Origin of the sequence: Streptomyces herbicida, from assembly GCF_032656585.1 — a bacterium.
GTDB lineage: Bacteria > Actinomycetota > Actinomycetes > Streptomycetales > Streptomycetaceae > Streptomyces > Streptomyces herbicida.
Map to the genome: position 1 here is coordinate 1 of NZ_JAUYWJ010000030.1, position 55,240 is coordinate 55,240.

Below are 55,240 nucleotides of genomic sequence, written 5' to 3' on the forward strand. Positions count from 1 at the left end.
GACACAAGCAGGCCCTGCTCGCGCTCGCCCGCCGCAGGCTGAACGTCCTGTGGGCGATGATCCGTGACGGAGAGTGCTATCAAGGTTCACCTCCCGTCACAAGAGCGGCTTGACATCACGATTGGGATGTCCTTTCATCGGCAGTCGTACGTGCAGCCGCCACATGCCCTCGGCCGGACCGGCCGTCACCGTGCCGCCCAGCAGCCGGACCCGGTCGGCGATGCCGCGCAGCCCGTGGCCGCCGCCGGGCCGGGAGGGGCAGGGGCCGCTCAGCGGGTTCTCCACGCTGATCTCCAGGTGCCCGTCGGCGGCGGCTATCCGCAAGGCGGCCTCGACCTGGGCGCCCGCGTGCTTGAGGACGTTGCTCAGTCCTTCCTGCACGATGCGGTAGGCCTCGCGGGAGAGCGGCGGCGGCAGCGTCGCCGGGTCGGCCGTGACGGTGGCCTCGACGCTCTGCCCGCCCGCCCGGGTGCGCCGCAGCAGCCCCTCGAGGTCGGCCGCGAGGGTGGGCGCGGGTGCCGTGCCGGGAGCGTCGCCGTCCCGCAGCACGCCGAGCACCGCGTCGAGTTCGCCCACCGTGCGCCGGGTGGTCTCCTCGATGGCGGCGAGGGCCTCACGGACGAATTCCGGGTCGGTGTCGAGGACGCGGCGGGCCGCGCTCGCCTGCAGGGTGACGGCGCTCAGGGCGTGGCCGACGGAGTCGTGCAGCTCGCGGGCGAGCCGGTTGCGTACGGCGAGGTCGGCGGCGCGCGCCTCGGCCGCCGCGAGCCGGTCCTCGGGGGTGGGCCCGAGCAGCGCGGGCGCCGAGCGGGCGAGGAGCGCGCCGGACCCGGCCGCGCAGCCGGCGAGCGCGAGCAGCATGGCGACACCGGCGACCGGCGCGAGCGCCAGCGCCCAGGCGTGGTCGAAGACTTCGGGCAGTGCGAGCCGTGTGCCGCGCAGCCACGAGAAGAGCGGCAGCACGATCAGCACCCCCGCGAACGGCGGCACGGCGAGGGACATCCCCGAGACGATCCCGCCGAACCCCAGATGCAGCGTGAACCAGGCCGCCGTCCGCCCCCTCGCGGCCCGGGTCCGGGCGGGACCCTGGGCCAGCGTATCCGGGGGCACGCCGCACAGGGCGCGGGCGGCTCCCGCCTCCAGCGGGCGGGTCAGCGGGAACAGGGAGGTGACCGCGGCGATCGGCAACCCCACGGCGAAGGAGCCCAGTTGGACGGGCAGGTCGCCCCAGAAGCGGTCCGAGCCGAGGATGGGCCCGACGATCACCTCGCCGACGAAGACGTACGGCATGGCGAGCGCGCCGCCCAGGATCAGATGGATCCAGCGGCGGCGCGCCGTGCGGCCGAACAGCGGCCGGGCGAACGTCCTCACCGCGCGGGCCGCTTCGGGGCCCGGGCGGACCGCTCGGCGAGGAACCGGGCGCCGAGGACCGCGACGAGGACGCCGGTGATCACCTGGCCGGCGTAGGTGAGGTCCAGCAACTGTGTCGGGCCGTGGGCGATGTCGTTCACCCCGGCCAGCGGAGCCAGTGCCTGCCACGCGCCCCAGCAGGCCACCGCCCCGGAGCCGGTCCAGCCCAGGGCGAGCGGCACACCGACCGGCAGCGGGCGGCCCCGGCGGAAGGCGAGCTGCCAGGCGCCGACGACGGCGGCGGCCAGGAAGCCGACGTAGACCACCTCCATCGGGCGGCTGCTGCTCGTGTCCCGCCCGGTGGTGACCCCGCAGGCCCACAGCAGCCGGAGCGTGCCCGGAACCAGTGCGAGCACGGCCGCCGTCACGGCGGTCGTCCGCTGCGCGGCCGGCGCGCTCTGCGCGGGCAGGTCCCACACCCGCCCCTGCCACAGGTGTCCCCACCGCTCGCGGGCATACCCGACGAAGAGCGCCCCCAGTGCGAGCCCCTGCACGATGAACCCCCCATACACGACCCCGAACACCCACCCGTCGAGGAACGGCCGGCCGTCACCGCTGTCCGAACCCCCGTGGACGACCATCTGCAGCGGAAATCCCACCATGATCGGCGCGAGAAGTCCCGTGGCGACCCACATCGGCACCGCGAGCAGCCAGGAGGGCACCCGCCGTCCCCACGGCCGGGTCAGCAACAGGGCCAGCACGATGACAGTCGCGTCCATCAGCACCGTGAGGCCGTTGGCGACAACCATGGTCACCCGGTGCTTCAGCAGCGGACTCCCGTCCGGGATGCCGAGGTGACTCCCCGCGATCCAGGCGAGCTTGAGGCACAGATACGGCAGACACGCGACGATGGCCACGAGCCGCAGCAGGCGGCGGCGGTGGCCGGTGACAACGCGGGCCGGGGCGGGAGCGGTCGAGGGGTTCATGCCTCAACGCTCCCGTGCCGAAGGGCGGGTCCACCTCCTGCACGACGATGATCCGCCTCCGCCGCACGGCGGAGACGCCGTCCTGCTCAGAGCCTCCGCGTGGCCAGCGTGAGCCGGTCCCGGGCGTCGAACAGAGCGTCCTTGATCATCTGCTCGTGGGCGGGGGTCAGCCGGGCCACGGGCACCGAGCAGCTGATGGCGTCGCGCGCGGGGGTGCGGTACGGGATCGCGACGCCGAAGCAGCGCAGCCCCAGTGTGTTCTCCTCGCGGTCGACGGCGAAGCCCTGCTCGCGGACCTGGTGCAGCTCCTCGATGAGCTTCTCCCGGTCGGTGATGGTGTGCTCGGTCAGTGCGGGGAGGGTCTCCGGCAGCAGCTTGCGGACCTGTTCGTCGGTGTGGGTCGCCAGCAGCGCCTTGCCGAGGGACGTGGAGTGGGCGGGCAGCCGGCGGCCGACGCGGGTGAACGGGCGCAGGTAGTGCTGGGACTGGCGGGTGGCCAGGTACACCACGTTGGTGCCGTCCAGACGGGCCAGGTGGATGGTCTCCGTGGTGTCGTCGGAGAGCCGGTCCAGGGTGGGCCGGGCCGCCGCGACCACCTCGTCGCCGTCGATGTAGGAGGTGCCGACGAGTAGCGCCCGCACCCCGATGCCGTACCGGGTGCCGGTCGCGTCCGTCTCCACCCAGCCCAGCTCCACCAGCGTGCGCAGCAGCATGTACAGGCTGGACTTGGGATAACCGACAGCCTCCTGGACCGCCGCGAGGGAGTGCATGCCGGGCCGGCCGGCGAAGTACTCGAGCAATTCAACGGTCCGCACCGCGGACTTGACCTGCGCCCCGCCGCCTGTCTCGCCTGCCGACATCGCCTTTGACCCCTTCGTTCGACGAGAACCAGAGATATAGTCTCCGACAGCACATTCATCATCAGAGACGGTGTTCAGTATATCGAACGCCCTGGTGAATGACCCAGATACTGCGGCATTGCAGCGGCAATGCATCCGCAATGAACGTGGAGGGATCCGCGGTGGCAGCAGCACCAGTCTGGAGTGTCGACCCGCGTACCGGGAAGCAGCGTGAACAGGTTGCGGTGGAGGCCACGGCCGAGGAGGTGGACGCCACCGTCCGGGCCGCCCACGCCGCGCGCGGCTCCCTCGCCGACCGCGCCGTGCGCTCGGCCTTCCTGCGCTCCGCCGCCGTGGGGCTGGACGCGGCGAGGGACCAGCTGGTGGAGGCCGCCGACGCCGAGACCGCGCTGGGCCCGGTCCGACTGACCGGCGAACTCTCGCGCACCACCTACCAGTTGCGGGCCTTCGCGGACATCGTCGACGAGGGCGCATTCCTCGACGTCATCATCAACCACCCCGACGACACCGCGACCCCGCCGATCCCGGACCTGCGCCGCTACAAGGTGCCGCTGGGCGTCGTCGCCGTCTACTCGGCCTCCAACTTCCCCTTCGCCTTCTCGGTCGCCGGCGGCGACACCGCGAGTGCCCTGGCCGCGGGCAACCCGGTCGTCGTCAAGGCCCACCCCGACCACCCGGCGCTGTCCGAGCTGGTCGCCAAGGTGCTGCGCCGGGCCGCCGCCGAGCACGGCGTCCCCGACGGTGCCCTCGGCCTGGTCCACGGCTTCGAGGCGGGCGTCGGGCTCATCGAGCACCCGCTGGTCGCGGCGGCCGGCTTCACCGGTTCCGTACGGGGCGGACGTGCCCTCTTCGACGCGGCCGCCGCCCGGCCGGTCCCGATCCCCTTCCACGGCGAGCTGGGCTCCCTCAACCCCGTCGTCGTCACCGAGGCCGCGGCCGCCGAGCGCGCCGAGGCGATCGGCGCCGGTCTCGCCGGGTCGATGACGCTGGGCGTGGGGCAGTTCTGTGTGAAGCCGGGCCTGGTGCTGGTGCCGTCCGGCGCGGCGGGCGACGGCCTGGTCAAGTCGCTCACGGACGCGGTCAGTGACACCGAGGCGGGGGTCCTGCTCGACCACCGCATGCGGGACAACTTCATCGCCGGTGTCGCAGAGCGGGCCGCGCTGTCCGGCGTGGAGTCTCCAGTGACCCCCGGCGCGGGCAGCGAGCACACGGTGAGCCCGGGCTTCCTGACGGTTCCGGCGAGCCGGCTGGCCGAGGAGGGGGCGTACGACCTGCTCCTGGAGGAGTGCTTCGGACCGGTGACCGTGGTGGTCCGCTACGAGGACCAGGACGAGGCGACCGCCGTTCTGTCCCGGCTGCCCGGCAACCTCACCGCGACCGTGCACCTCTCGGCGGAGGAGGCGGCGGGTGACGGCCGCGGCGCGGAGATCCTGGCGGAGCTGACGCCGCTGGCCGGCCGGGTGCTGGTGAACGGCTGGCCGACGGGGGTCGCGGTGGCGTCGGCCCAGCACCACGGTGGCCCGTACCCGGCGACGACCTCCACCTCGACGTCCGTCGGGGGTACGGCCGTCGAGCGCTGGCTGCGGCCGGTCGTCTATCAGAACGCTCCGGAGGCGCTGCTCCCGAAGGAGCTTCGCGACGACAATCCACTGGGCCTGCCCCGGCGCTTCAACGGCCGTCTGGAAAGCTGAACCTGCATCTCTGAACGGCTGGCCGACGGGGGTCGCGGTGGCGTCGGCCCAGCACCACGGTGGCCCGTACCCGGCGACGACCTCCACCTCGACGTCCGTCGGGGGTACGGCCGTCGAGCGCTGGCTGCGGCCGGCTCGTGCGCTTCAACGGGCATCTGGAACGCCGAACCCGTACGGACGCCGGTGGCGGAGATCGGAAGCTGAGAGACTCTGGCCATGGACCTGGAACTTCCCGAACTTCCCTTCCTCCTCCGTACATACGGCCCCGACGGTCACTGGTCCTACGAGGACGGCATCCTCAGCGGCTGGGCAGGGCCCCGGCAGGACCGGTTCGTGCCGCCCACCGACGAGGCGCTGGATCCCGCCTCCGACGCGCCCCGGCTGCTCGGGGCGCCGGAAGGGGAATTCCAGCTGATCGCCCGGGTCACCGTCGGGTTCGGTGCCGCGTTCGACGCGGGCGTGCTCTACGTCCATGTGAGCGACCGGGCGTGGGCCAAGCTCTGCCTGGAGTACTCCCCGGACGTGCCCACCGTCTGCACGGTAGTCACCCGGGGGCACTCCGACGACGCCAACGCCTTCACGGTGGAGGGCAGTTCGGTCTGGCTGCGGATCAGCCGCACGGGCCGTGCCTTCGCCTTCCACGCCTCCCGCGACGGCGTACGCTGGACCTTCGTCCGGCTCTTCACCCTGGGCGGGGAGAAGGAGACGGACGCGGCGCTGGTCGGCTTCATGACCCAGTCGCCGCTGGGGGAGGGGTGCGTGGTGACGTACGACCACATCGAGTTCAGGCCCGGCTGGCCGGACGACCTGCGCGACGGGAGCTGAGCCGCCGCGGAACCGGACCGGCTCCCGGTACGTCTTCCGCAGCATGATCAGTGAGCATCGGACCGTCGAATCCCTGGTGATCAGGACAGCCGTGCGCGCCGAGGCCCAGGTCATCGCCGACCTGCACTTCCGGGCACGCTCGACCTACTACCCGGACGGCGTCCCGCAGTCCGACGTGGACTGGAGTGCCGCCTGGCAGAGTTCCATCGAGCGGCCGGACGGCCATGTGCTGTGTGCCGTCGCGCACGGCGCCATCGTCGGCATCGCCTCCTTCCGCACCCCGGACGACGCCCCCGCGGAGACGGTCAAGCTGTTCCAGTTCCACATCGATCCCGACCACTGGCGCTCCGGCCTCGGCACGGCCCTGCACCGGGCGTGCGTGGAGGAGTGGCAGGCCGACGGCAAGCGGACCGCCGTGCTCGACGTGCACGTGGACAACGCGCGGGCCCAGGCCTTCTACACCCGCCAGGGCTGGGTCCCGGACCCGGACAACCCGCCCGCCGAGGGGGACCACCACCTCTTCCTGCGCTTCTCGGTGCCCGGGGAATGAACCTCTCTGCTTGAACGTTCACGTACTGGGCGGAGAGAGTCTCCGCGTCCGTACGACCTGGAGAGAGCCGAAGACATGCGCGTCGAGATCTGGAGCGACATCGCCTGCCCCTGGTGCTACGTGGGCAAGGCCCGCTTCGAGAAGGCGCTGGCGGCCTTCCCGCACCGCGACGAGGTCGAGGTGGTGCACCGGTCCTTCGAGCTGGACCCGGGCCGCGCCAAGGGCGACGTGCAGCCGGTGCTGACGATGCTCGCCAAGAAGTACGGCATGAGCGAGGCGCAGGCCCAGGCCGGCGAGGACAACCTGGGCGCGCAGGCCGCCGCCGAGGGCCTGGACTACCGCACCCGGGACCGCGACCACGGCAACACCTTCGACATGCACCGCCTGCTGCACTTCGCCAAGGAGCAGGGCCGGCAGGACGAGCTGATCCAGATCCTGTACCGGGCGAACTTCGCAGAGGAGCGCTCCGTCTTCAGCGAGGGCGACGAGCGGCTCGTGGAGCTCGCCGCCGAGGCGGGCCTGGACGCCGACGCCGCCCGCAAGGTGCTCGCCGATCCGGCCGCGCACGCCGACGAGGTCCGCGCCGACGAGCGCGAGGCCGCCGAGCTCGGCGCGAACGGCGTGCCCTTCTTCGTCCTCGACCGCAAGTACGGCGTCTCCGGCGCCCAGCCCGCCGAGGTCTTCACCCAGGCGCTGAGCCAGGCGTGGGGCGAGCGTTCGCCGCTGAAGCTGGTCGGCCAGGGTGACGCCGAGGCATGCGGCCCGGACGGGTGCGCGGTGCCGCAGCACTGAAACCACAGGTCGGCGCGGATGTATAAGCGTTTCTAAGCGGATCCACGTAAAAATCCGCAATGGACTTATGGCTTCGTCGGGCCGCAGAGTGGACCCATGGAGACCACGGAGACGTTCGAGACCCTCGTCCGCGCCGAGTTCACCCCGCAGAGCACCTATCTCAACACCGCGAGCAACAGCCTGCTGCCGGCCCGTACCGTCGCCGCCCTGCACGAGGCGGCGCTGCTGCGGGCCGAGGGCCGTCCGCTGACCCCGCTGTTCGAGGACGTGGAGGCCTGCCGGGCCGCCTACGCCCGGCTCGCCGGAGTCCCGGTGACCCGGGTAGCGGCCGGTGCCTCGGTCGCCGCGCACAGCGGGGTGATCGCCGCCTCGCTGCCCGCCGGCGCCGAAGTCCTCACCGCCGAGGACGACTTCACCTCCGTGCTGAACCCGTTCCACGTCCGCGGCGACCTCAAGGTCCGCACGGTGCCGCTGGAGCGCATCGCCGACTCCGTCCGCCCGGACACCGCGCTGGTCGCGGTGAGCGCCGCCCAGTCGGCCGACGGACGCGTCGCCGACCTGCCCGCCCTGCGCGAGGCCGCCCGCGAGCACGGGGCACGCACCTACGTCGACTTCTCCCAGGCCGCCGGCTGGCTCCCGATGGACGCGGACGCCCACGACTTCACCGCCGCCGTCTCCTTCAAGTGGCTGCTCGGCCCGCACGGCGCGGCCTTCCTCGTGGTCCCCGAGGACTTCGGCGGGCTCAGCCCGGTGCTCGCGGGCTGGGTCGCGGGCGAGAACCCGTGGGACAGCTGCTACGGCCCGGTCGCCGAACTCGCCCACTCCGCCCGGCGCTTCGACCTCAGCCACGCCCTGTTCACCTTCGCGGGTCTGCGCCGCTCGCTCGACCTGATCGAGGAACTCGGCGTGGCCGCCGTCCACGCCCACGACGTGGCCCTCGCCGACCGGCTCCGGGCCGGACTCGCGACCCTCGGCCACGCGCCCGTGCCCGCCCCCGGCTCGGCGATCGTCTCGGTCCCCGGGCTCGGCGACCGCCAGCCCGAGCTGAGCCGCGCCGGCATCGAGCTCTCCAACCGCGCGGGCAACCTGCGCGCCTCCTTCCACCTGTACAACACGGCTGCCGACGTCGACCGCCTGCTGGACGTCCTGTCGGGCTGACCCTCTGGCGCGGGCTCCGCCAGGACGCTAGGAAGGGCACCGGGGGTGGTGGTACCGGTGACCGACTCCGCAGACGGTACGGACAAGACGTCGGCCGATGCCGACCTGCACCGGCGGCTGGTGTACGGCGACGAGTCCGCACTGACCGAGGTGTACACGGCGTACGGCGGGCTGGTGCGGCGGGTCGCCGCGCGGGTCACCCGCAGCCCGGCCGCCGCCGAGGAAGTCGCGCAGGAGGTCTTCGCCCACCTGTGGAGCAGACCGTACGCCTTCGACGCGCGCCGCGGCTCGCTGCGCACCTGGCTGTCCCTGCTGGCCCACCGCCGGGCCGTGGACTGGGTGCGCGGCGAGGCCCGGCACCGCAAGGACGTGCGCGCCGACGACGCCGCGCTGCACGCGATCCCGGAGCCGGGCCCGGGCCCCGACGAGACGGTCGTGGACCGCGAGCGATCCCTGCTGCTGCACTCCGCCCTCGCCGAACTCCCGCGGCCCCAGCGGGAGGTGGTCCACCTCGCCTACTTCGCGGGCCGCAGCTACCGGCAGGCCGCGGTCGAACTGGGGATCCCCGAGGGCACCGCCAAGACCCGGCTGCGCACCGCGCTGCGCACCCTGGCCGCGTCCTTGGCCGATTTGACCGACCGGCCGCACTCCCCGCTGGAAAGGGGCGCATGATGGCGGAGGAAGGAGGCGCGCGGCGATGACCGAGCACGACGGCGTACGTGACCTGCTGGCAGCCTGGGCCTTCGGCGCCCTGCCGCCCGAGGAGGAGCGCACGGTTCCGCCGCATCTGGCCGAGTGCGAGAGCTGCGCGGCGGAGGCGGAACGCCTGCGGGAGACGGTCCGGCTGCTGGACGGCCCGCTCCGGAACGGCACCGGCGAGCGGCCCGGCAACGGTGTGATCGCCGCCGCCCTCGCCCGGCGGCGCCCCGCCGCGACCCGAGTGGCCGGCCATGCCGCGCCCTATGCGGCCGCCGTCTGCGGACTGGCCGCACTCCTGCCCGAGGCCGACGGACGCTGGGACACCCCGGTGGTCCATGGATGGGACGTGCAGGCGACCGTCGCCCACCTTCTCGCCGCCGACGAGCATCTGGTCGTGCTGCTCGGCCCCGACGCGCCGGTGCCGCCCTCGCCGGCGGAGGGCGTGGGCTGGGAGGACGCCTGGGAGCGGCGGACCGCGGAGGTGATCGCCCACGAGCGCGGACGCGCCCCGCAGGACACCGTCGCGGCCTGGTCCGCGCAGGCGCACGCGCTGCTCGGCACGCCCGAGGCCCGCGATCCGGCACGGGCCGCCCGTGCCGTGACGCTGATGGGCGTGCGGCTGCCGGTCGCCGACCACTTCCTGGTCCGCGCCTTCGAGGCCTGGATCCACACCGACGACATCGGCCGCGCCCTCGGGCTCGCCGTCCCGCCGCCGCCCGAGGAGCACCTGGACCGGCTGGTCCGCCTGGCCGTCCGCGTCCTCGCCCTGGCCCTCGGCCCCAGCGCCCCGCCGGTGCTGTTCTCGGTCACCGGCGGGGACGAGTGGGTCCTCGGCTCCGAGGACGAGCCGGTACGCGCCGAACTCGCCCTGGACCCGGTCGACTTCTGTCTGCTCGTCGGCGGCCGGTACGCCCCCGACGCCGTCCCGCGCGGTGACACGGGCGACGAGGGGGCCGTACGGAACGTCCTGGAGCGGGCGGCATCGCTGGCCTGGCTGTAGTCCGGCGCCGCCGGTTCAGCGCACGGGGGTGAAGTCCCGCGCCCCGATGAACTCCGGCCGCCGTACCGGAGCCGCGAACGGCTCCACCGCGGCGTTCTCCACGCTGTTGAACACGATGAAGACGTTGCTGCGCGGGAACGGCGTGATGTTGTCGCCGGACCCGTGCATGCAGTTGCAGTCGAACCAGGTCGCGGAGCCGGCCCGGCCGGTGAAGAGCCTGATGCCGTACTCGCTCGCCATGGCGGTCAGCGCCTCGTCGGACGGCGTGCCCGCGTCCTGCATCTGCAGCGACTTCTTGTAGTTGTCCTCGGGCGTGGCTCCCGCACATCCGAGGAACGTCCGGTGCGAGCCCGGCATGATCATGAGCCCGCCGTTGGTGTCGAGGTTCTCGGTCAGCGCGATCGACACGGACACCGTCCGCATGTTCGGCAGACCGTCCTCGGCGTGCCAGGTCTCGAAGTCGGAGTGCCAGTAGAACCCGCTGGCCCCGAAGCCCGGCTTGACGTTGATCCGGGACTGGTGGACGTACACGTCCGAGCCCAGGATCTGCCGGGCCCGCCCGACCACCCGCTCGTCCCGGACGAGCGAGGCGAACACCTCACTGATCCGGTGCACCTCGAAGACGGAGCGGATCTCCTTCGACTTCGGTTCGACGATGGAGCGATCGTCGGCGCGGATCGCCGGGTCGTCGACGAGCCGCTCCAGCTCCCGCCGGTAGACGGCGACCTCGTCGTCGGTGATCAGCTGGTCGATCGCGAGGAAGCCGTCGCGCTCGTACGCCTGCAGATCGGTGGTCGCAATCGGGCCGGGGGTGTCGGGGGCGCCCCAGACGACCGGGTCCTGGCGCGGAACGGACACCTCTGCGGCGCCGCGGCTGGGATAGAGATCGGTGACGGTCATGGTCCTCACACCTCCTCGGGTTCGGTGAGCAGCGGATAGATGCCGTTCTCGTCGTGGTCCTCCCGTCCGGTCACGGGCGGGTTGAACACGCAGATGCAGCGGAAGTCCTCCTGGACGCGGAGCGTGTGCCGCTCGTGCCCGTCGAGGAGGTACATGGTCCCGGGAGTGATGGCGTACGTCCTCCCGGTCTCGTGGTCGGTGAGCTCGGCCGCGCCCTCGACACACACGACGGCCTCGATGTGGTTCGCGTACCACATCGACGTCTCCGTCCCCGCGTACAGCACGGTTTCGTGGAGAGAGAAGCCGACCCGCTCCTTGGCGAGGACGATGCGCTTGCTCTCCCAGGTGCCGGACGCCGACTTCACATGCCGGTCGGTGCCTTCGATGTCCTTGAACGAACGGACGATCACGGTGGTGCACAGCCTCCTTGCTAGACGGTTTCGCGAACGGCGCGGGCGAGGACGCTCAGTCCCTCGTCCAGTTCCTCGGGGGTGACGGTGAGGGCGGGCAGCAGCTTGACGACCTCGCCCTCCGGGCCGGACGTCTCGATGAGCAGCCCGAGTTCGAAGGCGCGCCGCGTGACCCGGTCGGCGCGCGCCTTGTCGTGGAACTCCATGCCCCACACGAGCCCCCGGCCCCGGTACTCCTTGACGTCGGCGAGGTTCTCCTCGGTGATGGCGACGAGCGCCTGCTCGATCTGCTCGCCGCGGGCCCGGGTCTGCTTCTCCATGGCGGACCCGTCGGTCCAGTACGACTCCAGGGCCGCAGTGGCGGTGACGAACGCGGGGTTGTTGCCGCGGAAGGTGCCGTTGTGCTCGCCCGGCTCCCAGATGTCCAGCTCGGGCCTGAACAGGCAGAGCGACATGGGCAGTCCGTAACCGCTGATGGACTTCGACACGGTGACGATGTCGGGCACGATCCCGGCCTCCTCGAAGGAGAAGAAGGCACCGGTGCGTCCGCACCCCATCTGGATGTCGTCGACGATCAGCAGCATGTCCTGCCGCTCGCACAACTCGGACAGGGCCCGCAGCCACTCCGGACGAGCGACGTTGATACCGCCCTCGCCCTGCACGGTCTCCACGATCACGGCGGCCGGCTTGTTGAGCCCGGACCCCTGGTCCTCCAGGAGCCGCTCGAACCACAGGAAGTCGGGGACCTTGCCGTCGAAGTAGTTGTCGAACGGCATGGGTGTCCCGTGCACCAGCGGTATGCCGGCCCCGGCCCGCTTGAAGGCGTTGCCGGTCACGGCCAGTGAGCCGAGGGACATGCCGTGGAAGGCGTTGGTGAACGACACGATCGCCTCGCGGCCCTTCACCTTCCGGGCCAGCTTCAGCGCGGACTCCACGGCGTTGGTGCCGGTCGGCCCCGGGAACATGACCTTGTACGGCAGGTCGCGCGGCCGCAGCACCAGGTCCTGGAAGGTCTGCAGGAAGGACCGCTTGGCCGTGGTGGACATGTCGAGCCCGTGGGTGACCCCGTCGCGCATCAGGTAGTCGATCAACGCCCGTTTCAGGACGGGGTTGTTGTGCCCGTAGTTGAGCGAGCCCGCTCCGGCGAAGAAGTCGAGATACCGGTGTCCGTCCTCGTCGTACATCAGGCTGCCCTGCGCACGGTCGAAGACGGTGGGCCAGCCGCGGCAGTAGCTGCGTACCTCGGACTCGAGGGTCTCGAAGACGCTGAGGTCGGGCTGGGTGATGGTCACGGTTGATCGCTCCTCAGTGCGATGTGTGGGGGGTCAACGGCCCGATGTGGTACAGGATTTCGGGCTCGTGAGCGCCGTCCGGGAACAGGCCCGCGTCGAACAGCACCTCGCGGGTGACACGGGCGCCGTGCCGGGCGGCGTACGAGGTGAACAGGCGCTCGGAGGCGGTGTTGCCGGGGGTGATGGTCGTCTCGACGGAGGTGATCGGGCGCTCGGCGCCGATCCGCGCGGTCAGTCCGTCGAGCAGCGCCGCGGCGATCCCGCGCCCCCGGTGTGCCGCGTCGACCGCCACCTGCCAGACGAGCAGGGTGTGGGGGCGCTCCGGCCGTACATAGCCGGTGACGAATCCGACGGGCTTCCCGTCCGCCCCGCGCGCGACCGCCGATGTGCCGGCGAAGTCGCGGCACCACAGCAGATAGCTGTACGAGGAGTTCAGGTCGAGGGTTCCGGAGTCCTTGGCGATACGCCACAGGGAACCCCCGTCCGTCACCTCCGGGCGGTCGATGAGCAGGTCTGCTTGTGCGGCAGTCATGCGGCTTGAATTTAGCGAGGCAAATGCAAAAATGCACGGAGTAGGGGTGCGGCCATGGCGGCGCAGGCCGAGGAAATGTGGCGATTTGCACCGCGCGAAACAGGACAAATGCATCGACCGTGTGGAGTGTGTCACAGGGTTGAAACCCGGATGAAATCACCCTTGTTTAGCTCCGCAAAAAGCGGGCAGGAGAACTCGGGAAAGCTCTCGATGAAAAGGAATTCCGAAATAGCCTTGAATTCAGACCCCGGCAACTCCGTCGATGCGCGCCCGTCCGGTGTTTGCGGACGAGGCCGTTCAGGTCTGCCGACGGCTACCGCCAGGCGGAGTCCGCGGCCTGCCGGGCCGCCCCCAGGTTCACGTTCAGCACCTTTTCGGTGAGCCGCCAGGGCCCGGGACGCAAGTTCCGACGCCGCCACGCCCGGCCGCACTCGGAGCGTCGTGGCGGCCGGTGCGGCGGCAGATCGGCCGGCCCGCCCATCGCCTTCCGTGCACCGATCACGCACAGGTCCGCACCCCACGCGTCCGGCAGCACCGGCTCCGCGCCGACCGAGTGTTGCCGGTCGCCGCCTCCGCGTGTGACCGCCGTGGGGACGGGCACCGCCAGGTCGATCACCTCGGCCCCGCAGTCCCGCAGCCAGTGCTCGCGAGGGGGTGGGCACAGATGAGCGTGACCGACCGGGTTCACCCCGCTCCGGCCGGTGACTTCGCAGGCCGCGCAGTCCCGTAGCCATGGGTTTGGTTTGAGAGACCCAAACATCTCCTTATAATCGGAACCTCGCAATCGGAATGCAAAGCTCCCCCACAGGAGGTCCCCCCTCGTGAACACGCTCATCGGGCGCCGGGCACGCGTCCTGGCCGCAACCACCGCGACGGTCGGGCTCGTGCTCGTGGCCGGCTGCTCGTCGAGCGACAACGGCGGCGGCGCCAAGAAGACGGCCGCCGGTGGGGTCGAGGTCGTCAAGGCCGGTCAGCTCACCACCTGCACCCACCTGCCCTACCCGCCCTTCCAGTCGGAGATCGACGGCAAGGTGCAGGGTTTCGACGTGTCACTGATCGACCTCGTCGCCAAGAACCTCGGGGTGAAGCAGACGATCCTCGACACGCCGTTCGAGAACTTCAAGACCGGCGCGTTCCTGAACTCCGGCCAGTGCGACGTGGCCGCCGCGGGTATGACCATCACGGCCGAGCGCAAGAAGAACGTCGACTTCTCCGACCCGTACTTCGACGCCACCCAGGCCGTCCTCGTCGACAAGAAGAGCGGCATCACCTCGCTCGCCGACGTCAAGGCCAAGGGCAAGAAGCTCGGCGCCCAGGCGCAGACCACCGGCGAGGACTACGCGAAGAGCAAGGGCTACGACCCGATCTCCTTCGAGTCCTCCGACGCGGTCCTCAACGGCCTGCGCACCGGTCAGGTCCAGGCGGTCGTCATCGACTACCCGGTCGTCCAGGGCTGGCTGAAGGACAAGGCCAACGCGGACGCCTTCAAGGTGGTCGACAACCTCAACACCGGTGAGCAGTACGGCTTCTCGGTGAAGAAGGGCAACGCCAAGCTGCTCGCCGCCATCAACAAGGCACTCGCGGACGCCAAGTCCGACGGCACGTACCAGAAGCTGTACGAGAAGTGGATCGGTCCGTACCCCGCGTCCGCCTCCGCCTCGCCCTCCGCCTCCTGACCCCATGACCGACACGGACGTAGCACTCCAGCCGAAGAAAAAGGGCCTGACCCGGCGCCAGAAGCGCAGCCTGTCGCGTGGCGCCCAGTACACCGTCTTCGTCGCCGCCGTGATCGCCTTCGCGGTCACGGCGGACTGGGGGCGGCTGCAGAACCAGTTCGCGCAGCCGGACATCGCCCGGCAGATGTTCCCCGACGTCATCACGCTGGCGTTGCAGAACACCGTGCTCTACACGGTCTCCGGCTTCGTCCTCGGAGTGGCCCTCGGCCTGGTCGTCGCGCTGATGCGGCTGTCGTCCGTGGGCCCGTACCGCTGGGTCGCGAGCGTCTTCATCGAGGTCTTCCGCGGCCTGCCCGCACTGCTGATCTTCGTCTTCATCGGCGTGGCCGTGCCGCTGGCCTTCCCCGGCACGGAGATCCCGGGCGGCACCTACGGCAAGGCCGCCCTCGGGCTCGGCCTGATCGGAGCCGCCTACATGGCGGAGACCTTCCGCGCCGGCATCCAGGCGGTGCCCAAGGGCCAGCTGGAGGCGGCCCGTTCGCTGGGCTTCTCACCCGCCCGCGCCATGGTCTCGATCATCATCCCGCAGGCGTTCCGGATCATCCTCCCGCCGCTCACCAATGAGTTCATCATGCTCTTCAAGGACTCCTCCCTGGTCCTGCTGCTCGGTGTGACTCTGGAGGAGCGAGAACTGTCCAAGTTCGGCCGTGACCTGGCCAGCACGACCGCCAACTCCACGCCGATCCTGGTCGCGGGCCTGTGCTATCTGCTCGTCACCATCCCGCTCGGCTTCGTCGCGCGCCGCTTGGAGGCCAACGCCCAGGAGGCGGTCAAGTGAGTATCCCCGGCACCGCTGAGATCCAGGTCCGCGACCTGCACAAGTCCTTCGGCGACAACCAGGTGCTGAAGGGCATCGACCTGGAGATCGCCCAGGGCGAGGTCGTCTGTGTCATCGGCCCGTCCGGCTCCGGCAAGTCGACGCTCCTGCGATGCGTCAACCTGCTCGAGGAACCCACCAAGGGACAGGTCTTCGTCGGCGGCACCGAGGTCACCGACCCCGACGTCGACATCGACGCCGTACGCCGCCGTATCGGCATGGTGTTCCAGCAGTTCAACCTGTTCCCGCACCTGTCGGTGACGGAGAACCTCACCCTCCCGCAGCGCCGGGTGCTCCGGCGGGACAAGGCGACGGCCGCGCGGATCGCCGCCGAGAACCTGGAGCGGGTCGGTCTGTCCGAGAAGGCGGAGGCCTACCCGTCCTCCCTCTCCGGCGGCCAGCAGCAGCGCGTTGCCATCGCCCGCTCGCTGGCGATGGGCCCCGAGGTCATGCTGTTCGACGAGCCGACCTCGGCGCTCGACCCCGAGCTGGTGGGCGACGTCCTCGCCGTCATGCGCATGCTCGCCGACGAGGGCATGACGATGATGGTCGTCACCCATGAGATGACCTTCGCCCGCGAGGTCGCCGACCGGGTCGTGTTCATGGACGGCGGCGTGATCGTCGAGGAGGGAGCCCCTGCCCAGGTCATCGGCGATCCGCAGCACGAACGCACCCGGCACTTCCTCTCGCGCCTCCTCGACCCCGCGATGGCCGAGGTGGAGGAGGAGACCTCGGACCAGGTGGGGAAGTCCGAGCGGTAGCTGACCTAAGGTGCGCTACATGAGCGATCACGCGGTACTGCACGTGAAGGGGCGGATCCTCGTCGGCCCCGACGAGGTCCGTCACGAGCTGTGGGTCGTCGGAGGGCGGATCTCGTACGACCGTCCGGCCGGCGCCCAGGACATCCGGACCGTCGAGGGCTGGGCGTTGCCCGGCCTCGTGGACGCGCACTGCCATGTGGGCCTGGGCGCGCACGGCCCGGTCGACGCGGACGTCGCGGAGAAGCAGGCACTGACCGACCGGGAGGCGGGCACCCTGCTGATCCGCGACGCGGGCTCGCCCTCCGACACCCGCTGGGTCGACGACCGCGAGGACCTCCCGAAGATCATCCGGGCCGGTCGGCACATCGCCCGCACCCGCCGCTACATAAGGAACTTCGCGCACGAGATCGAGCCGGACGAGCTGGTCGCGTACGTCGCCCAGGAGGCTCGGCGCGGCGACGGCTGGGTGAAGCTGGTCGGCGACTGGATCGACCGCGACCTCGGCGATCTGTCGGCCTGCTGGCCCCGCGAGGCGGTGGAGGCGGCCATCGCCGAGGCCCACCGGCTCGGCGCCCGTGTCACCGCGCACTGCTTCGCCGAGAGTTCCCTGCGGGACCTGGTCGAGGCGGGCATCGACTGCATCGAACACGCCACGGGCCTGACGGAGGACCTGATCCCTCTGTTCTCCGAGCGCGGTGTCGCGATCGTCCCGACCCTCGTCAACATCGCCACCTTCCCCCGGCTCGCCGCGGGCGGCGAGTCCAGGTACCCGCGCTGGTCGGCCCATATGCGACGGCTGCACGAGCGGCGCTACGACACGGTGCGCGCAGCGTACGACGCCGGGATCCCCGTGTACGTCGGCACGGACGCCGGCGGCTCGCTGGCGCACGGTCTGGTCGCGGGTGAGGTGGCGGAACTGGTCACCGCCGGAATCCCGCCGGTCGACGCCCTGTCGGCCACGGCCTGGGGCGCCCGGAAGTGGCTCGGACGGCCCGGTCTGGAGGAGGCGGCTCCGGCGGACCTGGTGGTGTACGAGGCGGATCCGCGAGCGGACGTACGGGTGCTGGCGGCGCCGCGACGCGTGGTGCTGAACGGGCGCGTCGTCGAATAGGAGCGAGCCGGGGAACGCCTGTGCCGTGAGATTCGAGGGTCCTGTCGTCAAATCCCCGTCGTCCGTCCGCGGGGCAGACGGGGATTTGACGACAGGACTTGGCCGCCCGGCCGGGCGTCCTCACCGTCCGGCCAGCGTCACCGCGTTGTCCAAGGCCTGCAGGAAGCCGTTCACCGTCCCCCGGTCCCGCACCGCCAGCCGCAGCCACTCCTCGTCCAGCCCCGGGAAGGTGTCCCCGCGCCGGACCGCATAGCCGAGGTGGCGCAGATGCCGGCGCACGGCGGCCGCCCGGGGCAGCCGTACGAGGACGAAGGGTCCCTCCGCCGGCGTCATCACCCGCAGCCCTTCCGGGGCGAACTCCTCGAGACCCGCGACGAGATGGGCCCGGTCAGCCGCGATGCGATGAGCCGCGTGGGCCGCCTCCGCCAGGGCCTGGGGCGCCACACACGCCCGGGCCGCCGCCAGCGCGGGGGTGGACACCGGCCACAGCGGCTGGGCCCGCTCCAGCTCCGCGATCGTCTCCGGCGCGGCCAGCACGTAGCCGATCCGCAGCCCGGCCAGACCCCAGGTCTTCGTCAGACTGCGCAGCACCACCAGGCCGGGTACGTCGGTCCGCCCCGCCAGCGCCTCACGCTCACCCGGCACCGAGTCCATGAACGCCTCGTCGACCACCAGGGTGCGCCCGGGACGGGCCAGTTCCGTGATGAGCGCCGCCGGGTGCAGCACCGACGTGGGATTCGTCGGATTGCCGATCACCACCAGATCGGCGTCCTCGGGCACGGCCGCCGGATCCAGCCGGAAGCCGTCCTCCTCGCGCAGCAGCACCCGGTCCACGGTGTGGCCCGCGTCCCGCAGCGCCGACTCCGGCTCCGTGAACTGCGGGTGCACGACGACCGGCAGACGCACCTTCAGAGCGCGCGCGAGCAGCACGAACGCCTCGGCCGCGCCCGCCGTCAGCAGCACCCGCTGCACCGGAACCCCGTGCCGCGCCGCCACCGCCGCCCGCGCGGCCCGCCCGTCCGGGTAGGCCGCGAGACCGGTCAGCGAATCGGCGATCCGCTCCCGCAGCCATGCCGGGGGCGTGTCGGCGCGGACGTTGACGGCGAGGTCGACCAGTGCCGACCCGTCGTCCCGGACCTCGGCGTCACCGTGGTGACGCAGATCGTGCCCGGTGGTGTCCTCAGTGCGCATGGGCATGTCCGCCGTGGTGGTGATGCCCGTGCCCGTGGTGATGGTGCCCGTCGTCGTCCGGGTGGAAGTGCGGCTGCTGCGGCAGCCCCACCTTGCCCTCGAACCCCGGCAGCGCGATGCGGTACACGCACGAGTCGCAGTTCATCCGCAGATCGCCCTTGACCGCCTCCTCGTACCGCTCCATCACCAGGTCGAGCAGCTCCGGCTCGGGCCCGATGACATCGGCCGACCGCACGTCGAGCTCCGGACGCGCGGCCGCCCAGCCCTCGGTCTGCTGCCGCACCCGGTCCGGGAGGATGCCGGTGAACAGGAAGTACGGCAGCACGACGATCCGCTTCGCGCCAAGCTTCGCGCACCGGTCGAGGCCGCTCGGCACGTCCGGCGCCGCCAGCGACACGAACGCCGTCTCCACGCCCGCGTACCCGCGCCCCTCCCACAGCAGCCGGGCCGCCTTGTGCACTTCGGCGTTGGCGTCCGGGTCCGTCGAACCGCGCCCGACCAGCAGCACGGTCACATCGGCCCGGTCCAGCGGGGTGCGCCCGGCCCCGGCGCCCAGCGCCTCGTCCAGGCGCCGCTCCAGCACGTTCAGCAGCGCCGGATGCGGGCCCAGCGGGCGGCCGTAGGCGTACGAGATCCCGGGGTGGCGCTCCTTCTCGCGGGCCAGCGCGGCCGGGATGTCGCCCTTGGCGTGCCCGGCGGACACCAGCATCAGCGGAACGGCGGCGAACCGGCGTACGCCCCGCTCCACCAGCTCGGCCACGGCTTCGCCCAGCGGCGGCGGGGACAGCTCGATGAAGCCTCCCGCGACGGGCAGTTCGGGGTGGCGGCGCCCCAGTTCGCGCACGAAGTCGCGGAACGCCTCGGCCCCGGCTTCGTCCCGGGTGCCATGGCCGGCGATGAGCAGGGCGGGCGGCGGGGTGGTCACGCGTTCTCCTTCGAAGTCGGGTGGTACAGAAGGGCGTTGAGCGCGGCCGCGGCGACCGCCGAACCGCCCTTCTCGGACACGTTGCTGACAGCGGGCAGCCCGCTCTCGCGCAACGCGGCCTTGGACTCGGCAGCACCGACGAAGCCGACGGGCAGGCCGATGACGAGTGCGGGGGAGGCGTCCAGGGTGAGCAGCTCCTCCAGGGCGGTCGGCGCACAGCCGATCACCCAGAGGGCGCCGGGCCCGACCTGCTCGTACGCCAGCCGGATCGCGTGTGCCGAACGGGTCAGCCCCGGCCCGGCCTCGGCGTCCTCGAGGCGGCAGACGGTCTCCCTCCGGGTGATCCCGGCCGCGACCATCTCGACGTCGACCACCACGGGCGCCCCGGTGTGCAGCGCGGTGTGCGCCTTCGCCAGGTCTCCCTCGTCCATGACGAGATCGGACGCGTACTCCAGGTCGGCGGCGGAGTGGATGACCCGCTCCACCACCGCCCGGGTCAGCGGCGCGAAGTGCGAGGTGTCCAGGCGAGCGCGCAGCCGCCGGAACGACTCCTGCTCGATCGGATGAACGACACGGTTCACTTGGCCTCCTCCTGGGTGCCTTCCTGCCAGCGGTAGCCGCGCGGGGTGACCATGCGCCCCGCGATGTCCCTGGTCGCGGTGTTGCCCACGGTCACGACCGTCATCATGTCGACCGTCGCCGGGTCCAGGGCGGCCAGCGTCGTCAGCCGGCTGGACTCGTCCGGTCGCGAGGCGTTGCGCACGACACCGACGGGCGTCGTCGGCTCGCGGTGCTCCGCGAGGATCGCAAGGGCCTTCGGCAACTGCCAGTCCCGGCCCCGGGAGCGCGGGTTGTAGAAGGTCACGACGATGTCCGCCGCCGCCGCGGCCCGCACCCGCCGCTCGATGACCTCCCACGGCGTGTGCAGATCGGAGAGGCTGATCGACACATGGTCGTGGCCCAGCGGCGCGCCCAGGATCGCCCCGGCGGCGAGCGCCGCGGTCACGCCCGGTACACCGACCACGTCGATGTCGTCGGACGCCTCGGCGAGCGCCGGGGAGGCCATGGCGTACACGCCCGCGTCCCCGCTGCCGATCAGCGCGACCGCATGGCCCCGGCGGGCCTCGGCGACCGCCGTGCGGGCCCGCTCCTCCTCGGCCCCGAGGCCCGACTCCAGGATCCGGGTGCCGGGCCGCAGCAGATCGCGGATCTGGTCGACGTACTGGTCGAGGCCGACGAGCACGGAGGCGCGCCGCAGTTCCGCCTGCGCACGCGGGGTGAGCAGATCGCGGGCGCCGGGACCGAGCCCGACCACCGCGAGGCGCCCGCGCCCCGGCCGCCGTACGACGGCACAGGTCGCCATCGGGGGCCGGCCGTCCGTCCGTACCGACTTCCGCTTGGGGACGAGGAGTTCGCCCCCGCGCACCAGGGCGGAGGCCTCCGCCACGGAGGGCGTGCCGACCGCGGAGAGGGGCGCGTCGGAGGGGTTGGGCACCTCGACGGCGGCCAGCTCCTCGGCGGAGTACGTCACCAGGGGCACACCGAGGCGCTCGGCGGCGGCCACGATCCCGGGTTCGTCCGACTTGGCGTCGACGGTGGCGAGTTCGGCGAGCGACCCGGCCGAGAGCCCGGCGTCCCGCAGCGACGTCTCGATCAGCCCGAGCACCTCCTCGACGGAAGCGCCCCTGGACGCGCCGACGCCGACGACCAGGGACGGCGGGCGCAGCAGCACCTCGCGCTCGCCGGGTTCGACGGCTCGGTCGGTCAGCCGGATCGTGTACGCACCGTGCGCCGCCGTCGGCAGCGGAGGCAACGGCCACGGCACCTCTGCCTCAAGTGCGACGGGCTCACTGTTCAGCAGGGCCCGGGAGACGGCCGCGACCGCTCCCTCGAAGGGAAACCCGAGGGTGTCGAGGCCCGGCAGCCCGGCGGAGTCGGTCGCGGTCGTCACCACGGGCTCGGCACCGAGCAAGGCGCCCACCTCGCGGGCGAGTTCATTGGCCCCGCCCCCGTGCCCGCCGACCAGGGACACGGCGAACCGCCCGCCCTCGTCGACGCACACCACACCCGGGTCGGACGCCTTGTCATCCAGCAGCGGGGCGACGAGCCGGACCACCGCACCGGTCGCCAGGAAGCACACCAACTGCTCGCACTGAGCGAACGCGGCCCGCACGGCGTCCCCGACGGGACCCTCGTACACCCGCGTCCGGTCCGGCCACGCGGCCGCCAGCCGGTCCCGCGCCGCCGCCCCCGCCGCGGTGGCGGAAATGAGGCCGATCACTGAGCAACTCCCTCGATACGCGCTGGAAGCCGGACGCCCCACAGCAGGAACACTGGATTGGTGGCCGCGAGCCGGGTCACGTCCCCCGGCAGCGGCGCGAGCCGCGACGACTGCAACAGCACGCCGTCGCAGGAGAACCCGGCGCCGGTGAGCGCCTCACGCGCGGCCGGCACCCGGTCGAGCGCGGCCATCGCGATCACCACCGTGCGCCGGGCCCGCCGCGCGCACGCGGTCACGATGGCGGGCAGTTCGCGCCCCCCGCCGCCGATGAACACGGCGTCGGGATCGTCGAGTCCGGACAGCACGGCCGGCGCCTCCCCGTGCACCACCCGTACGTCCACACCGTGCGCCGCCGCATTCGCCCGGACCCGCCCGACCCCGTCCACGGTCTTCTCGACGGCGACGGCGGCGGCACCGAGGCGCGCGCACTCGACGGCCACGGACCCGGAGCCCGCTCCCACGTCCCAGACCAGGTCACCGAGGCGCGGCCCCAGCCTGGCCAGCGCCAGGGCCCGCACCTCGAACTTGGTGATCATCGAGTCGCGGTGCGCGAACCCGGCCTCGTCCAGCGCCCACCCGGCGGGCCCGTCGAGCCCGCCGGCGACGGTCCGCACGGCGCCCAGAGCCCGCGACTCGTCCAGGCACAGCACCACGCTCACCGCCGTACCCCAGTCCCGGGCCGCCGCCTCGGCGGGCGTCACCCGCTCCACGCGCTCCCGCCGCGGATCGCCGAGCGCACTGGCCACGACGAGGACGCGGTCGCCGGGCACCGCGGCGCCCAGCTCGGCCGGACCGGCGCCCGGTCCGGTCAGCACGGCGACCTTGGGACGCGCCCGGCACGCGTTGACGGCCGTACGCAGGTCACGCCCGTGCGCGCTGACCACGACCGCGTCGTCCCAGGGCAGTCCCAGCCGCGCGAAGGCCGTCGCGACGGACGACACACCGGGCCGCACATCGAGCCGGCCGGCCCCGAACCGCTCCGCCAGCGCCCGCACGATCCCGAAGAACCCGGGATCCCCGGAGGCCAGCACGACCACCCGGGAGCCCTTGTCGAGATACCGCTCGACGGCGTCCAGCGCGGGCGCCAGCGGCCCGAGGACGATCCGGTCCGCCGCCTCGGGCAGTCGTACGGCGTCCAGATGCCGTCGCCCGCCGACGACCAGCCCGGCCCCGGCGAGGACGTCCTCGGGAACGGGCGCCCCCGTCCCCGTACCGACGACGGTGATCGGCGGGGTCATGTGCTCGCGCCCCGCTCGCGCAGCTCCTTGCGGGCCTGCGGGTCGGCCTTGCGGTAGCCGTGGAAGTGACCGGGGTGGTAGAGGTGCGAGCGGGTGCCGTGCGCGTCCAGGGCCGGGCCGACCAGGAACAGGGTGTGCTTCCAGAGCTTGTGCTCCTTGACCGTCTCCTCCAGCGTGCCGATCGTGCACCGCACGACCAGTTCCTCCGGCCAGGTCGCCTGGTGGGCGACGATCACCGGCGTACTGGTCGGGTAGCCGCCCTCCAGCAGCTCCCGGACCAACTGGCCGCTGCGGGCCGCCGACAGGAAGACCGCCATGGTGGTGCCGTGGCGGGCGAACTCACGGACCTCCTCGCCGGGCGGCATCGGCGTCTTGCCGCCGCCCAGCCGGGTGAGGACGACGGACTGCGCGACCTCGGGGATGGTCAGCTCGCGCTGCGCGAGGGCGGCCACGGCGGAGAAGGAGGACACGCCGGGCACGATCTCCGTGGCGATGCCGATCTCCGCGCACCGGTCGACCTGTTCCTGGGTACCGCCCCACAGCGCCGGGTCGCCGGAGTGGATCCGGGCGACGTGCAGCCCTGCCCCCCGGGCCCGCCGGTAGACGGCGACGACGTCCTCGAGGGACATGGTCGCCGAGTCGAGGATCTCCGCGTCCTCGCGCGCGTGCTGGAGGACCTCCGCCTGGACCAGGCTGGCCGCCCAGATCACGACGTCGGCCTCGGCGATGGCACGCGCGGCACGGAACGTCAGCAGATCGGCGGCGCCGGGGCCGGCACCGACGAAGGTCACCTTGCCGGTGGGGGCATCGGCCATGGGAAGAGGTCCTCTCGTACGAAATATCACGGTGTGGGCGGGTGGCAGCGTGGCCGGATGTGCGCGATCGGGGTGTGATCGGATAGCAAAGGCCTATGGCGGTCTTCGTCGCGCTCTGCGCGTTCCTGATGACGCTGGCCGGCGGCTGGACGGCACAGCGCGTGACCGACCGTCGCCACCTGGTTCTGGGCCTGGCCGGCGGTCTCATGCTGGGAGTGGTCGGCCTGGACCTGCTGCCCGAGGCGCTGCGCGCGGCGGGCCGGGAGGTCTTCGGCGTACCGGCGGCCCTGCTGCTGTTCGTGGCCGGATTCCTGCTCGCCCATCTGGTGGAACGGCTGCTTGCCGCCCGGCAGGCCGCGCACGGCGCGGAGGAGCACGGTCACCGCGCGCCCGAGGTGGGCCTCACGGCAGCCGCCGCGATGGTCGGCCACAGCGCCATGGACGGTGTGGCCATCGGCGCAGCCTTCCAGGTGGGCGGCGGCATGGGCGCGGCGGTCGCGCTCGCCGTGATCGCCCACGACTTCGCGGACGGCTTCAACACGTTCACCATCACCAGCCTGTACGGCAACGCCCGCCGCAAGGCGGTCGCCATGCTGGTCGCGGACGCGTGCGCCCCGGTCCTCGGCGCCCTGTCCACGGCGTTCTTCACCATCCCGGCGCAGCTGCTCGGCGGCTACCTCGCCCTGTTCGGGGGCGCGCTCCTCTATCTCGCCGCGGCCGAGATCCTCCCCGAGGCGCACCATGAGCACCCCGCCCGCTCCACCCTGCTGTGCACGGTGGCGGGCGCGGCCTTCATCTGGCTGGTGGTGGGCATCTCCGCCTGAGCCGGGCGGGGTTGCGGCCGAGCGGGTCACAGCTTGCCGCCCCGGCCGCCGTCGCGCCGCGCGGGCGCGATCAGCGTGGAGAGGTACGGCAGCGGGGCCCCGTCGAGCTCGCCCGCGGGCCGGATGGACTCCTCCGGCAGCCCGAGCGCCGACCCCCACACCGCGTCGTCGATCCGCCCGGTCTCCCGCAGCGCCTCGGCGACCTCCCCGGCCTGCCGCCCGAACTTGTACGCCACGACCGTCCCCGGACCGTTCAGCGCCTCCTTGAGCACGGCGGCCCCGGCGGTGACCGGCACGAGCGTCAGCGGCTCGGTGCCCTCGGTCAGCACGGCCCCGGAGCGCGCCGCGAGATCCTGCATCGCGGTGATCCCCGGCACGGTTTCGACGACCGTCCCCGGCACCCGCTCCGCGATCGTCTGCGCGAGATAGGTGAAGGTGGAGTACACGTTGGGGTCGCCGATGGTCGCGAAGGCGACCGCGCCCCGCTCCCGGAGCAGCTCGGCGACCCGCTCACCGGCCGCGTCCCAGGCGGCCTCGCGGCGTCCCCGGTCGGTCCGCTCGTTGAGCGCGAACACCACCCGGACGACCTTCTCCTCGGGTACGTAGTGCAGCACGGTCGCCTCGGCCCGCCCCCGCTCACCCCCATCGGTTCCATCAGGCGCAGCCATGACGGGTACGACGACGACATCGGCCGCACGCAGGGCGTTGACGCCCTTGACGGTCACCAGCTCCGGGTCGCCCGGACCCACCCCGACACCGATCAGCCTGCTGCTCATGACGTCCGGCACCTCTCCACGAACCGACGGGCCGCACCGGGCACGGACGCCCAGTGCGTGTGCAGATAACTCGCGTGCACACCCTGCTGTACGAAACCTTCGACCCGCCGTCGAGGGGCGCGCACACCCCAGGCGGGATCCGTCCCCGAGCCGGGCTCGACGATGGTGCGGTGGAACTCGTGCCCCCGCATCCGCGTCCCCGCGACGGCGAGCACACTGTCGCTCACGGCCACTGCGTCCCGGTACCCGAGCGTGAGCCGCTCGCTCATCCGGGCGGTGGCGTCGAGCACCCCGCACATGGGCCGCCCGTCCAGCTCCCGGCACAGATAGAGCAGTCCGGCGCACTCGGCGGCGACGGGAGCACCGCTGAGCGCGAGCTCCGCGACGGCCTTGCGCAGCGGCTCGTTGGCGGACAGCTCGGCCGCGTACACCTCGGGGAAGCCCCCGCCGATGACCAACCCGCTTGTCCCGTCGGGCAGCCGCTCGTCCCGCAGGGGGTCGAAGGGGACGACGTCGGCGCCGGCGGCGGTGAGGAGTTCGGTGTGCTCGGCATAGGAGAAGGTGAACGCTTCCCCACCGGCGACAGCCACCACGGGCGCCCGCTCCTCGGCCGGCCGAGTCGGCTGGTCGTGGGTGGGCGGGGCGACGGCCTCGGCCGCGTCCCACGCCGCACCCGACAACGCACCCGCACTCCGCGCCAGCGCCATCAGCGCATCCAGATCACAACCGTCGGAGACCTGCGCGGCCATCGCCGCGACCGCCTCCACCGCCGCAGCCCGCCGCTCGGCGACCGGCACCAGACCCAGGTGCCGGGACGGCGTGTCCACCTGCGGCGCCCGCCGCAACACCCCCAGCACCGGCACACCGACGGAGTCCAGCGCGTCCCGCAGCAGTTCCTCGTGCCGGTCCGACGCGACCTTGTTCAGGATCACGCCCCCGACCCGCACCTCCGGATCCCAGGAGGTGAACCCGTGCACCAGCGCGGCCACCGACCGCGACTGCGACGACGCGTCCACGACCAGCACCACCGGCGCCCGCAGCAGCTTCGCCACATGGGCGGTGGACGCCAGTTCGCCTTCCCCGGCGGCCCCGTCGTACAGCCCCATCACACCCTCGACGACCGCGATGTCGCAGCCGCGCGCACCGTGCGCGAACAGCGGACCGACCAGCTCCGGCCCGCACAGGTACGCGTCGAGGTTCCGCCCCACGCGCCCGGTGGCGAGCGCGTGATACCCGGGGTCGATGTAGTCGGGGCCGACCTTGTGCGGGGACACGGCGAGCCCCCGCGCGGTCAGCGCGGCCATCAACCCCGTGGCGACGGTGGTCTTGCCGCTGCCCGACGAGGGCGCGGCAATGACCAGCCGGGGCACGGACGGGGACATCACCACTCGATGCCTCTCTGGCCCTTCTGGCCGGCGTCCATGGGGTGCTTGACCTTGGACATGTCGGTCACGAGGTCCGCGAGGTCGACCAGCTTCTCGGGCGCGTTCCGCCCGGTGATCACCACGTGCTGTGTCCCCGGCCGGTCGCGGAGCACCTGCACGACCTCGTCGGTGTCGACCCAGCCCCAGTGCATCGGGTACGCGAACTCGTCGAGCACGTACAGCTTGTACGTCTCGGCCGCCAGGTCCCGCTTGACCTGCTCCCAGCCCTCGCGGGCCTTCTCCTCGTTGTCCATCTGGGCATCGCGCTGGACCCAGGACCAGCCCTCGCCCATCTTGTGCCAGTCGACGGTCCCGCCCTCGCCGGAGGCGCCGAGCACCCGCAGCGCGTTCTCCTCGCCGACCTTCCACTTCGCCGACTTGACGAACTGGAACACCCCGATGGGCCACCCCTGGTTCCAGGCGCGCAGCGCGAGCCCGAAGGCGGCGGTGGACTTGCCCTTGCCGATGCCCGTGTGGACGACCACGAGCGGCCGGTTGCGCCGCTGCCGTGTCGTCAGCCCGTCGTCCGGGATCACACTCGGCTGCCCCTGAGGCATTACGCGGCCCTCCTCGACGTCCCCTGCACATTCCTGACCAACCCGGCGATGCTGTCGGCCCGCAGCTCGTCCAGCGTCACCGCCGTACCGCCCAGCTCACCCGCGAGCTGTCCGGCGAGCCCGAGCCGCACCGGCCCCGACTCGCAGTCCACCACCACGGAGGCGACCCCCTCGGCCGCGAACAGCCGCGCCGCCCGCCCGGCCAGCGCGACCGGCTCCGGACCGCCCGTGGCTCGCCCGTCGGTCACCACCACGACCAGCGCCCGGCGCGCCGGATCCCGCAGCCGCTCGACCCGCAGCACCTCATGTGCCTTCAGCAGCCCGGCCGCGAGCGGAGTCCGCCCGCCCGTCGGCAGCGACTCCAGCCGGGCCGCCGCCGCGTCCACGGACGAGGTCGGCGGCAGCGCGACCTGCGCGTCCTTGCCGCGGAAGGTCACCAGTCCCACCTTGTCCCGCCGCTGGTAGGCGTCGAGCAGCAGCGACAGCACGGCACCCTTCACGGCGGCCATCCGCTGCCGCGCCGCCATCGACCCGGAGGCGTCGACCACGAACAGCACGAGGTTCCCCTCGCGCCCCTCGCGGGTGGCCTGCCGCAGATCGTCCCGGCGTACGACAAGACCCGGCCCGGAGCGGCCCCGCGCCCGCTGATGCGGTGCCGCCGCCTGGACCGTGGCCGCCAGATGCAGCTTGGAGAGCTTCCCCTGCGGCCGCCGCGCCCCCGTCGTGCGCCCGTGCTCGGTCCGCGCCCGCGAACGCCGCCCGGCGGCACCCTCGCCGATCCCGGGCACGCTCAGCACCTTCGTGCGGAAGGGCTCGGCGGCGCGGACGGGGGACTGCTCCGCGGCGCCGGACGCCCGCGGCTCGCCGTCCTCACCGCTCTCGGGGCGGGCAGCGGTGTCACCGCCCTGCGGACCGGAGTCCGGCGCGGGCTGCCCGCCGCCCCCGCCCGGTCCACCACCGTCGGGATCGGGATCGTCGTCGCCGGAGAACTCCTCCAGCGTCTCGTCGAGCTTGTCCTCGTCGAGTCCCGGCGCGTCGAAGGGGTTCCGCCTGCGCCGGTGCGGCAGCGCCAGCAGGGCCGCCTGCCGTACGTCCTCGGCGAGCACATCGGTCCGTCCCGCCCAGGCCGCCAGCGCGGTCGCCGTACGCGCCATCACGATGTCGGCCCGCATGCCGTCCACCTCGAAGGCGGCACAGGTGGCCGCGATCTGCCGCAGCGCACCGTCGCCGAGCCGTACCTGCGGCAGCAACTCCCGTGCGGCCACGATCCGTTGCCGGACAGCCGCCTCCTCGCCGGCCCACCGTGTGGTGAAGCCGGCAGGGTCGTCGTCGTACGCCAGCCGCCGCCGTACGACCTCCACCCGCTGCTCGGGCTCGCGGGAGGCCGCGACCTCGACGGTGAGCCCGAACCGGTCGAGCAACTGCGGGCGCAGCTCGCCCTCTTCGGGGTTCATGGTGCCGACGAGCAGGAAGCGGGCGGCATGCCGTACGGAGACGCCCTCGCGCTCGACGTAGGAGGCGCCCATCGCGGCCGCGTCCAGGAGCAGGTCGACCAGGTGGTCGTGGAGCAGGTTGACCTCGTCGACGTACAGGATCCCGCGGTGCGCGTCGGCCAGCAGGCCGGGCTCGAAGGCCTTCACGCCCTCGGCGAGCGCCCGTTCGATGTCCAGGGCGCCCACCAGCCGGTCCTCGGAGGCACCGACGGGCAGCTCCACCATGCGCGCCGGACGGGACTCGAACGCCCCCGGCTCGTGCGGCCCGTCCGGGCACGCCGGATCCGGCGCCCCGGGGTCGCACGAGAAGCGGCACCCGGAGACGACGTCCACCTCGGGCAGCAGCGCCGAAAGGGCCCGTACGGCCGTCGACTTGGCGGTGCCCTTCTCGCCGCGCACCAGCACACCGCCGACCGCCGGCGACACGGCGTTCAGCAGCAGCGCGAGCCGCAGGTCGTCCTGACCGACGACGGCCGTGAACGGAAAGGGGGTACTCACTTCTCGTCGCCCTCCAAGTCGCCTTCCAGCTCCAGGTAGGTGGCGCGCAGCCGCTCCAGGGTGTCGGCGTCCGGCTCGGCCCACAGCCCGCGGTCGGCCGCCTCCAGCAGCCGCTCCGTGATCCCGCGCAGCGCCCAGGGGTTGGACTTCTTCATGAAGTCCCGGTTCTCCGCGTCGAAGACGTACTCGGCGCTGAGCTTCTCGTACATCCAGTCGTCCACGACACCGGCCGTGGCGTCGTAACCGAAGAGGTAGTCGACCGTCGCCGCCATCTCGAAGGCGCCCTTGTAGCCGTGCCGCCGCATGGCCGCCATCCAGCGCGGGTTGACCACGCGGGCACGGAAGACGCGGTGCGTCTCCTCGCCCAGCGTCCGGGTCTTCACCTGGTCGGGCACGGCGGAGTCGCCGACGTACGCCTCCGGGGAGGCTCCGGTGAGGTGGCGGACCATGGCGACCATGCCGCCGTGGTACTGGAAGTAGTCGTCGGCGTCGACGAGGTCGTGCTCACGGGTGTCGACGTTCTTCGCCGCCACCGCGATCCGCCGGAACGCCGTCTCCATGTCCCCGCGCGCCGCCCGCCCGTCGAGCCCGCGCCCGTAGGCGTAGCCGCCCCAGACGGCATACACCTCGGCGAGGTCGGCGTCGCTTCTCCAGTTGCGGGCGTCGATCAGCGGCAGCAGCCCGGCGCCGTACGCGCCCGGCTTCGAGCCGAAGACACGGGCCGTCGCGCGCCGCCGGTCGCCGTGTTCGGCGGTGTCCGCGTCGGCGTGGGCGCGCACGAAGTTCCGCTCGGCGGGCTCGGCCAGCTCGGCCACCGCCCGCACCGCGTCGTCGATCAGCCCGACCACATGCGGGAACGCGTCCCGGAAGAAGCCCGAGATGCGGACCGTGACGTCGATGCGCGGCCGGCCGAGCTCTTCCAGGGACACGATCTCGAAGCCGGTGACCCGGCGCGAGGCGTCGTCCCACACCGGGCGGCAGCCCAGCAGCGCCAGGATCTCGGCGATGTCGTCGCCCTGGGTGCGCATGGCGGACGTGCCCCAGACCGTCAGGCCGACGGACTTCGGGTACTCGCCCGTGTCCTGCAGATACCGCTGCACCAGCGAGTCGGCCAGCGCCTGGCCGACCTCCCAGCTCAGCCTGGACGGGATGGCCTTGGGGTCGACCGAGTAGAAGTTCCGGCCGGTCGGCAGGACGTTGACCAGGCCGCGGGTGGGGGAGCCCGAGGGACCGGCGGGGACGTAACCGCCGTTCAGCGCCCGGAGGATGTGACCGATCTCGTCGGTGGTCCTCGCGAGGCGCGGTACGACCTCGGTGCAGGCGAACTCCAGCACGGCGACGGCGTCCGGGAGTTCGGTGCCGAGGACGTCACGGACGAGGCCCGGGACCGCCACGCCGTTCCAGCCGCGCTCCTCCATCCTCTCCGCGATCCGCCTGCACAGCTGCTCCAGCAGGTCGATCGCGTCGGCGGCCGTGCGTGAAGGACCTTCGACCAGGTCCGTCAGCTCCACCGGCACCTTCACCGGCGCGCCCGGCTCGGCGAGCAGCTCCTTCTCGACCAGCCCGAAGTGCTCCGCGAGCGAGGCCCGCAGCCCCGGCAGGGCGTTCGCCCGCCCGCCCCAGACCTGGGAGGCGCGCAGCACGGCGAGGACCAGGTTGACACGTGGCTCCGCGACCGGTCCGCCACCGAGGATGTGCAGGCCGTCGCGGATCTGCACGTCCTTGATCTCGCACAGATAGCCGTCGATGTGCATGACGAACTCGTCGAAGTCGTCCTCGTCCGGCTGCTCGTCGACGTGCAGGTCGTGGTGGAGCTCCGCCGCCTTGACGAGGGTCCAGATCTGGGCGCGGACGGCGGGGGCCTTCGTCGGGTCCAGGTCGGAGACGAGCGCGTACTCGTCGAGGAGCTGCTCCAGCTTGGCCAGGTCGCCGTAGGTGTCGGCGCGCGCCATCGGCGGCACGAGGTGGTCGACGACCGTGGCGTGCCCGCGCCGCTTGGCCTGGGTGCCCTCGCCGGGGTCGTTGACGATGAAGGGGTAGATGAGCGGCAGGTCGCCGAGGACCGCGTCCGGCGCACAGCCCTTGCCGAGCCCGAGCCCCTTGCCCGGCAGCCACTCCATCGTGCCGTGCTTGCCCATGTGGACGATCGCGTCCGCGCCGAAGCCCCCCTCCGGTGGCGCAGCCTCCAGCCACCGGTACGCCGCCATGTAGTGGTGCGAGGGCGGCATGTCGGGGTCGTGGTAGATCGCGATCGGGTTCTCGCCGAAGCCGCGCGGCGGTTGGATCATCACGACGACGTTCCCGAACCGGAGGGAGGCGAGGACGATGTCGTCGCCGTCGACGTAGAGCGAGCCCGGCGGCTCGCCCCACGCCTCCAGCATGCCGTCCCTGAGCTCGGGGTCGAGTTTGTCGAACCAGGCCCGGTAGTCGGCGAGCGGCACGCGCGCGGGCGCGGCGGCCAGCTGCTCCTCGGTGAGCCACTCGACGTCGTGGCCACCGGCCTCGATGAGCCGGTGGATCAACTCGTCGCCGTTGTCAGGGTATTCGGTGAGGGAGTATCCGGCGTCCCGCAGCGCGTCGAGGACCCGGACCGCGGAGGCCGGGGTGTCGAGGCCCACCGCGTTGCCGACCCGCGAGTGTTTGGTCGGGTAGGCGGTGAAGACGAGCGCGACCTTCTTGTCGGCATTGTCCTTGTGCTTCAACTGCGCGTGCCGTACGGCGATTCCGGCGACCCGTCCGGCCCGCTCGGGGTCGGCGACGTACACCGGGACGTCGTCCGGACCCTGCTCCTTGAAGGAGAACGGCACGGTGATGAGGCGGCCGTCGAACTCGGGGATCGCGACCTGCATCGCCGCGTCCATGGGGGAGAGGGCGGCGTCGGACTCGTCCCACGCGGCACGGGAGGAGGTCAGACAGAGCCCTTGCAGCACCGGGATGTCCAGGTCGGCCAGGGCCCCGATGTCCCAGGACTCCTCGTCGCCGCCCGCCGAGGCCTGCGAGGCGTGGGTGCCGCCGGCGGCGAGGACCGTGGCCACCAGGGCGTCGGCCCGGCCGAGGATCTCGTACAGCCCGGCGTCGGCACCGCGCAGCGAACCGCAGTACACGGGAAGCGCGTTGGCGCCCCGCGCCTCGATCGCGTCGCACAGGGTGTCGACGAAGGCGGTGTTGCCGCTCAGTTCATGGGCCCGGTAGAAGAGCACGCCGACCGTGGGCCGGCCCCCGACGAGGGCACGCTCACCGTGGACGCCGTACTCGGGCATCTTCTGCGGCTCGTCGAAGCCCTCGCCCGTCAGCAGGACGGTGTCGGACAGGAACCGCGCGAGCTCGGTGAGGTTGGCGGGGCCGCCCTCGACGAGGTAGCGCAGCGCCTCGGCCACCACACCGGCCGGCACGGACGACTCGGCCATCAACTCGGCGTCGGGCACCGCTTCCCCGCCCAGCAGCACGGTCGGGATGCCGGCGGCCTTCAGCGCGGCGAGCCCCTCCTCCCAGGCCCGCTTGCCGCCGAGCAGCCGTACGACGGCGAGGTCGGCCCGTCGCAGGAGCTCCGGAAGCTCCTCGACGACGTCGACCCGGGTCGGGTTGCCGATCAGGTAGGACGCGCCGGAGGCCCGTGCCGCCAGCAGATCGGTGTCGGCGGTCGACAACAACAACACTGTGCTCATGCGGGCGCTCCCGGTGGAATGAAAGGCAGTCCTTGCGGCGCGCCCGACTCGATGAGCCGCTGGAGCGCGTCCGTGTCCGCGTGCTGTTCGATCAGGTCGCCGAGCCGGTCGAGCTGCTCCTCGCGCAGCGCGGCGAACGAGGTGTCGGGGGCCGGTACGAAGCGGCGGCCCGCGGCGGCCGACACCTCGCGCAGGAAGGCCCGCCGGAAACCGTCCGACTCCAGGGAGCCGTGCCAGTGGGTGCCCCAGGTCTGCCCGACCCGGCAACCGTCCAGGCTGTGCCCACTGCCGTCGGAGATGAACGTCTCCCCGCCGTGGATGTCGGCGACCCCGTGGTGGATCTCGTAGCCCTCGACGTGCTCGCCGAGGGCTTCGCCGACGGGCCGGGTGAGGGTCTTCTCGCGGGCGAACCGCACCCGCACGGGCAGGATCCCGAGCCCGTCCACGTGTCCCTTGCGGCTCTCGACGTCGTCCTCGATGTGCTCGCCGAGCATCTGGAAGCCGCCGCAGACGCCGAGAACGGGCCGGCCCTCACGGGCCCTTGCGACCAGGGCGTCCGCCAGCCCCCGCTCCCGCAGCCACTCCAGTGCCCGGACCGTCCCCCGGGTGCCCGGGATCACGACGAGGTCGGCGTCGGCGAGTTCCTCCGGCCGGTCCACGAATCGCACGACGACACCGGGCTCGGCGGCCAGCGCGTCCACGTCGGTGAAGTTGGACATGAGCGGGATCGCGCAGACGGCGACGCGCAGCACGTCCTCTCCAACGGGCGGCGCGACGGACGACTCGCGCACGGTGCCGCGCAGCGAGACGCGGAGCCCGTCCTCCTCGTCGATGCCGAGCCCGTGCCGGAACGGCAGCACTCCGTAGGTGTGCCGTCCGGTGAGCCCGTGCAGCATGTCGAGCCCCGGCTCCAGCAGACCGACGTCCCCCCGGAACTTGTTGACGAGGAACCCGGCGACGAGTTCCTGGTCCTCGCGTGACAGGAGTGCGACGGTGCCGAAGAAGGAGGCGAAGACGCCCCCTCGGTCGATGTCGCCCACCACCAGCACGGGCAGCCGCGCGTTGCGCGCGATGCCCATGTTCACGATGTCGGTCCGCCGCAGATTGATCTCGGCGGGAGAACCGGCGCCCTCACAGATCACCGCGTCATACGTGCCCCGCAACTCGGCGAGACAGTCGAGAACGGTCCCGAGGAGTTGCCGCTGCCGCCCGCCGTGGTATCCGCGCGCGCTGAGTTCGCCGACGGGCTTGCCCAGCAGCACGACTTGGCTGCTCTGCTCACCACCGGGCTTGAGCAGCACGGGATTCATCAGCGCGCTGGGCTCCACCCGGCACGCCTGGGCCTGCATGGCCTGCGCCCGACCGATCTCGGCGCCCTCGCGCGTGACGAACGAGTTGAGGGACATGTTCTGCGCCTTGAAGGGCGCGACCTTGACGCCCTGTCGCACCAGCCACCGGCAGATCCCCGCCGTCACGACGCTCTTGCCCGCGTCGGAGGTGGTGCCGGCGACGAGCAGACCACCGTTCATGACGTGCCCTCCTTTGCCTTGGCTGCGACGGCGCGCGCGGCGACTCCGGCGCCGAGCGCGAGCAGACCGACCCGACGGGAGAGCCGTACGGCCCGGTCGATGTCCTCGGCGGCCACGGCACGGCCGCCGCCGTTGAGCACGGGCCGGTGCTCGACCCGCCCCCCGTAGGAGAGGGTTCCGCCGAGCCGCACGCCCAAGGCCCCCGCGAAGGAGGCCTCGACGGGCCCGGCGTTGGGACTGGGATGCCTGCGCGCGTCGGCCCGCCAGGCGCGCAGGGCGCCGCGCGGATCCGGGCCCGCGGCGGCGGCCAGTACGGCGGTGAGCCGGGCCCCCGGCCACCCGGCGACGTCGTCGAGCCGGGCGGAGGCCCACCCGTAGCGCCGGTACCGGGGGGACTTGTGCCCGACCATGGCGTCAAGGGTGTTGACCGCGCGGAACCCGAGCAGTCCGGGCACGCCTGCCACGGCGCCCCACACCAGCGCCCCTACGACGGCGTCGGACGTGTTCTCGGCGACGGACTCGACCACGGCCCGGGCGATCCCGTCGGCGTCGAGCGCCTGTGGATCCCGTCCGCAGAGGTGAGGCAGCCGGGCACGGGCACCTTCCACGTCACCCGCCTCCAGGGCACGCCCGATGGCCCGGGCCTCCCGGGCGAGCGAAGTCCCCCCGACCACGGCCCAGGTGGCGGCACCGGTGAGTGCGACGGAGGCGGCGGGGGAGGGACGTACGGCTCGCCGGGCGAGGACGCCGAGGGCCACGGCCCCACCGACGCACGCGGCGGTGTGCAGCGCACCCCAGCCGCGATGGTCCCGCCACAGCACCCGTTCGACGGCGCCTGCCGCACGTCCGAACGCGGCGACCGGATGCCCACGGCGCGGATCGCCCAGGAGGAGGTCACCGAGGAGGCCGGCGGAGGCGCCGTACGCGAAGACGCGATCGGCACGCATCGGCTCAGCCGGCCGTGGGGTCGAGCAGCGACCTGGTGCTGTATCTCAATCGGCAGCCGAGCATGGCGATATGTCCTCACTCAGGGTGTCCGCGCCCTGGTTCGACGAGACCGGCGGTGGGAGTTCCTGGCTTCCGGAGAGTTCTTCCCCGGTGACAGTGGCGGGACCGCGCCGGATTCACACCGGCTTCCTCCCTTGCCGCCGTACATGGCTCCGGCAGTCCACCACGCCCCCGGAAGGGCCGTCAACTTGCCGTTGACCTGCAAGGGGAGAGTGTGCTGAGACCCACACCGGCGCTGCGCGGGCGGGTGTCAGGGCAGACGAAAAGGCTCCTCCCCGAAGGCATCGGGGAGGAGCCTGGTGAACCTGGGTCAGGCCTTGGCCATGATCAGGTAGATGCCGTACGCCACCGCCGCCGCGCAGGCCGCGAAGCACACATACGCTCCGGTGACCGCGAGGGCGGCGGATCCGCCCTGGGCCGTGGCGCGTTCGCGGCGCGAGAGACCTGCGACGCCGACGGTGAACAGGGCCACGATGGCGACCGTGACCACGAGGCTGACGCCGAAGACGGAGCCGAGAGCCGCCCAGTCGATCTTCATGGTGATGCTTCCTTAGTAACCGGGGCTCGGGGTCAGACGGTGGCGGCCGGAGGGGTCGCCGGGTCGGTGGCGGGGGCGGTCGCCTGGGCCGGGATCGTGGCCGTCAGACCCTCGGCAAGCGTGCCCGCCGGGGGCGGCGTCACGGCGGCGATCGCCGTGGTCACCACACCGGCCGGCTCCTCGGTGTCGTTGACGTTGCTGTGGTCGACCACCTCGCGGCGGGAGATCTTCCAGATCGCGGCGCTGGAGGCGACCAGGAAGACGGCGACGACTGCGGTGCCCCAGTCGCCCAGGTCGGTCACGGACTCCGCGAGCGCACCGACCAGAGCGGCCGCCGGCAGGGTCAGCGCCCAGGCCACGACCATGCGGGTCGCGGTGGACCAGCGGACCACGCCGCCCTTGCGGCCCAGGCCCGCGCCCATCACGGAACCGGAGACGGCGTGCGTGGTGGAGAGGGAGAAGCCCAGGTGGGAGGAGGCCAGGATGACCGTCGCGGCGCTGGTCTGGGCGGCGAAGCCCTGCTGCGGCTGAAGGTCGGTCAGGCCCTTGCCCATGGTGCGGATGATGCGCCAGCCGCCGATGTAGGTGCCGAGCGCGATGGCGAGACCGGCGGAGAGGATCACCCAGGTGGGAGGGTTGGAGCCGGGGGCGACGGCACCGCCGGCGATCAGCGCGAGGGTGATGATGCCCATCGTCTTCTGCGCGTCGTTGGTGCCGTGGGCGAGGGAGACGAGACCGGCGGAGGCGATCTGGCCGGCGCGGTAGCCCTTGCGGGTGGCCTCGCTGTCGGCGTCCTTGCTCAGCGCGTAGGAGAACCTCGTGGCCAGCATGGCCGCCACACCGGCGACGACCGGGGCCGCGACGGCCGGGATCAGGACCTTGGTGACGAGCACGTCGCTGTGGACGGCGCCGGTCCCGGCCGACGCGATCGTCGCGCCGATCAGACCGCCCATGAGGGCGTGCGAGGAACTGGACGGGAGCCCGACCAGCCAGGTCAGCAGGTTCCAGAGGATCGCGCCGACCAGGGCGGCGAATATGACCTCGGGACGTATGCCGTTCTCGTCGACGAGACCCTTGGAGATCGTGTTGGCGACCTCCACGGAGAGAAAAGCGCCTACAAGGTTGAGCGCGGCGGACATGGCCACCGCGACCTTGGGCTTGAGCGCACCGGTCGAGATGGTCGTGGCCATCGCGTTGGCGGTGTCGTGAAAACCGTTCGTGAAATCGAACGCGAGTGCAGTTACCACCACAATCGCGAGGATCAGCGAGAAGTTTTCCATTTACCCAGGCATTCGTTCGAAGGTCATTGGCCGGTTGACCGTAGGCAACCTGGATGAACGGAAGGTGAACTGAGAGGGGATTGAAGGTGTCTCTAGAAAGGGTTGTTGCCGGGCCGCCGCTCCTCTCCGGTCCGACGGCCCAGGCGCCCCTTGGGTCAGTAGCCCCGGGCGAACGACTTCAGGCGGCTCGAGGACCCGTTGAAGAGATTCTGGTCACCCGGCAGGCTGCCGCTGTTGCCGTACTGCCAGAAGGTCCAGTACGCCCACCCGGCCGGCAGCTTCCCCACGTCGGGCGAGCCGTGCCGGGCGATCCACAGGGGATGGTTCGCGGCGAACGCTCCGCTGCCGCCGGTGCAGGTGTTCCACCAGTGGGTGGTGGTGTAGATCACCGGACGGCGGCCGGTCTCCCGCTTCAGTTCGTCGCTGAAGGCCTTGATCCAGCCGACCATCTTCGCCTTGCTCAGGCCGTAGCACTTGCGCTTCTTGTCGTACGGGTTGTACTCGATGTCCAGCGCGGGCGGCAGCGTCCAGCCGTCCGCGGTCCAGGTGCCGCCGTTGCTCACGAAGTACGCGGCCTGTGCCGCGCCCGACGACTTGTCCGGCAGTGCGAAGTGGTAGGCGCCCCGGACGATGCCCGCGCCGCGCGAGCCGTTGTACTGCTGGCCGAAGTAGGGATTGCGGTAGTTCGTGGACTCGGTCGCCTTGATGTAGACGAACCTGGCGCCCTTCGCCTTGGCGCCCGGCCAGTCGACGTTCTTCTGGTGCGACGAGACGTCGTGTCCCTTCGGCAGGTTCGCCGCGGACGCCGGGGCCTCGGCGAGTACGGTCGCGGCTCCCCCGGTGACGAGCGCCGCCACGGACGCCGCGATCACTCGGGCACGGTGGCGGGACGGTTTGCGATCACAGGCCATGTTTCCCCCCGGAATGGCGACGTGCACGACAAATCGTCCAGAGATTACTGGTAGATCGTTGAAAGCCGGTCCATCTCCGGCCAAGCATGGAGAGAGGGGTATTTATGGCTGTATGCGGTCTTTCGGAGGGGTGGCTTCCGGCCTAAAGTGCCCCGCTCCGAGGGCCCGCAGGGGCGCCGGCTGGCAGGATCGCGGCATGGCTGAGCAGCGGCGGAACCAGGGGGACGGACGGGATGACCGGGAGGGCGCACAGCTTGTGCCGGAGATGCGGAGGAGGTCCGTGCTCGACGAGGAGACGCACGCCTGGGAGGCGCTCGTCGCGACGGCCCGCGGGACCGTGTCCGACGGACTGGTCGTCGGCACCTCCGGCAATGTGTCCGTACGCGTCGGTGACACCGTGCTGGTCACACCGTCGGGCGTGCCGTACGACCGTCTGACGCCGGACGACGTGACCGGGGTGGACCTCGGCGGGCGGCAGGTGCTCGGCACCCTGATCCCGACCAGCGAGCTGCCCATGCACCTCGCCGTCTACCGCACCACCGACGCCCGCGCCGTCGTGCACACCCACGCCGTCCATGCGACCGCCGTCTCGACGCTCGTCACCGAGCTTCCGTCGATCCACTACATGTCCGGCGCCCTCGGCGGCCCTGTCCGGGTTGCCCGGTATGCGACGTACGGCACCGACGAGTTGGCCGAGAACATGCTCCAGGCCCTCGCCGACCGCTCGGGCTGCCTCCTCCAGAACCACGGCACCATCACCTTCGGCGCATCCCTCGACCAGGCCTTCGACCGCACGGCCCAGCTGGAGTGGATGTGCCGGCTGTGGCTGACGGCGTCATCGGTACCCGGCCTGACACCGTCGCTGCTGTCCGAGGAGCAGCTGGCCGAGGCCGGGGAGCGCCTGCGGGGATACGGCCAGCGTCACTGACGGACGTCGGGCCGTCCGGCAGGGCAGTCGGCACCCTCGGGAACACCCTGCGCCACGGGCTCGGAACGCCAGGGGTCACCGGACGGACGTGCGTCCACTGGCCGGTGGCCGGGTCCGCCGGGACACTGGATGCGTGCGCACTGTCACAGCGACGGCCGCTGCCGTCACAGCGGTCCTGGCGGCCGGCGCGGCCGGCGTCGCCGCCGGGCGGATAGCCAGCGACGCCGCACTCAAGGCGCCGCCCGGCCGGCCACTGCCCACCGAGCCCCGGCTCACCGTGCACGGCACGGCAGCGGGCCGGATCACGCTCACCCGCGACCTGGCCTCCCTGCGGCCCGGCATCTACGGCCTCTCCGGCGACGGCTCCCACGCCGTCGTCGGACCCGTCCTCGAATCCGCCGAGCACAAGGCCGACACCGTCGTACGCCGACTGGAACGGGTCACGCACGGCACGCTCGACTCCGGCGACAAGGTCTGGCTCACCCCGAACGTGCACGTCGGCAACCCGAACACCGCCCTCGGCCTCGACCACGCCGACATCGACGTGCCCGGCGAACTCGGAGCCCTGCCCGCCTGGTTCGTGCCCGGGTACCGGGACACCTGGGTGATCACCGTGCACGGCCTGGGCACCACCCGCGAGCACCCCATGAACGTCATGGGGTTCCTGCACCACCGGCGCCTCCCGGTGCTCGACCTCGCCTATCGCGGCGATCTCGGCGCACCCCGCCCGCCGGACGGCCTCAACCACCTCGGCGAGACGGAGTGGCGCGACCTGGACGCGGCGATCCGCTATGCCGTGCGGTACGGCGCCCGCCGCGTCGTCCTGTACGGCTGGTCCACCGGCGCCACCATGGCGCTGCGCGCCGCCCTGCACTCCTCGGTGCGCGATCATGTCGCCGGCCTGGTCCTCGACTCGCCGGTCCTCAGCTGGGAGGCCACGCTGCGCGCCCTCGCCACGGCCCGGCACACCCCGGAGGCCCTGCTGCCGCTCGCGGTGCGCGCCGCCCAGGGCCGGGCCGGCCTGCACGCCGACCACGTCGCCGAGACCGCCGACCCCGACCAGCTCAGGGTGCCCACTCTGATCATCCACGGCCCGGACGACGAGGTCGCCCCCTGGGCCTACTCCCGCCGGCTCGCCGCCCGCCGCCCCGACCGCGTCGCCCTCCACACCGTGCCGCACGCACCGCACGCGGCGATGTGGAACGCCGACCCGAAGGAGTACGAAGAGCGGCTGCGCCGCTTCCTGACCCCGCTGATGTGAGGTTTCCCGCACTCTCCCGCGCGCCGGCCGCCCGGCCCGCCTGCCCGGTCCCGGCCGTTCCGTTTAAGGCCGTACCACTGGCCTGAACCCGCCTCCCCGGCCCCCACCGGAGCGCGTGCATTGGCCAGCCCCGTCGCCCGCCGTGACATTCCGTTTGGGTTTTCGGACCGTCAACCGGAAGACTGCACCCGTGACGTCCCGTATCCCGCGCGACTCCAGGCTTCGACTTGTCCGACCGCGACCCCTGGCCGCCGCCCCCAGAGCGATGAACCAGCGGCCCTCGCGCCGCCCCGCACCCCGCCCTCCGGAGGGCACACCGGCCCCCGCGGAACTGGCCAGAATGGCGCGCTCCGGTCTGGCCGGCGCGGCCCGCGTCGCCCACTGGGCCGACGCCGCCCTCGGCCCCGGCCGCGACGGCGGGACCGACGACGGCAAAGCCACCCTTTCCGACGCAACCGCCGAACGGGCGGCCGCCGACCTGGGCCTGACCGCGGCTCAGGTCAGCGCCGACTGGGACATCGCCCGCCTCGCCGGCCTGGTCGAGGTGCACGGCGACAGCGCGCGCCCCGGCTGGCGCCTGCGCGCCTGGGACCGGGACGACAGCGCCGTACTGCGCGGCTGGGTCGCGCTTTTCGACGCCTGGTCGCTCGCCTACCCGGAACCCCCGGACCACGAGCCCGCGGCGGTCGCCGAGGTCGTCTCGGCCATGCCCCAGGTTCTCTCCTTCCTCCAGCTGTCCGCCGGTCCCGTCCCGGTCGAGCAGCTTCTCGACCTGCTCCAGCAGCGGGTCACCGAACTGCGCACCGAGCGCTGCGAAGTCCCGTACGAGCCGGGGCCCGCGAGCCTCACCACCGCCGCGCCCCCCGCCGTCGCCGACCCGGGGGAACCCGCACCCGTCGGGGACACCCCGCTCGCCCCGCTCCTCGACTGGTCCCTGCACGCCCTCGCCTCCGTCGGCGCCCTCACCTGCGGCGACGGCCAGGCCACGCTCACCCCGCTGGGCAGCTGGGCGGTCTGGGTCAAGCTGGAGCAGATCTGCGTGGCCGCGCAGAGCCCCGCCGGGAACATCGAGCAGGCCGCCGAGGCCATGCTCCGCGGCTGCGCCCGGCTCCGCCCCAACGCGGCCCGCGCCGAGTACCGCGCCTGGCTCGCCGCCCGCACCGTCGGCAGCGCCGTCACCGAACTCATCGGCGCCGCCCGGGGCGAGGACGCCCTGCTGCGCGGCCTCGCCTTCGAGGCGCTGCGCGTCGTCGGCGCCCCCGCCGAACCCGAGGTGCGCGGCGTGGCCGACGATCCGACTCTGCGGCCTTATGCCCTGCTGTGGCTGGCCGAGCACGACGGCGCCGACCCGGAGGACGCCCACGAGGTCCTCACCCGGGAAGAGGCCACCTGGCTGTGGGTGGACACCGCCGCCGCCGTCGCCGACCACGGCGAGGCGCCGCTGCTCGTCCGTCACCTGGAGTCCGCGGTGCAGCCCACCGTCCCGCAGCTGCTGGACGAGGTGCGCGCCGTCGGTCACCCCCGCACCGTGCAGGTCCTGGTCGCCCTCGCCGCGGCCCACCCCGACCCGGCCCTGGCCAAGGCCGTGCGCCGGGCTGCCTTCCAGGTGCACACCGGGGGATGACCGGGCGAGGGAGACGGGCCGCTCAGGCCGCTATCTCGGGGGCGTACGTGCCGAAGCTCCAGATGTTGCCCTCGGCGTCCCGGGCCATGTAGTCCCGCGAGCCGTAGTCCTGGTCCGTCGGGGGCATCAGGATGTCCGCGCCGTGGTCCACGGCGCACTGGTGGTGTGTGTCCACGTCGTCCACGACGACGTACACACCCGCGGGGCCCGCGTCCTTCATCGCCGTGTCGAAGACGCCGCCGCGGCCCTTGGAGCCGATCATCACGGCGCCGTTGCCCTGCACCAGTTCGGCGTGCAGCACCGAGCCGTCCTCGCCCTCGTACACCGAGAGCTCGGTGAACCCGAAGGCCTCCGTGAGCTGTTTGATCGCCGCCTTCGCGTCCGCGTACAGCAACGTCGGGAAAACACTCGGCCGCCCACCGCCCGTTCCTGCCATGCCGATCACTCCTTGTGCGTCGGTGTTGCACCGGTGTCGTGAGCCTGCTGCCCAGTCTTGCACCCACCACTGACAACGCCCCCGGGAGCCGGAACAAGGGCCTCAGCAGAAGGTGTTGCACTGCGCTGCTCCCACTGCCGTCGGCATCCCGCACCACCTGCCTCCGCTCCGATCCGTGTCCCGGTGCGAACGTGCGGTTCGCCACGGCCAGGGCCGCACCCGCACCCGGCCGCCCCGCGGCCCGGCTCCCTGCGCGCGCCCCGGAGCGCGCGCGGCGTCGCGGTCCGCGAGCTGGGCCGAATCGCCCGCGGTGCTCGCCGCATCCCCGCTCACGGGGTTCGGCGCCCGGGCTCGCACTGCTGCGGCACGTCCTGTCCGCCGTCGGCATTCCGCGTCGTCCGCCGCCGCTGTGAGCGGCATTCGTGTTCCGGCGCCGGCGTGCGGTTCGTCACGGCCGGATCCCTGTCCGGTCGTCCGCGCCATCTGCCCGGGCCCCGGACCGTGCGCGGCGTCGCCGTGCGCGAGCTGCGGCGGAGCGGTTGCCGGGCCCCCGGCGACGGACTCCGGGCACCCGCACCCGTACACCTGCGCACAGAAAAAGCGCTTGCATCGCCCCGTTAGACTTGGCCCATGGCCATTCTCCTCGCGCATTAGACGGCGGGAACGTCCTCAGCCGCCCACCCGCCAACCCCTCCGCCCTGGAGTCTGTCCGTGATCTCCGCCTCCGGTATCGAGCTGCGCGCCGGTGCCCGCATCCTTATCGAGAACGCCTCCTTCCGTATCGCCAAGGGCGACCGCATCGGTCTCGTCGGCCGCAACGGCGCAGGCAAGACGACCCTCACCAAGGTCCTGGCCGGCGACGGCATCCCCGCCGCGGGCACCGTCACCCGCTCCGGCGAGGTCGGCTACCTCCCCCAGGACCCCCGCACCGGTGACCTCGACGTCCTCGCCCGCGACCGCATCCTCTCCGCGCGCGGCCTCGACGTACTGATCCGCAAGATGCGCGAGAACGAGGAGCGCATCGCCAGCGGCAAGGGCGCCACCCGCGAGAAGGCCCTCAAGCAGTACGAGCGCCAGGAGACCGAGTTCCTCACCAAGGGCGGGTACGCGGCCGAGGCCGAGGCCGCCACCATCGCCGCCGCGCTCAACCTGCCCGACCGTGTGCTCGGCCAGCCCCTGCACACGCTCTCCGGCGGTCAGCGCCGCCGTATCGAGCTGGCCCGGATCCTGTTCTCCGACGCGGACACGCTGCTGCTCGACGAGCCGACGAACCACCTCGACGCGGACTCGATCATCTGGCTGCGCGACTACCTGAAGACCTACCGCGGCGGCTTCATCGTGATCTCCCACGACGTCGACCTGGTCGAGACGGTCGTGAACAAGGTGTTCTACCTGGACGCCAACCGCTCCCAGATCGACGTCTACAACATGGGCTGGAAGCTCTACCAGCAGCAGCGCGAGTCCGACGAGAAGCGCCGCAAGCGGGAGCGGCAGAACGCCGAGAAGAAGGCCGCCGCGCTCAACGCCCAGGCGGACAAGATGCGCGCCAAGGCCACCAAGACGGTCGCCGCGCAGAACATGGCGCGCCGCGCCGAGAAGCTGCTGTCCGGCCTCGAGGCGGTCCGCCAGTCCGACAAGGTCGCCAAGCTCCGCTTCCCCGAGCCCTCGCCCTGCGGCAAGACTCCGCTGATGGCCGAGGGGCTGTCCAAGTCGTACGGCTCGCTGGAGATCTTCACCGACGTCGACCTGGCCATCGACAAGGGGTCGAGGGTCGTCATCCTCGGTCTCAACGGTGCCGGAAAGACCACCCTGCTGCGGCTGCTCGGCGGGGTGGAGCAGCCCGACACCGGCGAGGTCGTCCCCGGCCACGGCCTCAAGCTCGGCTACTACGCCCAGGAGCACGAGACCCTGGACCCCGAGCGCACGGTCCTGGAGAACATGCGCTCGGCCGCCCCCGATCTGGACCTCGTGGAGGTCCGCAAGGTGCTGGGCTCGTTCCTCTTCTCCGGCGACGACGTGGACAAGCCGGCCGGTGTTCTCTCCGGCGGCGAGAAGACCCGTCTCGCCCTGGCCACGCTCGTGGTGTCGTCGGCGAACGTCCTGCTGCTCGACGAGCCGACCAACAACCTCGACCCGGCCAGCCGCGAGGAGATCCTCGGCGCGCTGCGCACGTACAAGGGCGCGGTCGTTCTCGTCACCCACGACGAGGGCGCCGTCGAGGCGCTCCAGCCGGAGCGGATCATCCTGCTGCCCGACGGCGTCGAGGACCTGTGGGGCGCGGACTACGCGGATCTCGTCGCGCTCGCTTGATCGAATCCGTGATCCACTGGCTATGGATCATTCGGCTTAGCCGTGATCCATCATCTGTGTGAGATCTCCTCGTATCGAGGTGTGTCCTACATCGATTTTGCGGCCGATCCCTTTGTCGACAAGGGGTCGGCCGCGTTGCGTCTCTGACCTGGCACTTCGCGAAAGAACCCGTTCGGCCGTATGGGTACGAGCGTTCGGAATCACAGATTCCGCTTGTGGGGATGTGCTCCTGTCGTCAAAACCATGTCTCACGGACCTTGCCGAATGGGTGGCCATCACGCCCCGGAGGGGTGATCATGAGGGGACCAGAGCGCACTTCCCATGAGGAGGCACGGGTGGCCGAGACTCTGAAGAAGGGCAGCCGGGTGACCGGCGCCGCGCGCGACAAGCTCGCGGCAGACCTGAAGAAGAAGTACGACTCCGGTGCGAGCATCCGGGCACTGGCCGAGGAGACCGGCCGCTCGTATGGCTTCGTACACCGGATGCTCAGCGAGTCGGGCGTCACGCTGCGTGGGCGTGGCGGAGCGACCCGGGGCAAGAAGGCCGCAACGTCCTGACCTCGGGCGGCCCATCGGCTTCGATGGTGGCCACCCGGTCGGTCGGGTGATCGGCCGGGTGGTTACTGTGCAGTCACTTAGCTGTGCCGTCGTACGACCCGATGTCGTACGGTGCGCAGGATGACCGCACCCATCGGAGGCGCCCCATGGCTTCGCCCGACCAGGATCTCGCTCCTGTACTCGACAAGGACGGCGTACGGCTCACCGTCGACGACGCGCTCGCCACGGTGACGCTGACCAATCCGGCCAAGCGCAACGCCCAAAGCCCCGCTCTGTGGCGGGCGTTGGCCGAGGCCGGGCGGCTGCTGCCGGGCTCCGTCCGGGTTGTCGTGCTGCGTGGCGAGGGCAAGTCCTTCTCCGCCGGCCTGGACCGTCAGATGTTCATGCCGGAGGGGATCCCGGGCGAGCCGACGTTCACCGACCTCGCGCGCCGCGACGACGCCGCGCTGGACGCGACCATCGCCGAGTACCAGGAGGGCTTCACCTGGTGGCGGCGGAACGACATCGTGTCCATCGCCGCCGTGCAGGGGCATGCCATCGGTGCCGGCTTCCAGCTTGCCCTCGCCTGTGACCTGCGCGTTGTCGCCGATGACGTGCAGTTCGCCATGCGCGAGACGAGCCTCGGAATCGTGCCCGACCTGACGGGCACGCACCCGCTGGTCGAGCTGGTCGGATACGCCCGCGCGCTGGAGATCTGCGCGACGGGGCGGTTCGTCCATGCCGAGGAGGCCGTCGGTTCAGGGCTGGCGAACCTCGCCGTGCCCGCCGCCGAACTCGACGGCACGGTACGGGACCTGGCGTCCGCGCTGCTCGCCGCGCCCCGGGACGCGGTCGTGGAGACCAAGGCCCTGCTGCGCGCCGCAAGCGGCCGTACATACGAGGACCAGCGTGCCGCCGAGCGACAGGCCCAGGCCCGTCGGCTGCGGGACCTGGCCGGCGTGGGCGAATAATCCGCCGCGCGCTCAGCTCACCGTCGTGACCAGCACCGCCACCGTCGGGTGATCGTCCAGCGCCTCCCCGACGGCCGCGCGCACCTGCCGGGCCACGTCCAGGGCCCGGCGCTGCCCGTCCACCGCCACCTCCACCCGGACGTGGCGGTGCGGCAGCGCGGTGTTCTCCTGCCGTTCCTCGATGTGCACCGCCCGGCCCAGCCCGCCCAGGGAGCCGGTCAGATGGGTCACGCCCGGGACGGAGAGCGCTGCCGCCGCCGCGCGGATCTCGTCCGGATCCGTCGCCTCGCGGGCCCGCGCCGGCTGCGGCGGGCTCACTTCCGCGGGCTCTGTCTGCTCCTCCAGCAGGTCCGTCACCCGTAGGTCCACCTCCGCGACCGTGAGGCCGAGGCCGTCCGCCGCCGTGCTCGCCAGTGCCATACGCAGCCGGGACGCCGTCGCCGGCAGGGGTTCGGCCGCCGTCGCCGCGAAGTCAGCCGTCACCCGGAGCGGGCCCGGGGGGAACCCGCTCGGCGGCACCGGTACGGCCGGCTCGTGCGCTTCCTCCGGATCGGCCGGCGTGATCCGCAGCGGGCCCGGCAGAACGCCCGGCACGTCCGCCGCCGCGCGCAGCAGCACCGCGCGGGCCGCCGCCTCGGCGATCCATGCGCCGTCGCGCGGGCCGCCGAGCGGCAGCAGCCTGCCGAGACCCAGTTGATGCCGTACGGCCCGTGTCCATCCATCCGCCGTCATTGCTCCAGCCTGCCGCATCCCCGGCGCACGACCGAGCAACCGCGCTTACCGTGGTCGGAGGGGACGACGACCGAAAGGGACGTACGGCCATGACCGACATGACGGAGCAGAACCGGACGATGACCCCCGAGGGCGACCAGCCGGTGTCCACGCGCAAGCCCACCCGACGCGGTGGCGGCGATCCGGCGGGCCGTGGGCGCACGACCATCGCCGACGGTGTCGTGGAGAAGATCGCCGGGATGGCCGCGCGGGACGTGCTCGGCGTGCATGCCATGGGCAGCGGACTGTCGCGGACCTTCGGGGCCGTACGAGACCGGGTGCCGGGCGGCTCGAAGTCGGTGACCCGCGGGGTGAAGGCAGAGGTCGGCGAGGTGCAGACCGCACTCGACCTGGAGATCGTCGTGGACTACGGCGTGTCGATCGGCGATGTCGCCCGGGCCGTACGCGAGAACGTGGTCGCCGCGGTGGAACGGATGACCGGACTCGAGGTCGTCGAGGTCAACATCGCGGTGAGTGATGTCAAGCTGCCCGAGGAAGAGGAAGAGGAAGAGGAGCCGGAGCCCCGGATCCAGTGACGCCCGGCGACCTGACAACGCACGGCTGAGGAGCTGAGGAGCGCAGCATGAGCATGGCCGTGGTCGGCATGATCGCCGGGATGGCACTCGGCTTCGCCGGATATTTCGGCGGATTCGGTGCCTTCCTGCTGGTGGCGGCGCTGGGCGCCGTCGGGTTCGTCGTCGGCCGGTTCCTGGAGGGGGACCTGGAACTGGGCGACTTCTTCCGCACCCGTGACGACCGGCGCGACCGGCGGCGGTGACGTCCGTGAGCGACGGAGCCGGTGACGCGCGCAGACTCCCGGCCGTGGTGGCACCGGGCGAGCGCGGTGCGCTGCGGATCGCCGACCGGGTCGTCGCCAAGATCGCGGCCCAGGCGGCACGCGAGGCGGTGGAACCGCTGGCGAAAGAGGCCGCCGCCCCCCAGGCCACCGTTGTCGTGCACCACGACACGGCCCGGGTCCACGTCCACCTCGAACTCGGCTACCCGAGCGACATCGGCGCCCGGTGCGCGGCCGTGCGTCGACATGTCGTCGAGCGGGTAGGCGCGTTGGTGGGAATGGAGGTGCCGGAGGTCGCCGTCCAGGTGGAGCGGCTGCACCCGGCACACCCGCAGGGCACGGCACAGGGGAGGACGCGATGAGCGAGCCCCGGGGATCCGAGACCACCACACAGCCGCTGACCGTCATCGAGAAGGCGCCCGAACCGCCCCCACCGATGGCGGAGGAAGAAACCGACGGCCGCAGCGGCCGCTTCTGGTCGGCGCGCCGCGTACCCGCGGGCATCGTCGCGCTGCTGCTCCTGGTCGGCACGGCCGCCTTCCTCTACGACATCGCCGCCGTACGAGCCCACCGGCCCGCGATGCACTGGCGCCGCGAGCTGGCCGGCCAGCTCTCCACGCGGGCTCTCGACGACACCTGGGTGCTGGTCGGCGCCGGAGTCGCCGCGGCCCTCGGCCTGTGGCTGATCGTGCTCGCCGTCACGCCCGGTCTGCGCGACCTGCTGCCGATGCGGCGCTCGCACACCGACGTCCGGGCCGGACTGCGGCGCGACGCCGCCGCCATGGTGCTGCGCGACCGTGCCATGGAGATCGCGGGCGTCCGGGCGGTACGGGTGCGGCTGCGGCGGCGGAAGGCCGACGTCCGCGCAGTTTCGCACTTCCGCGACCTCGACGACGTACGTGCCGACCTGGACGGCACGCTCAGGGATGCGATCAGGGGCCTCGGCCTGACCCGGCCGCCCGCGCTGACCCTGCATGTCGCGCGGCCGGGACGGAAGGGGTGAGGGCGATGCTCAGGGCGGTCAACCGCGTGCTGATCGGAATCGTCGGGCTGCTGCTGTTCGTCCTCGGCGGCTCGGTGCTCGCCGTGGGCCTGGGCGTGCGGCCCCCGTCGTGGTGGATCCACGACGGACGGCACGACGTCCTGCTCGGCGCGGCCCGGCGGACGCACTGGCGGGACGCCGACTGGTGGTGGCCGACCGTCTTCGCCGTGCTCGCCGTCCTCGTCCTGCTCGCCCTGTGGTGGCTCGCCGCGGTGCTGCGCAGGCGCCGGCTCGCCGAACTGCTCGTCGACACCGGCGACGGCGAGGGCGCGGTGCTGCGCGGCCGGGCCCTGGAGGGCGTACTGGCCGCCGACGCGGCACGCCTGGACGGTGTGGCGCACGCACACGCCACACTGACGGGCAGGCGCACCGCCCCCGAGGCTCACGTATGGATCCAACTGGAGCCCGACGTCGACCCCGGGACGGCCCTGCACGACCTCACCGCCGAGTCGCTGACCCACGCCCGCGAGTCGGCAGGCCTGGCGAAGCTACCGGCGGAGGTACGCCTCCGGGCAGTCAAGCACCGTGCGGAAAGGGTCACTTGAGAGCAACGGCCGTCAGAACCCGTGCCGCATCCCGCCATCGACAGGCACCATGATCCCGGTCAGATAGGACGCGGCCGGAGACATCAAGAACGCAGCCACCCGCCCGAACTCCTCAGGCGCCCCATACCGACGCAATGGAATCCGGGACTCATTGGCAGCCCGAGTGGCCTCGGGATCCGCCGACAACCCGTCGAGTTCGCGCACGCGATCCGTGTCGATGCGAGAGGGCAGCAGCCCCACGACACGGATCCCCCGCGGCCCGAGCTCGTCCGCGATCGACTTGGCGAACCCGGCAAGTCCGGGCCGCAGCCCGTTGGAGATCGTCAGCGCCGGAATCGGCTCGTGCACGGAAGCCGACAGCACGAACCCGATGACACCGCCCGCCTCCAACTCGGCCGACGCGGCACGAGCCAGCCGCACCGCGCCGAGGAACACGGAGTCGAACGCCGTGCGCCACTGCTCGTCCGTGTTGTCGGCGATGAAGCCGGGCGGCGGGCCGCCGACGCTGACGAGGATGCCGTCGAAGCGGCCGAAGTGCTCACGGGCGGCCGCGATCAGCCGCGCCGGTGCCTCCGGGTCGGCGTTGTCGACGGCCACCCCGGCCGCGTTCGGGCCCAGCTCCGCCGCCGCGTCCGCGACGCGCTTCTCGTCCCGCCCCGTGACGATCACCTTCGCCCCGTCGGCGACGAGCTCGCGCGCGGCTGCGTTGCCCAGTCCGCGGGTGGCCCCGGTGACGACGTACACCCGGTCCTTCAGTCCAAGATCCATGGCCCCTATCCTGCCCCGTCGCCCCCGAACAGGGCGAGAGCGGTGTTCACCAGACCGATGTGACTGAACGCCTGGGGGAAGTTGCCGAGCAGGCGGCCCGCCACCGGGTCGTACTCCTCGGACAGCAACCCCACGTCGTTGGCGAGGCCGACCAGCCCTTCGAACAGCTCCCGTGCCTCGTCCGTACGGCCCGTCATGTGCAGGGCGTCCGCGAGCCAGAACGAGCATGCCAGGAACGCGCCTTCCTCGCCCGGAAGTCCGTCGCCGGATGCGCCGGATGCATCCGAGGTGTCGTAACGGCGTACGAAGCCGCCGTGGCCGAGCTCCTCGCGGACCGCGTCGACCGTGCCGACCACGCGCGGATCCTCGGGCGGCAGGAAGCCGACGCGCGGGATGAGAAGCAGGGCGGCGTCCAGTTCGCGCGAGCCGTAGTACTGCGTGAAGGTGTTCCGTTCCGGGTCGTAGCCCATCTCACACACCTCACGGTGCACCTCGTCCCGCAGCGCACGCCAGGCCGTCACGTCGCCGGGCAGCTCCTGGTGCTCCTCCAGAGTGCGCACGGCCCGGTCGGCGGCCACCCACACCATGACCTTCGAGTGCACGAAGTGGCGGCGGCCGCCGCGGATTTCCCACAGGCCCTCGTCCGGCTGCCGCCAGTGCTCGCGCAGCCACTCCAGCAGGACGCCCTGGAGCGACCATATGTGCCGCTTGGGCGACAGCCCCGCACGCCGGGTCAGCCACAGCGAGTCCAGGACCTCGCCGTACACGTCCAGCTGGAGCTGGTTCACCGCGCCGTTGCCGATCCGTACGGGTGTCGACTCGGCGAACCCGGACAGCCAGGGCACCTCGAACTCGGGCAGTCTCCGCTCGCCCGCCACGCCGTACATGATCTGCAGATGCCCCGGGTCGCCCGCGACCGCGCGCACCAGCCAGTCGCGCCAGGCCTCGGCCTCCTTGTGGTAGCCCGCGGACAGCAGGGCGCCGAGGGTGAGGGTGGAGTCGCGCAGCCAGCAGTACCGGTAGTCCCAGTTGCGCACACCGCCGACCCTTTCGGGGAGCGAGGTGGTGGCCGCGGCGACGATGCCGCCGGTCGGGGCGTAGGTGAGGGCCTTGAGGGTGATCAGGGAACGGACGACCGCGTCCCGGTACGGACCGTCGTACGCGCAGCGGACCGTCCAGCGCCGCCAGTCCGTGACGCTGGAGCGCAGTGCCTCGTACGGGTCGACGAGCCGGGGACGGGCCTCGTGCGAGGGGTGCCAGGTGAGGACGAACGCGACCCGCTCGCCCTCCGCGACGGTGAACTCCGAGTGCGTGCCGAAGTCCTCGCCCCAGGTCCGTACGGCGGGCTCGCTGCGCAGCCACACCGAGTCCGGTCCGGCGACGGCGACCCGGTGGCCGCCGGATCTGCGCATCCAGGGGATGATCGCGCCGTAGTCGAAGCGCAGGCGGAGCACACTGCGCACGGTGACGCGGCCGCGGACGCCCTCCACGATGCGTACGACGTCGGGAGCGCGTTCACGCTGCGGCATCAGGTCGGTGACCCGGACCGTCCCCCCGTCGGTCTCCCACTCGGTGTCCAGCACCAGGGTGTCGGGGCGGTAGGCGCGGCGCGTGCAGGTGCCGGCGGTCTTGGGGGCGATCCTCCAGTGGCCGTTCTCCTCGTCCCCGAGGAGTCTGGCGAAGCACGCGGCGGAGTCGAAGCGCGGCAGACACAGCCAGTCGATGGAGCCGTCCCTTCCGACCAGGGCCGCCGTCTGTTCGTCGCCGATGAGTGCGTAGTCCTCGATGCGCGGGTGCACGAAGTTGCGGGTTCCCGGCGGGCCGAGGAGGCAATCAGGGCATCGGCCGGGGGAGTGACGAACCCGCGACGGCGGAGCCCGATCCCGAGAAGATCACCCCCGGGTCCGCCGGGGCCTGGTTGAGGACCCACAGGCCGATCAGCGTGGCCAGGGCGAAGACGACCGCGATCAGAACGGCGAGCACGAGCCGCCGTCGGCGTTCCCGCCGCAGCCACTCGCCGCGTGCCGTGCGATAGGCGTCGGGGGCGGCGTGCACCCCGCCCGCCAGCGCGGCCAGGGCCTCCTGCAGCTCGCGCTCCGTGCGGTCCGGACTGGTGCCACGCGACGGAGTCGCATCTCGATGCGTCATCGCCGGGCCTCCATCGCCTGGGTCAGTGCGGCGATGCCGCGCGCCGTGTGGGTCTTGACGGATCCGCAGGAGATCCCCATCGCCGCGGCGATCTCACTCTCCTTGAGCCCGAGCCAGTGCCGCAGCACCAGCGCCTCGCGCTGCCGGGCCGGCAGCTGCTGGAGGGCGTCGATCAGCACGCGCTGGTCGTCGTGCAGCAGCGCGGTGCTCTCGGCGGACGCGACGAGCTCGTCCCTCGGCTTCTCCTCGTGCCTGCGGGCCACTTGGAGGTGACGTATGCGCATCCGTGTCAGATTGCAGACGGTGGACCGCAGATATGCCTCCGCCGCCTGCGTGTCCCGTAGCCGCCGCCACTTCCGGTAGATCTGGTAGAAGGCCTCGGCGACCACGTTCTCCGGGTCGTCGGCGCCGAGCAGCACGGCGAGGCGCAGCATCGAGGCGTACTGCAGCTCGAACAGGCGGGCAAGGGTGGCCTCCCGCTCCAGGTCGGCCGGGTCGCTCACCGCGGGGGTGAGGGCGGCGGGCCGGGGCAGCGGTACAGGTGCGCTGGATGTGCGTCTCACGGGTTGTTCGCTCCCGTCTCCGGGCGCCGCCTCATGGACAGGCGCGGCGGCAGGTCGGTCAGATCGATGCCGCGCGGGACACCGAGGCGTTCCAGAGCCGCGGTTCCGGCCACGGCGACGATCAGGTTGAGCACGAGGGCGGCGAGCCCGGCGTAGATCTCCAGCGGTCCGAAGCCCAGCGCCACGATGGACGAGAACCCCTCGCGCACGACCATGAAGGTCCCGGCCGCCATGCCCACGCCCCACCCGGCGAGCAGGGCCCGTGGATGCAGCCGCCCGGTGAACAGCCCCACGGCCACCGCCGGGAAGATCTGCAGGATCCAGACCCCGCCGAGGAGCTGGAGATTGACGGCGTCCTGGTCGCGCAGCCCGAACACGAACGCCACCGCGCCCACCTTCGCCGTCAGCGACACCGCCTTGGCGATGCGCACCTGCCGCTTGGGCGTGGCGGTGGGATGGACGTATTCGACGTACACGTTGCGCACGAAGCTGGTGGCGGCCGCGATGGACATCACGGCGGCGGGGACCAGCGCACCCACGGTGATCGCGCCGAAGACCAGCCCGGCCAGCGGCCCTGGCATCAGCCGGTCCACCAGCATCGGTACGGCCGCCTCGGCGCCGCCCTGCGGCGCCCGTACGCCCGCCGCCAGCGCCGCGATGCCGAGAAAGCCGAACAGGGCGAGCAGCCCGGTCCAGGCGGGTAGCGCCACGGCGGTCTTGCGCAGGGTGTGCGGGCCGTCGGCGGCGAAACCGGCGGTGAGCACGTGCGGGTACATCAGCAGGGCCAGTGCGGAGCCGAGGGCGAGGGTGGCGTAGGCCGGCTGCTGTTCGGGGGAGAGGAGCAGCGCCGGGGCGCCCAGCCGCTGTGCCGCGCCGTCGAAGACCGCACCCGGCCCGCCGAGCCGCTCGAGGACCAGCCAGCACACGGCGGTGAGCGAGACGAAGACGGCGACCGCCTTGAGCGCCGAGATCACGGTGGGCGCGCGCAGCCCGTGTCGATATGTCGCCACCGCGAGCCCGGCGAACAGCGCCACCATCACCAGATCGCCCCTCGCGCCCCGCGGATAGACACCGCCGGCCGTCAGCACCGCCCGTATGCCGAGGAGTTGCAGTGCCAGATACGGCATGGTCGCGAGGATCCCGGTCAGCGCGACCACCAGGGCCAGTGGCGGCGAGCCGTACCGGCCGCGCACGAAGTCGGCGGCGGTGACATAGCCGTGCCGGTGGGCGACGGTCCACAGACGGCTCAGCAGGACGAAGGCGATCGGGCAGACGATCACGGTGTACGGCACCGCGAAGAAGGCGGGCGCGCCATTGCCGTACGCCAGTCCCGGTACGGCGGTGAAGGTGTACGCGGTGAAGATCGTGCCGCCCAGCAGCAGCCAGGTCCACACGGGGCCGAGGCTGCGGTCGGCCAGGGCCCAGCCCTCCAGGGACGGCAGCCGGTCGCTTGGGCGCAGCCGGCGCGCGGTCACGGCGAGCAGCGACGCTCCGCCGATCACGGCGAGGAACGTCGCGGTCATGGCGCCGTCGGCCATGGGTCACCGTCCTTGGTGTGCCTGTGCCCTCGGGCGAGAGTTGCGCGAACGGCCGGTTTGGATGACACACGACCGGCGCGAAATCTTCTGGAAATTGGCTGTCAACCGGTTCCGGCGGGTGGGCAACTCTTGCACAGACCGACAGCGAGCGGGAGAGGAGCGCAGCTCATGGCACGGACCGGTCATCACCGGCTGCGGCACGTCGCGATCGCCCTGCTGCTCCTCGCGCCCTCCGCGGGCCTGCTGTGGGTCCCCTGGTACGCCGGCGCGGAGCCGCGGCTGGCGGGGACGCCGTTCTTCTACTGGTACCAGCTCGCCTGGGTGCCGGGGTGCGGCCTGTGCCTGCTTGCCGCGTATGCGCTGACGGACCGACATCGCCGCTGATCCGCGCTGATCCCCGCGCACTACTAGTCACACCGTTCCCGGTGAGGAGTCGCCATGCCCCCGTCAGCCCTGCCCGAATCCGGCCGCGAGGTGCCGGAAAAGTCACGAATGCGGTCCTTCGCGTTGTGGACTGCCGTCTCCCTGATCGGCGCGGTCGCGTGGGGAGTCATCGCGCTGGCCCGAGGGGAGAGGATCT

The 55,240-nt window shown here is 72.2% G+C and carries 55 protein-coding genes, 1 pseudogene and 1 riboswitch (1 of these 57 cut by a window edge); of the genes and pseudogenes, 25 read left to right on the forward strand and 31 right to left on the reverse strand.

Annotated elements, in window-relative coordinates:
- Positions 1 to 96: 96 nt before the first annotated feature.
- The 3 genes from Q8A52_RS41870 to Q8A52_RS41880 form a co-directional block, all read right to left on the reverse strand.
- Complete coding sequence (locus Q8A52_RS41870) at positions 97 to 1,371, reverse strand: sensor histidine kinase (protein ID WP_316762127.1); 1,275 nt, start codon at positions 1,369 to 1,371, stop codon at positions 97 to 99.
- Complete coding sequence (locus tag Q8A52_RS41875) at positions 1,368 to 2,336, reverse strand: hypothetical protein (RefSeq protein WP_316762130.1); 969 nt, start codon at positions 2,334 to 2,336, stop codon at positions 1,368 to 1,370. Before Q8A52_RS41875 ends, Q8A52_RS41870 begins: the two co-directional genes overlap by 4 nt.
- A gap of 86 nt (positions 2,337 to 2,422) precedes the next feature.
- Positions 2,423 to 3,196, reverse strand: a complete 774-nt coding sequence (locus Q8A52_RS41880) for an IclR family transcriptional regulator (protein WP_316762132.1) — start codon at positions 3,194 to 3,196, stop codon at positions 2,423 to 2,425.
- 161 nt (positions 3,197 to 3,357) lie between these two features.
- Between Q8A52_RS41880 and Q8A52_RS41885 the strand changes: the two genes are divergently transcribed.
- The 7 genes from Q8A52_RS41885 (at position 3,358) to Q8A52_RS41915 (ending at position 9,911) form a co-directional block, all read left to right on the forward strand.
- Positions 3,358 to 4,887, forward strand: a complete 1,530-nt coding sequence (locus tag Q8A52_RS41885; protein ID WP_316762134.1) for an aldehyde dehydrogenase (NADP(+)) — start codon at positions 3,358 to 3,360, stop codon at positions 4,885 to 4,887.
- Between the two features lie 216 nt (positions 4,888 to 5,103).
- On the forward strand, positions 5,104 to 5,712 hold the full coding sequence (locus Q8A52_RS41890; protein ID WP_316762136.1) for a DUF1349 domain-containing protein: 609 nt from the start codon (positions 5,104 to 5,106) through the stop codon (positions 5,710 to 5,712).
- Positions 5,713 to 5,755: 43 nt separating this feature from the next.
- Positions 5,756 to 6,262: a GNAT family N-acetyltransferase gene (locus Q8A52_RS41895; protein WP_316762138.1), complete on the forward strand. Its 507-nt coding sequence runs from the start codon at positions 5,756 to 5,758 to the stop codon at positions 6,260 to 6,262.
- A 75-nt stretch (positions 6,263 to 6,337) separates the two neighbouring features.
- On the forward strand, positions 6,338 to 7,054 hold the full coding sequence (locus Q8A52_RS41900; RefSeq protein WP_316762140.1) for a DsbA family oxidoreductase: 717 nt from the start codon (positions 6,338 to 6,340) through the stop codon (positions 7,052 to 7,054).
- A gap of 96 nt (positions 7,055 to 7,150) precedes the next feature.
- Complete coding sequence (locus tag Q8A52_RS41905) at positions 7,151 to 8,212, forward strand: aminotransferase class V-fold PLP-dependent enzyme (RefSeq protein WP_316762143.1); 1,062 nt, start codon at positions 7,151 to 7,153, stop codon at positions 8,210 to 8,212.
- Positions 8,213 to 8,257: 45 nt separating this feature from the next.
- Positions 8,258 to 8,884, forward strand: coding sequence for an RNA polymerase sigma factor (locus tag Q8A52_RS41910; protein ID WP_316762145.1), 627 nt, complete (start codon positions 8,258 to 8,260; stop codon positions 8,882 to 8,884).
- A 25-nt stretch (positions 8,885 to 8,909) separates the two neighbouring features.
- Positions 8,910 to 9,911 (forward strand): maleylpyruvate isomerase family mycothiol-dependent enzyme, encoded by a 1,002-nt coding sequence (locus tag Q8A52_RS41915; protein WP_316762147.1) that lies wholly within the window; start codon positions 8,910 to 8,912, stop codon positions 9,909 to 9,911.
- A gap of 15 nt (positions 9,912 to 9,926) precedes the next feature.
- On the opposite strand, the gene thpD is transcribed toward Q8A52_RS41915, so the two are convergent.
- From thpD to Q8A52_RS41940, 5 genes and pseudogenes are all read right to left on the reverse strand, one after another.
- On the reverse strand, positions 9,927 to 10,811 hold the full coding sequence (gene thpD / locus Q8A52_RS41920; RefSeq protein ID WP_316762148.1) for an ectoine hydroxylase: 885 nt from the start codon (positions 10,809 to 10,811) through the stop codon (positions 9,927 to 9,929).
- 5 nt (positions 10,812 to 10,816) lie between these two features.
- Positions 10,817 to 11,221 (reverse strand): ectoine synthase, encoded by a 405-nt coding sequence (locus tag Q8A52_RS41925; RefSeq protein ID WP_316762150.1) that lies wholly within the window; start codon positions 11,219 to 11,221, stop codon positions 10,817 to 10,819.
- A gap of 20 nt (positions 11,222 to 11,241) precedes the next feature.
- Positions 11,242 to 12,513 (reverse strand): diaminobutyrate--2-oxoglutarate transaminase, encoded by a 1,272-nt coding sequence (ectB, locus tag Q8A52_RS41930; RefSeq protein ID WP_316762152.1) that lies wholly within the window; start codon positions 12,511 to 12,513, stop codon positions 11,242 to 11,244.
- Positions 12,514 to 12,526: 13 nt separating this feature from the next.
- A complete protein-coding gene (gene ectA, locus Q8A52_RS41935) occupies positions 12,527 to 13,045 on the reverse strand; it encodes a diaminobutyrate acetyltransferase (RefSeq protein ID WP_316762155.1) in 519 nt (172 codons plus the stop codon).
- A 394-nt stretch (positions 13,046 to 13,439) separates the two neighbouring features.
- A pseudogene (locus Q8A52_RS41940) lies at positions 13,440 to 13,688 on the reverse strand (alanine--glyoxylate aminotransferase family protein); the annotation flags it as partial.
- 178 nt (positions 13,689 to 13,866) lie between these two features.
- Between Q8A52_RS41940 and Q8A52_RS41945 the strand changes: the two are divergent.
- From Q8A52_RS41945 to Q8A52_RS41960, 4 genes are read left to right on the forward strand one after another with little or no spacing between them, the layout of a single operon-like run.
- Positions 13,867 to 14,721, forward strand: coding sequence for a transporter substrate-binding domain-containing protein (locus Q8A52_RS41945; RefSeq protein WP_316762158.1), 855 nt, complete (start codon positions 13,867 to 13,869; stop codon positions 14,719 to 14,721).
- 4 nt (positions 14,722 to 14,725) lie between these two features.
- Positions 14,726 to 15,559 (forward strand): amino acid ABC transporter permease, encoded by an 834-nt coding sequence (locus tag Q8A52_RS41950; RefSeq protein WP_316762162.1) that lies wholly within the window; start codon positions 14,726 to 14,728, stop codon positions 15,557 to 15,559.
- Positions 15,556 to 16,359 (forward strand): amino acid ABC transporter ATP-binding protein, encoded by an 804-nt coding sequence (locus Q8A52_RS41955; protein ID WP_316762164.1) that lies wholly within the window; start codon positions 15,556 to 15,558, stop codon positions 16,357 to 16,359. The genes Q8A52_RS41950 and Q8A52_RS41955 overlap by 4 nt, the downstream gene beginning before the upstream one ends.
- A gap of 19 nt (positions 16,360 to 16,378) precedes the next feature.
- On the forward strand, positions 16,379 to 17,470 hold the full coding sequence (locus tag Q8A52_RS41960; protein WP_316762166.1) for an amidohydrolase family protein: 1,092 nt from the start codon (positions 16,379 to 16,381) through the stop codon (positions 17,468 to 17,470).
- A gap of 120 nt (positions 17,471 to 17,590) precedes the next feature.
- Here the strand turns inward: Q8A52_RS41960 and cobC are convergent, their stop codons facing one another.
- From cobC to cobM, 6 genes are read right to left on the reverse strand one after another with little or no spacing between them, the layout of a single operon-like run.
- Positions 17,591 to 18,667, reverse strand: coding sequence for an Rv2231c family pyridoxal phosphate-dependent protein CobC (gene cobC, locus Q8A52_RS41965; protein WP_408649351.1), 1,077 nt, complete (start codon positions 18,665 to 18,667; stop codon positions 17,591 to 17,593).
- Positions 18,651 to 19,586 carry a sirohydrochlorin chelatase gene (locus tag Q8A52_RS41970; RefSeq protein WP_316762167.1) on the reverse strand — a complete coding sequence of 312 codons (936 nt, stop codon included), beginning with the start codon at positions 19,584 to 19,586 and terminating at the stop codon, positions 18,651 to 18,653. The genes cobC and Q8A52_RS41970 overlap by 17 nt, the downstream gene beginning before the upstream one ends.
- Complete coding sequence (locus Q8A52_RS41975) at positions 19,583 to 20,167, reverse strand: precorrin-8X methylmutase (RefSeq protein WP_316762169.1); 585 nt, start codon at positions 20,165 to 20,167, stop codon at positions 19,583 to 19,585. Before Q8A52_RS41975 ends, Q8A52_RS41970 begins: the two co-directional genes overlap by 4 nt.
- A complete protein-coding gene (gene cobJ, locus Q8A52_RS41980; RefSeq protein ID WP_316762171.1) occupies positions 20,164 to 21,867 on the reverse strand; it encodes a precorrin-3B C(17)-methyltransferase in 1,704 nt (567 codons plus the stop codon). The genes Q8A52_RS41975 and cobJ overlap by 4 nt, the downstream gene beginning before the upstream one ends.
- Positions 21,864 to 23,105 carry a precorrin-6y C5,15-methyltransferase (decarboxylating) subunit CbiE gene (gene cbiE / locus Q8A52_RS41985; protein WP_316762174.1) on the reverse strand — a complete coding sequence of 414 codons (1,242 nt, stop codon included), beginning with the start codon at positions 23,103 to 23,105 and terminating at the stop codon, positions 21,864 to 21,866. The genes cobJ and cbiE overlap by 4 nt, the downstream gene beginning before the upstream one ends.
- Positions 23,102 to 23,920: a precorrin-4 C(11)-methyltransferase gene (cobM, locus tag Q8A52_RS41990; protein WP_316762177.1), complete on the reverse strand. Its 819-nt coding sequence runs from the start codon at positions 23,918 to 23,920 to the stop codon at positions 23,102 to 23,104. The genes cbiE and cobM overlap by 4 nt, the downstream gene beginning before the upstream one ends.
- Before the next feature lie 95 nt (positions 23,921 to 24,015).
- Between cobM and Q8A52_RS41995 the strand changes: the two genes are divergently transcribed.
- Complete coding sequence (locus tag Q8A52_RS41995; protein ID WP_316762179.1) at positions 24,016 to 24,744, forward strand: ZIP family metal transporter; 729 nt, start codon at positions 24,016 to 24,018, stop codon at positions 24,742 to 24,744.
- A 26-nt stretch (positions 24,745 to 24,770) separates the two neighbouring features.
- Here the strand turns inward: Q8A52_RS41995 and cobI are convergent, their stop codons facing one another.
- The 10 genes from cobI to Q8A52_RS42045 all read right to left on the reverse strand — a co-directional run bounded on the left by cobI (position 24,771) and on the right by Q8A52_RS42045 (position 38,423).
- The gene (cobI, locus tag Q8A52_RS42000; RefSeq protein ID WP_316762182.1) at positions 24,771 to 25,520 is read right to left on the reverse strand and encodes a precorrin-2 C(20)-methyltransferase; all 750 of its coding nucleotides are present in this window, start codon (positions 25,518 to 25,520) and stop codon (positions 24,771 to 24,773) included.
- A complete protein-coding gene (locus tag Q8A52_RS42005) occupies positions 25,517 to 26,902 on the reverse strand; it encodes a cobyrinate a,c-diamide synthase (protein WP_316762185.1) in 1,386 nt (461 codons plus the stop codon). The genes cobI and Q8A52_RS42005 overlap by 4 nt, the downstream gene beginning before the upstream one ends.
- Entirely contained in the window at positions 26,902 to 27,501 is a 600-nt protein-coding gene (gene cobO / locus Q8A52_RS42010; RefSeq protein ID WP_316762188.1) for a cob(I)yrinic acid a,c-diamide adenosyltransferase, read from the reverse strand. The genes Q8A52_RS42005 and cobO overlap by 1 nt, the downstream gene beginning before the upstream one ends.
- Positions 27,501 to 29,492, reverse strand: coding sequence for a putative cobaltochelatase (locus Q8A52_RS42015; RefSeq protein ID WP_316762191.1), 1,992 nt, complete (start codon positions 29,490 to 29,492; stop codon positions 27,501 to 27,503). Before Q8A52_RS42015 ends, cobO begins: the two co-directional genes overlap by 1 nt.
- Positions 29,489 to 33,157, reverse strand: coding sequence for a cobaltochelatase subunit CobN (gene cobN, locus Q8A52_RS42020; RefSeq protein ID WP_316762194.1), 3,669 nt, complete (start codon positions 33,155 to 33,157; stop codon positions 29,489 to 29,491). The genes Q8A52_RS42015 and cobN overlap by 4 nt, the downstream gene beginning before the upstream one ends.
- A complete protein-coding gene (locus Q8A52_RS42025) occupies positions 33,154 to 34,686 on the reverse strand; it encodes a cobyric acid synthase (RefSeq protein ID WP_316762196.1) in 1,533 nt (510 codons plus the stop codon). The genes cobN and Q8A52_RS42025 overlap by 4 nt, the downstream gene beginning before the upstream one ends.
- Positions 34,683 to 35,633, reverse strand: coding sequence for a cobalamin biosynthesis protein (locus tag Q8A52_RS42030; protein ID WP_316762199.1), 951 nt, complete (start codon positions 35,631 to 35,633; stop codon positions 34,683 to 34,685). The genes Q8A52_RS42025 and Q8A52_RS42030 overlap by 4 nt, the downstream gene beginning before the upstream one ends.
- Before the next feature lie 101 nt (positions 35,634 to 35,734).
- A riboswitch (cobalamin riboswitch) is annotated at positions 35,735 to 35,874 on the reverse strand.
- A 130-nt stretch (positions 35,875 to 36,004) separates the two neighbouring features.
- Positions 36,005 to 36,232, reverse strand: a complete 228-nt coding sequence (locus tag Q8A52_RS42035) for a hypothetical protein (RefSeq protein ID WP_316762202.1) — start codon at positions 36,230 to 36,232, stop codon at positions 36,005 to 36,007.
- A 32-nt stretch (positions 36,233 to 36,264) separates the two neighbouring features.
- Complete coding sequence (locus tag Q8A52_RS42040) at positions 36,265 to 37,512, reverse strand: inorganic phosphate transporter (RefSeq protein ID WP_316762205.1); 1,248 nt, start codon at positions 37,510 to 37,512, stop codon at positions 36,265 to 36,267.
- Between the two features lie 155 nt (positions 37,513 to 37,667).
- Complete coding sequence (locus tag Q8A52_RS42045) at positions 37,668 to 38,423, reverse strand: lysozyme (protein ID WP_316762208.1); 756 nt, start codon at positions 38,421 to 38,423, stop codon at positions 37,668 to 37,670.
- A 196-nt stretch (positions 38,424 to 38,619) separates the two neighbouring features.
- On the opposite strand from Q8A52_RS42045, the gene Q8A52_RS42050 reads away from it, so the two are divergent.
- From Q8A52_RS42050 to Q8A52_RS42060, 3 genes are all read left to right on the forward strand, one after another.
- Positions 38,620 to 39,351: a class II aldolase/adducin family protein gene (locus Q8A52_RS42050; protein WP_316762211.1), complete on the forward strand. Its 732-nt coding sequence runs from the start codon at positions 38,620 to 38,622 to the stop codon at positions 39,349 to 39,351.
- Between the two features lie 133 nt (positions 39,352 to 39,484).
- A complete protein-coding gene (locus Q8A52_RS42055) occupies positions 39,485 to 40,612 on the forward strand; it encodes an alpha/beta hydrolase family protein (RefSeq protein WP_316762214.1) in 1,128 nt (375 codons plus the stop codon).
- Between the two features lie 190 nt (positions 40,613 to 40,802).
- Positions 40,803 to 42,236, forward strand: coding sequence for a hypothetical protein (locus tag Q8A52_RS42060; protein WP_408649352.1), 1,434 nt, complete (start codon positions 40,803 to 40,805; stop codon positions 42,234 to 42,236).
- 22 nt (positions 42,237 to 42,258) lie between these two features.
- Here the strand turns inward: Q8A52_RS42060 and Q8A52_RS42065 are convergent, their stop codons facing one another.
- Positions 42,259 to 42,672, reverse strand: coding sequence for a VOC family protein (locus tag Q8A52_RS42065; protein WP_316762220.1), 414 nt, complete (start codon positions 42,670 to 42,672; stop codon positions 42,259 to 42,261).
- Between the two features lie 711 nt (positions 42,673 to 43,383).
- On the opposite strand from Q8A52_RS42065, the gene abc-f reads away from it, so the two are divergent.
- The 3 genes from abc-f to Q8A52_RS42080 all read left to right on the forward strand — a co-directional run bounded on the left by abc-f (position 43,384) and on the right by Q8A52_RS42080 (position 46,489).
- Positions 43,384 to 44,982, forward strand: coding sequence for a ribosomal protection-like ABC-F family protein (gene abc-f / locus Q8A52_RS42070; protein WP_316762223.1), 1,599 nt, complete (start codon positions 43,384 to 43,386; stop codon positions 44,980 to 44,982).
- A 335-nt stretch (positions 44,983 to 45,317) separates the two neighbouring features.
- Positions 45,318 to 45,539: a helix-turn-helix domain-containing protein gene (locus Q8A52_RS42075; RefSeq protein ID WP_010355597.1), complete on the forward strand. Its 222-nt coding sequence runs from the start codon at positions 45,318 to 45,320 to the stop codon at positions 45,537 to 45,539.
- 146 nt (positions 45,540 to 45,685) lie between these two features.
- Positions 45,686 to 46,489 carry an enoyl-CoA hydratase/isomerase family protein gene (locus Q8A52_RS42080; RefSeq protein WP_316762226.1) on the forward strand — a complete coding sequence of 268 codons (804 nt, stop codon included), beginning with the start codon at positions 45,686 to 45,688 and terminating at the stop codon, positions 46,487 to 46,489.
- 12 nt (positions 46,490 to 46,501) lie between these two features.
- On the opposite strand, the gene Q8A52_RS42085 is transcribed toward Q8A52_RS42080, so the two are convergent.
- Positions 46,502 to 47,221 carry a nucleopolyhedrovirus P10 family protein gene (locus tag Q8A52_RS42085; RefSeq protein WP_316762229.1) on the reverse strand — a complete coding sequence of 240 codons (720 nt, stop codon included), beginning with the start codon at positions 47,219 to 47,221 and terminating at the stop codon, positions 46,502 to 46,504.
- A gap of 89 nt (positions 47,222 to 47,310) precedes the next feature.
- Here Q8A52_RS42085 and Q8A52_RS42090 point away from each other — a divergent pair, with 89 nt between their 5' ends.
- From Q8A52_RS42090 to amaP, 5 genes are read left to right on the forward strand one after another with little or no spacing between them, the layout of a single operon-like run.
- On the forward strand, positions 47,311 to 47,796 hold the full coding sequence (locus tag Q8A52_RS42090; RefSeq protein WP_316762233.1) for an Asp23/Gls24 family envelope stress response protein: 486 nt from the start codon (positions 47,311 to 47,313) through the stop codon (positions 47,794 to 47,796).
- A 47-nt stretch (positions 47,797 to 47,843) separates the two neighbouring features.
- A complete protein-coding gene (locus Q8A52_RS42095; protein WP_263207242.1) occupies positions 47,844 to 48,038 on the forward strand; it encodes a hypothetical protein in 195 nt (64 codons plus the stop codon).
- Complete coding sequence (locus Q8A52_RS42100) at positions 48,035 to 48,418, forward strand: Asp23/Gls24 family envelope stress response protein (protein ID WP_316762240.1); 384 nt, start codon at positions 48,035 to 48,037, stop codon at positions 48,416 to 48,418. The genes Q8A52_RS42095 and Q8A52_RS42100 overlap by 4 nt, the downstream gene beginning before the upstream one ends.
- Positions 48,415 to 49,059 carry a DUF6286 domain-containing protein gene (locus tag Q8A52_RS42105; protein WP_316762242.1) on the forward strand — a complete coding sequence of 215 codons (645 nt, stop codon included), beginning with the start codon at positions 48,415 to 48,417 and terminating at the stop codon, positions 49,057 to 49,059. The genes Q8A52_RS42100 and Q8A52_RS42105 overlap by 4 nt, the downstream gene beginning before the upstream one ends.
- 5 nt (positions 49,060 to 49,064) lie before the next feature.
- Positions 49,065 to 49,643 (forward strand): alkaline shock response membrane anchor protein AmaP, encoded by a 579-nt coding sequence (gene amaP, locus Q8A52_RS42110; protein WP_316762245.1) that lies wholly within the window; start codon positions 49,065 to 49,067, stop codon positions 49,641 to 49,643.
- A 12-nt stretch (positions 49,644 to 49,655) separates the two neighbouring features.
- Here the strand turns inward: amaP and Q8A52_RS42115 are convergent, their stop codons facing one another.
- The 5 genes from Q8A52_RS42115 to Q8A52_RS42135 are packed head-to-tail and all read right to left on the reverse strand — an operon-like array spanning position 49,656 to position 54,660.
- Positions 49,656 to 50,411, reverse strand: a complete 756-nt coding sequence (locus tag Q8A52_RS42115; protein WP_316762247.1) for an SDR family oxidoreductase — start codon at positions 50,409 to 50,411, stop codon at positions 49,656 to 49,658.
- Between the two features lie 5 nt (positions 50,412 to 50,416).
- A complete protein-coding gene (locus tag Q8A52_RS42120) occupies positions 50,417 to 52,210 on the reverse strand; it encodes a glycoside hydrolase family 15 protein (RefSeq protein ID WP_316762250.1) in 1,794 nt (597 codons plus the stop codon).
- A 34-nt stretch (positions 52,211 to 52,244) separates the two neighbouring features.
- Entirely contained in the window at positions 52,245 to 52,559 is a 315-nt protein-coding gene (locus Q8A52_RS42125; RefSeq protein WP_316762253.1) for a hypothetical protein, read from the reverse strand.
- Positions 52,556 to 53,122 (reverse strand): sigma-70 family RNA polymerase sigma factor, encoded by a 567-nt coding sequence (locus tag Q8A52_RS42130; RefSeq protein WP_316762256.1) that lies wholly within the window; start codon positions 53,120 to 53,122, stop codon positions 52,556 to 52,558. Before Q8A52_RS42130 ends, Q8A52_RS42125 begins: the two co-directional genes overlap by 4 nt.
- The gene (locus tag Q8A52_RS42135; RefSeq protein WP_316762259.1) at positions 53,119 to 54,660 is read right to left on the reverse strand and encodes a sodium:solute symporter family protein; all 1,542 of its coding nucleotides are present in this window, start codon (positions 54,658 to 54,660) and stop codon (positions 53,119 to 53,121) included. Before Q8A52_RS42135 ends, Q8A52_RS42130 begins: the two co-directional genes overlap by 4 nt.
- Before the next feature lie 168 nt (positions 54,661 to 54,828).
- Between Q8A52_RS42135 and Q8A52_RS42140 the strand changes: the two genes are divergently transcribed.
- Positions 54,829 to 55,044, forward strand: a complete 216-nt coding sequence (locus tag Q8A52_RS42140) for a DUF3311 domain-containing protein (protein ID WP_316762262.1) — start codon at positions 54,829 to 54,831, stop codon at positions 55,042 to 55,044.
- 54 nt (positions 55,045 to 55,098) lie between these two features.
- Positions 55,099 to 55,240 carry the 5' portion of a carbon starvation CstA family protein gene (locus Q8A52_RS42145; RefSeq protein WP_316762265.1) on the forward strand. Its footprint extends 2,006 nt past the window's final position, so 142 of the gene's 2,148 nt are visible here — the first part of the coding sequence; the start codon lies at positions 55,099 to 55,101; its stop codon lies beyond the right edge, outside the window.

Excerpts from the sequence above, each read along its gene's own strand:
- Q8A52_RS41875 (WP_316762130.1), bottom strand. The coding sequence starts at position 2,336 with ATGAACCCCTCGACCGCTCCCGCCCCGGCCCGCGTTGTCACCGGCCAC.
- Q8A52_RS41880 (WP_316762132.1), bottom strand. The coding sequence starts at position 3,196 with ATGTCGGCAGGCGAGACAGGCGGCGGGGCGCAGGTCAAGTCCGCGGTG.
- Q8A52_RS41890 (WP_316762136.1), top strand. The coding sequence starts at position 5,104 with ATGGACCTGGAACTTCCCGAACTTCCCTTCCTCCTCCGTACATACGGC.
- Q8A52_RS41895 (WP_316762138.1), top strand. The coding sequence starts at position 5,756 with ATGATCAGTGAGCATCGGACCGTCGAATCCCTGGTGATCAGGACAGCC.
- Q8A52_RS41900 (WP_316762140.1), top strand. The coding sequence starts at position 6,338 with ATGCGCGTCGAGATCTGGAGCGACATCGCCTGCCCCTGGTGCTACGTG.
- Q8A52_RS41905 (WP_316762143.1), top strand. The coding sequence starts at position 7,151 with ATGGAGACCACGGAGACGTTCGAGACCCTCGTCCGCGCCGAGTTCACC.
- Q8A52_RS41915 (WP_316762147.1), top strand. The coding sequence starts at position 8,910 with ATGACCGAGCACGACGGCGTACGTGACCTGCTGGCAGCCTGGGCCTTC.
- thpD (WP_316762148.1), bottom strand. The coding sequence starts at position 10,811 with ATGACCGTCACCGATCTCTATCCCAGCCGCGGCGCCGCAGAGGTGTCC.
- ectA (WP_316762155.1), bottom strand. The coding sequence starts at position 13,045 with ATGACTGCCGCACAAGCAGACCTGCTCATCGACCGCCCGGAGGTGACG.
- Q8A52_RS41950 (WP_316762162.1), top strand. The coding sequence starts at position 14,726 with ATGACCGACACGGACGTAGCACTCCAGCCGAAGAAAAAGGGCCTGACC.
- Q8A52_RS41960 (WP_316762166.1), top strand. The coding sequence starts at position 16,379 with ATGAGCGATCACGCGGTACTGCACGTGAAGGGGCGGATCCTCGTCGGC.
- cobC (WP_408649351.1), bottom strand. The coding sequence starts at position 18,667 with ATGCCCATGCGCACTGAGGACACCACCGGGCACGATCTGCGTCACCAC.
- cbiE (WP_316762174.1), bottom strand. The coding sequence starts at position 23,105 with ATGACCCCGCCGATCACCGTCGTCGGTACGGGGACGGGGGCGCCCGTT.
- cobM (WP_316762177.1), bottom strand. The coding sequence starts at position 23,920 with ATGGCCGATGCCCCCACCGGCAAGGTGACCTTCGTCGGTGCCGGCCCC.
- Q8A52_RS41995 (WP_316762179.1), top strand. The coding sequence starts at position 24,016 with ATGGCGGTCTTCGTCGCGCTCTGCGCGTTCCTGATGACGCTGGCCGGC.
- cobI (WP_316762182.1), bottom strand. The coding sequence starts at position 25,520 with ATGAGCAGCAGGCTGATCGGTGTCGGGGTGGGTCCGGGCGACCCGGAG.
- Q8A52_RS42005 (WP_316762185.1), bottom strand. The coding sequence starts at position 26,902 with ATGTCCCCGTCCGTGCCCCGGCTGGTCATTGCCGCGCCCTCGTCGGGC.
- cobO (WP_316762188.1), bottom strand. The coding sequence starts at position 27,501 with ATGCCTCAGGGGCAGCCGAGTGTGATCCCGGACGACGGGCTGACGACA.
- cobN (WP_316762194.1), bottom strand. The coding sequence starts at position 33,157 with ATGAGCACAGTGTTGTTGTTGTCGACCGCCGACACCGATCTGCTGGCG.
- Q8A52_RS42025 (WP_316762196.1), bottom strand. The coding sequence starts at position 34,686 with ATGAACGGTGGTCTGCTCGTCGCCGGCACCACCTCCGACGCGGGCAAG.
- Q8A52_RS42030 (WP_316762199.1), bottom strand. The coding sequence starts at position 35,633 with ATGCGTGCCGATCGCGTCTTCGCGTACGGCGCCTCCGCCGGCCTCCTC.
- Q8A52_RS42035 (WP_316762202.1), bottom strand. The coding sequence starts at position 36,232 with ATGAAGATCGACTGGGCGGCTCTCGGCTCCGTCTTCGGCGTCAGCCTC.
- Q8A52_RS42040 (WP_316762205.1), bottom strand. The coding sequence starts at position 37,512 with ATGGAAAACTTCTCGCTGATCCTCGCGATTGTGGTGGTAACTGCACTC.
- Q8A52_RS42045 (WP_316762208.1), bottom strand. The coding sequence starts at position 38,423 with ATGGCCTGTGATCGCAAACCGTCCCGCCACCGTGCCCGAGTGATCGCG.
- Q8A52_RS42050 (WP_316762211.1), top strand. The coding sequence starts at position 38,620 with ATGGCTGAGCAGCGGCGGAACCAGGGGGACGGACGGGATGACCGGGAG.
- Q8A52_RS42065 (WP_316762220.1), bottom strand. The coding sequence starts at position 42,672 with ATGGCAGGAACGGGCGGTGGGCGGCCGAGTGTTTTCCCGACGTTGCTG.
- Q8A52_RS42080 (WP_316762226.1), top strand. The coding sequence starts at position 45,686 with ATGGCTTCGCCCGACCAGGATCTCGCTCCTGTACTCGACAAGGACGGC.
- Q8A52_RS42085 (WP_316762229.1), bottom strand. The coding sequence starts at position 47,221 with ATGACGGCGGATGGATGGACACGGGCCGTACGGCATCAACTGGGTCTC.
- Q8A52_RS42090 (WP_316762233.1), top strand. The coding sequence starts at position 47,311 with ATGACCGACATGACGGAGCAGAACCGGACGATGACCCCCGAGGGCGAC.
- Q8A52_RS42095 (WP_263207242.1), top strand. The coding sequence starts at position 47,844 with ATGAGCATGGCCGTGGTCGGCATGATCGCCGGGATGGCACTCGGCTTC.
- Q8A52_RS42105 (WP_316762242.1), top strand. The coding sequence starts at position 48,415 with ATGAGCGAGCCCCGGGGATCCGAGACCACCACACAGCCGCTGACCGTC.
- amaP (WP_316762245.1), top strand. The coding sequence starts at position 49,065 with ATGCTCAGGGCGGTCAACCGCGTGCTGATCGGAATCGTCGGGCTGCTG.
- Q8A52_RS42115 (WP_316762247.1), bottom strand. The coding sequence starts at position 50,411 with ATGGATCTTGGACTGAAGGACCGGGTGTACGTCGTCACCGGGGCCACC.
- Q8A52_RS42125 (WP_316762253.1), bottom strand. The coding sequence starts at position 52,559 with ATGACGCATCGAGATGCGACTCCGTCGCGTGGCACCAGTCCGGACCGC.
- Q8A52_RS42135 (WP_316762259.1), bottom strand. The coding sequence starts at position 54,660 with ATGGCCGACGGCGCCATGACCGCGACGTTCCTCGCCGTGATCGGCGGA.
- Q8A52_RS42140 (WP_316762262.1), top strand. The coding sequence starts at position 54,829 with ATGGCACGGACCGGTCATCACCGGCTGCGGCACGTCGCGATCGCCCTG.